We start from the raw sequence: 47,501 nt of genomic DNA on the forward strand, positions 1-47,501 counted from the left end.
GGATATGCTCAACCCCAACGGCGTCAACCTGATCCGGTCTTTCCCCGGCCAGGGCATCCGGGTGTGGGGCGCCCGCACGGCCAGCTCCAAACCCCAGTGGAAGTATGTGAACGTGCGGCGTTTGTTCATCTTCCTGGAGGAGTCCATCAAGGCCAACACCAACTGGGTGGTCTTTGAGCCCAACGACGAGCTGCTGTGGATCCGTGTCCGCCGCACCATCGAAGTGTTCCTGGAGGGTGTGTGGAAGAGCGGCGCTCTGGCTGGCTCTACCGCCGCCGACGCCTTCTTTGTCAACATCGGCACCAACACCATGACCCAGGACGACATCGACAACGGACGCCTGGTGTGCGTCATCGGCGTGGCCCCTGTCAAGCCTGCGGAATTTGTCATCTTCCGCCTGACCCAGAAGACCGGCGAATAAGAAAAAGGCTCTCACGATTTTTATATAAGGAGTTGAACAGCAAGTGCTTCCCTATCGTAATTTCCGATTCCGTCTGGAGATCGACGGCTTGGATGCCGGCAGCTTCAGCGAAGTCAGCGGTTTTGACGCCACCATCGATGTGGTGGAATACCGGGCCGGGGACGATCCTGCCATCACCCCCACAAAACTGCCCGGCCTGATCAAATATGGCAACATCACTTTGAAATGGGGCTCTTCTGAGACCATGGTGCTTTATGATTGGCTCATCGATATCACCGAAGGCACCATCGAGAAAAAGACAGTGACTCTCACCGCCCTGGACGAAGAGGGTTCCCCTGCCGCTTCCTGGCGGTGCATCAACGCCTGGCCGGTGAAATACACCGCCCCGGACTTCAACGGCACCTCCTCTGAGGTGGCCATTGAAACCATCGAACTGGCCCACGAAGGCCTGACCCGTACCGAGTGATGCGTCATCGCTGCCGTGTCCTTGTCCTTTTGGACGGGGACACGGCGGCATGTTCTCTTTTTCGGCAAGGTCACCATAGCGAAGAAATGAGGTGCCATACATGGCTTACCAAACAGAATACCCCTTCACTTTGCCCCGGGGCTATATGGATGAAAACGGCACGGTGCACCGGGAGGGCACCATGCGTTTTGCCACAGCGGCCGATGAGATTTTGCCGCTCAAGGATCCCAGAGTCCAGCAGAACCCGGCCTATCTCAGCGTGGTGCTCATGACCCGGGTCATCACCAAGCTGGGCACGCTGCCGGCCATTGACAACCGGATTGTGGAAAAGTTGCCCTCTTCCGATATGGCCTATCTTCAGAACCTCTACCAGCAGATCAACGCGGTGGAGCCCATTCGGGTGGAAGCAACCTGCCCCCACTGCGGCGAAAAGTTCAAGGTGGAGGTATCCCTGCTGGGGGAATAGCAAAAAGCTATCCCTTGGACCGGATCTATGAGGAGATAGCTTTTTTGGGCTACTATCTGCACTGGAGTTATGGCGAACTGATGGACATGGAACACAGGGAGCGGCTCCGGTTTTGCCGGGAGGTTTCCCGGATCAATGACAAAATGAACCAGGAAACCCGGGGCAAAAACATTTTTGATGTATTTTAGCCGGAGCGGAGGGCTTTGGGGAAAGGAGGAAGCGTATGCAGGTGCCCTTTTTCATCACCCGCAGCCGCCAGTATGATCCCATTGTGGCGGTGCGGTTTATTGTGCTGTTCAATGCAGTGACTCTGGGATTTCAGAGCGTTTCGGGCATTGGACGAAGCCAGTCGGTGGATTTCATCAGCGAAGGGGGCCGTAACGATTATCCCATCCGCATCCCCAAACCCCAGACCGAGCCTCACCGGCTCACTTTTAAGCGGGGCTATCAGATGCGCAAGCTGAGCATCACCGGTCTTCTGGCCGGATATGTGGGCAGCCAGGCCATCGAGGCCAAAGATGCCCTGGGCCTGATCCTGGTGCTGGATGAAAGCCAGAGCATCAAGGCAATTTATTCCTTTGTTTCCCAGGGGGTCGTGGAGTGGGAGGTCAGCGATCTGGACGCCACCCGCTCGGAACCTTTGATCGAAACATTCACCATCACCCACAAAGGGCTGAAAAACATTCCTGTTCCCTCTCTGTTTTAGCGGAGAAGAAGGGTGGAAAGGAGGAAGGACATGGGCGTGGGAGGATTCAAACCGATAACCGGCACCATCGGCCGGGGGCTGGGAGAGTTCACTCTGCCTGGCAGCAATGCCGCTTTCTGCCAGTCCATCCTGCAAAAAGGGATCACGGGAGAGGCGCTGTGCCTGGAATCTTTGTCCTATGTACTCCCCCGGGAGGGGCAGGGGGCGGAACAGCCTCCGGTGTCCCAACAGCCGGTGGTGGTCAATCTCTTGATGCAGCTGCGGGCATATTGCGATGAAAGCAACACCTTTCTCCGCCAACAGCACAATTTGCAGCTTCAGCTGACCCGTCAGCTGGACCAGGCACTTTCCACTGCCCGGGGCTCGGTGAGCTCCCAGGCCCAGCAGATCCGGCGGGCTGTGGAAGGGGAGATGCTCCAGGCTGGCCAGTTCCAGCGGGCTCTTTCGGAATTGACCCAGCAATTAAAAAAAAACGGCAAATTCAGTGAAGCGCGGCTGACCCAGACCGTGCTGCCGGGAAGACCTGTCCCGGCCTATGGAACGCAGATTTCTTCTGCTCATCCGGCTTCCTCCTTTTTGCGTTCTGAGCTTCCTGGCCCCAATGGGGCGGAGACCGAAAAAAAGCCCCGGTCTTTGCATCGGGAACCCTTGACCGTGGTGCAAAAACAAGAGCAAGGGGAAATGGTACGGGAGCAGGTTCCATCGCCTCGCGGCTTGCGCCGGCGGGAAACCGTCCATGGACTCTATGGGCGGGGCGAGGCCCGTTTTTCAGACCAGGAGAAAACAGGGCGCAGCCAGGAGAAGAGGGGAAAGAACAGATCCCTTGTCCCCAATGGAGATGCCCTTGAGGCGCCTGTTTTATCCCAAGAGGGAGAAACAGGACGCCGGGGCTCAGCGGTGACAGGGGAAAACTCCCGGGAGCAGCGGAGCCAACTCCCTCTCCAGGGGACACCGGAAAGCGTATCCCAAGGTTCTGTAACCGTTGTTTCGCAGTTGGAGAGTGGGAGCATAGCCCGGCCGGTTTCAGTTGGAAACCGGGAAACACATGGAAAAGAAACAGAGAGACCGGGGGAAAAAAGCCTGCCGGTCCTTCGGACTTTTCCGGCGATTTCCCATCCCTCCTTCCTTTTTCGGCCACAAATCCCTTCAACAAGGATGGGAATGCCTGAAACAGTGGGAAGTTTTCCTCCGTTTGTACCCCCAGGGGGTTTGGGGATGCCGCTATCTCGTTCTGTTGTTCCATCTTCTTATGTGTGGTTTTTCCGTGGGAGGATGTCCCATACCAACAGGCCGCTTGCCGGGCCGTTGATTCTAGCTTCCGAAGGGCCGGCTTGGGGCCGGAAAGAAGAGCGATTTCATGGCCAAGGGATGCTTTCAATGGATTCCTCCCTTGGTGTTGGGAGGGCTTTTCCCGGTGAGAAAAACCAAAGATGGAAGGCAAAGCCGCTGGCCTTCCGGGAGGTCGGTTCCAATGCAGAATCGGTTTCACAGCATGAAGTCCATTCTCCCGTTTCTCCAAATCATCCCCCCGCAGGATGGGCCGATGCCAGAGGAAAAGCCGGAAGGACCCAGACTGCATTCCAGATTCAGGAAAACAGAAGGAATGCTGTAGGGAAAGGGCCAGGCCAAGAAGGTGATCTTTGGTCAAAGACGGCTTGGCCGCTGGAGCAGAAGAGGAATAATTATTCAGATCTCCCATGGATAAGCAGCAGAATACCCTACCCGGGCCTTTTTTGGTCTGCCCCTTTTGTGGCCCGGGGGAGGCCTGGTCTGAGTTCTCCTTTGGTCCATTGGATTGCCGGACAAACAGATCAACAGACACCAGCCGCGCGAACAAGCAGCGAAGAAGCCCATGAGCCGATATACCGTACAGCGCTGTCCACGGGAGAATTGGCCCGGCCCCGTGCTTCCGTAAGGCGGCAACCGGTCAGCAGTGAAACCCATGAGCCGATATACCGTACAGCGCTGTCCACGGGAGAATTGGCCCGGCCCCGTGCTTCCATAAGGCGGCAACCGGTCAGCGGTGAAGCCCATGAGCCGATATACCGTACAGCGCTGCCCACGGGAGAATTGTCCCGCTCAAGTGCATTGGCGGGGCCGCAGCCGGTCAGCAGCGGAGTTCGTGAACCAATATACCGCACGGCTTTGCCGGCCGGCGCTTTTCATCCCCATCCGGTGAAGAAAGGACGCCAAAGATCCTTTTTCCCGTCGGGGCGGGCGGTACTGCCTTCGGCCGCTTCAAAAGCTTTCCGGAAACAGAAAGTTCCCCTGATTCTCCCTTTCCCGCGGCCTTGGGCCTGGGATGGGGAGCCTATGGGCCGGAGTGAGGAGACCGTTGTCATCCGGAGGGCAGAAGAAAGTGGGAAATCTTTCTTTTTCCAGCCGTTTTCCTTCTCTTTTCTTTCTCCCACTGTTCCCGCCCTGGAAAGGGTGGCTCCCATGGGCCCTGCTTCCCCTCCGTCCCCGATGAGGGACAACGGGACTGGGGCCCCGGCTGTAAAGAGGACGCAGCTGCTTTCCCGTCCTTGGCGGGGAAAGGCCTGGAATAACCGAAAGGGCTCTGCGGGTTCTTTGGAAGCTTCCAATCTTCTTTCCCATCCCAATGGAGATCTTCCTACGGCCTGGGAGGAGGAAGCGTCGTGGGATATGGTGTTCCGTACCTCTTTGGACTCCCAGCCGGAACAAAGGGGAGAGCAGGAAAAAGCGGAAACTGCTTCCGGATGGCCCGTGCCGGAGCATCTTGCCTTTGCTTTGGGCCAGGGAAAAACACAGAAATCTGCGCTGCAAAAAGAAGGAGCGCCGGTGATCCGGCGAGGCCAGGGGCTTCCCGCTTTGCTGTCTTTGGAAAATAGCCAGTCTCCCGGCCGCCTGGATGCAACATCTCAGACCATGGTGCACACCGCCTTTTTCCCGGAGTTTTCCGAAGGAACACCGGTTTCGCAGCCGGACAGACCGGCGGTTTCATCCCAGGATGCACCGAAAGGTATGGGCCAGGGCGTGGTCTATCGTTTGCCGGCCCGGCCGCAGAGTGTACCCCAGGAGAAGGAAGAGAGCGGAGAAGAAGTGCTGAGGGCCCAGTCGGTGGATGCTGGATATGTGTCGGCCATGAACGCGGCCTATTCCCATCAGGCGCCGGAGAGCCAGCCCAGGCCGGAAGTTCCCGGGGCCATCAGTCAGGAGACCGAAGAGCGCATCGTTCAGCAGGTGCTGCAGGATCTCAATTATAACCGTATGGCCGCTCAGGTGCTGGAGCGGGTGGAGCGGCGGCTGCGGACAGAACGCCGCACATTCGGACGCTAGAAATGTACTCAGAAGAAAAAGGGGGTGTGGCCTATGTGTGCACTGGGCGGGCGGTTCGGCGCGGTGGATAAAGCCATGTTCATCATCGCCACAAAGCAAAAAAGCAATGGGGAATGGGAGCAGGAAGGGCCGTATCCGGTTCTTTTCAACCCATCCAGCCTGAAAGTGAGCGCCAGTACTCAGGTGAAGCGGGAAGAAGGGGTGGCAAATGAAACGACCCCGGAAACCGCTGCCGCCGACGGCAAGATTCTGCCACGGGGCATTGGGGAACAACAGGTGGACATCACCCTGATTTTCAACATTGTGGAAGAATACAACGCCAAAACCGACGGGGTGGAGTTCAAGGCCCTGGCATCGGCGGCCAGCAGCATCGTCACCAGCCTGATCGGCAGCGGCGATAAGATCGGTCAGGCAGAAAATGCCTTAAGCAATTTGGTAAAAAAGACCGACTTTACCAACCTGAGCCTGTTCAATAAAGATTTGTGCTGCTATACCCCCCTGATGCAGGCGGCACACAAGCAGGTGCCGGTGGCTTTTGTGTGGGGCAATATGACCTATCAGGGAATCATTACCAAGTTTCAAACGGTATTCAACTATTTTTCCAATCAGGGAGCGCCTCTTGGGGCCGAAGTTTCTCTGTCCATGGTGGCCAAGGCCAATGAAAAGCCCATGGAGCAGAGTGCTTCCACCCAAGAGCTGCTGGGCCTGGTGGAAAAGGCGGGGAAATTTCTCCGGTCTCTGCCGATCTGACCGGTTTGATGAAAAACGAAAGGAGGAGAGCTTGTGACCCTCAACGATGCGGCTCAGAAATTCAATAATTTCCAGCGGCCAGTGGCTTATTTTCATGTCAACGGCTCTCCTCTTCCTGGAGAGCATCTGATCTATACCCATATCCAGGTGAATATGTCCACCGGCATGGAGGCCAGCGACTGTACCCTGGAAGTGGTGGGCCAGTATTCCCGCTTTGCAGAGGGGAAGCTTCAGATGGACACCTCGCTGGACAAGCTGGTGCTGGGGGCCAAGCTGGAGGTTTTTCTGGGCTATGGAGAAAGCAAAAACGCTCAATCGGTGTTTGTGGGCTACATCTCTTCCCAGGAAATCGATATCCAGGGGGATCGGGTGGCTATGATCGTCACCGCCATGGACTGCAAGCAGTTTATGATGAACAGCTATCGTTCCCTGCAGAAAAAGGGCATCACCAAATACTCCGAAGCGGTGAACGATGTGCTGAAAAACTACACCTCCCTTTATAAAAGCAAGCAGGTGGAAGTGAGCGGAGAGGTGCTGGCTCCCATCGAGCAGCACAACCAGAGCGATTATGATTTTGTGGTCTCCCTGGCCAAGCGGCTGAATTACCTCTTTTATGTGGTGCAGGATACGGTGTATTTCGTCAGCTATAAGAAATTCACCGACAGCCTGCTGACGGTGGAGCCGGGAGAAAATCTTCGCCGGTTCCGCCGGGAGGTCACTCTGGCCAATCAGGTGAAATCGGTGACGGTGCGCAACCACAACACAGAGGACGCAAGCAAGCCCTTTGAATCCAAAGCCACTGCCGTCACCGGGGTGGGAGGGGGCAAAAAGGCGGGAGCCGACGCCACCAAGCTGATCACCGCCGCCATGGAAAAGGTGGTGGCCGACGGCTCGGTGCGTTCCGAGGCCGAGTCCAAAGCCCGGGCCCAGGCCCTGCTGGATCAGATGTCCATGGGATTTCTCACAGGCACCATTGAGCTTTCGGGAATCCCTATATTGTTCCCCGGCCATATGATCACCCTCAAAGGCTTCAATGAGGACCTGAACCGGGACTATTTTATCACCAAAGTGGTGCATCATCTGGACCGGGATGGATTTGATACCACCGTCCACATTGCGGGAAACAAGATGTAGCAGGGGAGGGAAAACATGAGCATCTTCGAAATGCTGGCTCAGGAGCATGAGGACCAGGCTTTCTGCGGCATCACGGTGGGCATTGTCAGCGACATCAAGGACCCGGAGAAAAAGAACCGGGTGAAAGTCCGGCTGCTCAACCGCACCGACTCCCTCCAGGAGACCGATTACATCCGGGTGATGACCCCCATGGCCGGCAAAGACTACGGCGCCCTTTTCCTGCCGGAAGTGGGAGACGAGGTGCTGGTGGGGTTTGTGGACGGGGATTTCACCTCCCCCTATGTGCTGGGCAGTCTCTATAACACCAAGGCCCCTGGCCCGGGCAAGGTGGAGGAAGGTAAAAACCAGCTGCGCACCATCAAATCCAAAACGGGCCATCTGCTGGAATGGAACGATGGAGAGGAAACCCCCGGTCTGACGCTGAAAACCGCAGGGGAAAGCGCCCTTTCCATGAACGATAAGGAAAAGACCATTGCCCTTACCGACAAGGATGGAACCAATCTGCTGAAGATCGACATCGGGGGCGGCACCGTAACACTGGAGGCCAAGACCAAACTGGTGCTTAAATGCGGCGGCGCTTCCATCGAGCTGGACGGCAGCGGCAATCAGATCACCATCAAGGCTTCGGGAAACATCAAGCTGGATGGCCAGCAGGTGGATGTCAGCGGCAAGAGCGCCGTCAATGTGAAGGCCAGCGGCCAGCTGAATCTGGAGGCCAGTGGCGTCACCAATGTGAAGGGCGCCATGGTGAAAGTCAACTGACAGGGAGGGAAAGAGGATGGCACAGCTGCAAGGATGGGCTTTTCCGGTGGAAGTGGATGAAACCACAGGCCGTATCCGGATGGTGGAGGATGAGGAATGCGTCCGCCAGGACATCCGGCTCATTGTGAAAACCGACCAGGGCGAGCGGAAAATGCGTTCCGCCTTCGGCGCCGGGCTCAACCAGTTCATGTTCCAGAATGTGGATCTGGTGCTGGTCAATCAGATGTCCCAGACTCTGGCCCAGAGCATCAAGCGGTGGGAAGAGCACATCAAGGGAATCAATGTGGGGGTCATGCAGTCTCCAGAAAACCGGACGGCGGTGACGGTGGACATTCAGTATGTCTCCGATATCGACCCCATCCGTCCCCAGCAGATGCGGCAGGAGATGGAGCTGAACCAAGGGGACAGATGACTTTTAGATCATACAGGAAGGAGGAAGGACAATGCAGACACCCAAGCTGGATGGGCGGGATCGCCGGGATATCATGGACCAGCTGAAAGCTCTGGCCCGGAGTTATGTGCCTGAGTGGCGATGGGATGAGGAACACCCGGATGCCGGCATGGTTCTGGCCCATGTTTATGCTGCCATGATGGAAAATACTATCAGTAAATACAACCGGATCATGTACAACCATTTTCTGTCCTTCCTCAACTTGCTGGGTACCCGGCTTCTGCCTCCGGCCCCGGCGGAGGGGATGGTGACGGTGGAAGTGCTCCCGGAGGGGGGAGAGGTCTATCTGCCCCAGGGCACAGTGGTGTATGCCGCCGCCGACACCGATGCCGGCCGGGTCTTTTACGAGACTACTCAGGGCATGACTGCACTGGACACCCAGGTGGACAGCATCTTTTTCACCAGTGCCCGGAAGGACACCATCGTCATGGCCTATGACCGGCAGAAGCCGGGAGAGCCGGTGCGGCTTTTTGACCTGGAAGGGTATCCCCAGCTGCAGCAGCACATCCTGGTGTTCCGGGATGACCGGGCCTTTTATACCAAAGACCGTACCCATTTTATGATGCGTCTCCATCACGCCCTTTCGGAAAAGCAGCGCCGTCAGCTGACAGAGGTGTTTTCCAATGAGGATATGGCTCAATGGGAATACCATACCCAGGATGGCTGGGAACCCTTTGACCGGGTTTTTCTCACAGAAGAGGGCATCGGGCTGGAAGGAAGCCGGGGAAGCCATCCGGTGGAAGTGGAGGGGCAGCAGGCCATGGGGCTTCTTCGCTGCCGCCTGAAACAGATTCCCGATGGAGGGGTCTCCTTTACCCACAGCGCCTGGAAGGGCTGGGGAGAGGGGCTGGCTCCCGACGCTCTGTCCTGGGAGGGAAACCAACTGCCACAGGAGAATTTCTCCCCCTTTGGCGATGGGCTGAGCATCTTCACCGCCTTTCAGTTTTCCAGCCGGGAGGCTTTTTCCAAGGCCGGGGCCGTCATCACGGTGGACTTTGCCCTGGAATATTACAAAGTGCTCATTGAGCAGGCCTATGAGCCCGATCCCATCCGCTACCGCAGCGTCATGACCCGGGAGGATTTTGAAGGCTCCCGGGAGCGGGATGTGCGCATCGAGCGGGTGGTGTGGGAATATTGGAACGGCTTGGGCTGGGCCCGGCTCTTTCCCCTGGGGGAGGAAGAGGATTTCTTCACCCCGGATCAGACCGGCGTGCGGATCAAGCGGCTCACCTTCCGCTGTCCCCCGGACATGGAAAGCCTGCTGGTAGGGGCTGCGGAGGGGCTGTTCATCCGGGCCCGTATCGACAAGCTCTCTTATCTGTTTTCCACCAAGGGCCATTACATCGTCCCCTTTGTGCGCCATATGGAGATCGGCTATCGGTACCAGGACTGGCAGGAAGGGAAAGAGGTGCTGGTGGAGAGCAATGTGGAGCGCAATCTGGTCGAGCTGCCCCACAGCGGCCAGACGCCTTTGGTGACGGCGGGACTTTGCCCCACAGCGGCCATGTATGTGTGCTTTACTAATCCCCTCACCGGCGGGCCTTTGCGCCTCTTCTGGGATGTGGACGAAGGGCTCTTTCCCGCCCCGCCCCCTCTCCGGTGGGAGTATTACGGTATCACCGTCAATGGGGAGCCGGGATGGAAAAGCATCGAAGTGATGGATCAGACCGAAAACCTCACCCGCAGCGGCATGGTGACTCTGGTGGGCAAAAAGGACTTTGCCAAAGCCCGGTTTTTCGGCCGGGAAGGGTATTTTGTCCGCCTCGTGGATGTGGATGGCCGCTATGACGAAAAGAAAAAAGGGAAAAATCCGGTGCTGCGGGCTGTGTGGCCCAATACCGTGCCGGTGATCCAGCGGGAGCGGGGCAGCCGGGCCTATTTCTACATCGGCCGGGGGGAAAAGAACAAGCGGTGTTCTTTGAATGTGCCCAATCTGTGGGAAACCAGGGTTTGGGTCAATGAACATGGTTCCCTTTCGGTAAAGGAAGAAGAGCAGCTGCTGCAAACCCCGGATGTGCTGGTGCAGCGCAGCGCCGAAGGCACGGTGGAACAGATCTGGGTGCCCTGGCGGGAAGTGGACCGCCTGGAAGGGTGCGGCGGGGAAGAGCGGGTCTATATGGTGGACTATTCCCAGGGGGATGTGGTCTTTGGGGACGGACGCCATGGCCGGATTCCACCGGAAAGTGGGGAAGAGAGCATCCTGGTGGAGCACACCCGCTGCGATGGCCACCACGGCAACATCCCGCAAGGGGGGATTATTGGCTTTTTGTCCCGCCCGGCGGGAGTGGCTGGGGTGACCAACCACAAGCCCATCAGCGGCGGCTCTCCCATGGAGACCATCGGCCAGGCCGCCCATCGCCGCACCGGCGAGGTGCTGGAAATGGACCGGCTGGTGACGCTGGAAGATCTGGAGCGGGCCGTGCTGGCCAGCAACCGGAATATCTGCCGGGTGAAATGCGCCGCCCATGTGGACCGGTATGGAAACCCGGCAGAAGGAAAGCTGGCGGTGGCAGTGCTGCCCCGGACCTTTGGCCGGGGCGGGGAGTTCTTCGATGCCCTGGTTCGCCGGGCCCGGCAGATGCTGGAGGAAAAGGCATCCCTACTGCTGGCCGGGGGCGGTCAGGTGGATTTCTTTGAGGTGCGGTATGTGGAGGTTTATGTGACGGTGGATGCTGTCATCCCCGATTATGACTGTTACCATGAGACCCACCAGGCCATCCGCCGCAGGCTGGAGGAATTTCTCGATCCCATCACCGGCAACTTCGGGGGCCAGGGCTGGGAGATCGGCCAGATCCCCAGCCGGGAGCTGATTTACAACAGCATCAAAACCATTCCCAACATCAAATGGATCCGGGGATTGCATCTGTTTACTTATATGATCACCCAGGACGGACGGCAGGCGGTGGAATTTGACCGCCTGCGTCAGGATGGCTTTATTGTGCCGGTGTGTGGCGAACCGGAAATCAATCTGACCGCAGAACAGGGGAGGTGAGGGCGTGCTCAAACTGGAAAAACTCAACAGTGAGACCTTTGAGGACATTGTGGAGGCCGCCGTCAAGGAGATCGCCCGTCACGACACCTCCTGGAACAATCTTCAGGCCGCCGATCCGGGCATGACCCTGGTGGATCTGCTGGCCTGGCTCAAGGCCATGCAGCATCAATATATGTCGGTGATCTTTCCCGAAAGCAAGCGGCGTTTTCTGGAGCTTCTGGGCATGGAATCCCGCCCGGTGCGATGCGCCCGTACATTGGTGGAGGTCTCCGGGGCCGAAACAGACCTCCCTATCCCGGAAGAAAGCAAGTGGCGGGCCGGGGAGCTGGTGTTTGAAAACAGGACCCCTGCCGCCGCTCTGGCAAGCCGGCTGAAAAGCGTGGTGTTCCGCAGCGGAGAGCGGGCGGAGCAAGTGGAAGCCGGACAGCTGGGACAGGGGCGGTTGTTTCCCATTTTCCCCGGTCTGGGAGCCGAACCGGCCCGGGAGCCCCGGGAGGAAATGGAGCTTTTTTTCACAGATCCCATTCCTTCGGGCTGGGTGTTTTCCCTGTATGTTTCCCTTCAGGAGGACCCCCGCCGCACGCCGGTGCAGGAAGGGGACGGCTTTGTGCCCCTGGCCCGGCTCTCCTGGGAGGTTTATACCGGAGACGGGTGGAAAGCGGCGGAAGTGGTGCGGGACGATACCCATGGCTTCCTCTTTTCCGGCCTTCTGAGCCTGTGCCATGATGGGGAGATGATTCCCCTGGAAGAGCAGGGCTTTGCCCTGCGGGTGCGGCTTTTGCAGGACGGCTACGATCTGCCGCCTCAAGTGCGGGACATCCGCTTCAATGTGGTGGAGGTCTTTCAGCAGGACACCCTGGTGCGCCAGGATGTGTTCCATGGCCCGGCGGTGATGGAAAGCCATTTGGGGCTTTTTGGCCGCCATCGGGTCTTTGTCAATGGGGAAGAGGGCTGGCAGGAAACCGGCTTCTCCTTGGAAGAGCAGGATGGAAAGCAAGTGATCCGGCCCCAGCAGGAAGGCGGCGGGGAGACCATGGTGATCTCCTACGGCCTGGACGAGCCCCAAGGGGTGACGCTGGGAAGCGGCACCGGTTTTTCCCATCAGCGGCTGGAGTTTCCCCTGGTGAAAAAGGGCATTTTGGACCTGAATCTGCTCATCGGCCGGGGAAGGGGAGAAAAAGCCGTTTTCACCCAGTGGGAAAAGCGGGAGGACTTTTATTCCTCCGGCCCCCGGGACCGGCATTTCGTCATGGATGCGGAAGAAGGGATTCTTCAGTTTGGCGACCATGTCCAAGGAGTCATGCCTCCCAAAGGCGAGGGAAACATTCTGCTGGGACGGTGCCGGGTGAGTCGGGGCAAGGAAGGGAACATCAAGGCCGGACAGATCCGGAAGCTGGATGCTTTTTCTCCTGCGTTGGCGGCGCTGACGGTGCGCCAGATTCTCCCGGCTTCCGGGGGAGAGGACGGAGAAAAACTGGAAGAGACCCTGGCGCGGGCCGAAGAAGCCCTCCGCTCGGGAGAGCGGGCGGTGACGGAAGCGGATTACCAGGCCCTTCTCCAAAAAATCCCCGGTCTGATTGTGGAAAACAGCCGGGTGCTCACCGGCTTTGCAGGGCCGGAGGACCGGCGGATCACTTTGGTGGTGCAGGGGGCAGGTCGGGCCAGAGAGCAAGCTCTTCCCTCCTACGAAGAGAACATCCGCCGGGTGATGGACCGGCACCGGCTGCTCACCACCCAGATCCATGTGGTGTGGCCCCGGCGGGTGGAGCTGGTGGTGCGGGGCCGCCTGGCCGCCGCCCCTTATGGCCAGGATGCTCCCGGACAGGTGCGCCGCCGAATGGAGCAATTCGTGCGGGATCTCAATCAGAATTTTGGCAGCGTATTCAGCTTTGGGGAGCTTTATTGTGCTGTGGATCTGCTGGACTGCGTGGAGCGGATCGAAAGCCTGAGCGTGGAGCCGGTGGGAGAATACATCCAGAAGACCACCGCCGACGACATTCTGGCGCCCCCCAACAGCATTTATCATATCACCCGCTTCGAGCTGAGCTTCACCGGCAGCTTGTAAGGGGAAAAAGGAGGTGGGACCGTGGCATCGGGAACCAAACATTTTCTCTATAACCGTCGGGAGGACTGGGAGGACATGGGCTTTATCCAGGGCCTTTCCGCCGGAGATGGAGGTTTGTGTCTGGAAAATGCAGGGGAAGGAACCTACATATCCCGCAGCCTGGATACCCTGGAAAAGGGCACGGTGTGGCACCGGCTGCGGCTGGAAAGCACATTGCCGGACAACGCCCGGCTGGAGCTTTTTGTCTATTGCAGCGATGAGGATACCGCCCCTTTCCCGGGCGAGAGCCGTCAGAAGCTGGATGACTGGCTGGAAAAGGCGGATGGAAAGGCCCGGGAAGAGTTTTTCCGCCGCTATGGGCAAAAAAGCTGGGATGACCCTCAGGATCTGACACTCTATGGACTGCAAGGCCGCTATCTGTGGTTCTGCCTTTTTTTCCACAGTTACGACGGGGAGGCCGTACAGGTGCACAGCGTCAAGCTGGAGTTTCCCCGCATTGCCTTTATCGACTATCTGCCCCAGGTCTACCGGGGAGCGGACAGCCGGGATTCCTTTCTGGCCCGGTTTCTCAGCCTGTTCCAGTCCATCTATGTGGACCTGGAAGAGGACATCGACCAGATGCCCGCCCGATGCGATGCGGCGGTCACCTCACCGGAGTTCCTCCGGTTTTTGGGGGAGATGCTGGCGGTGCCCCAGCAGGGGCTGTGGCCGGAAGGCAAGCTGCGCAGCCTTCTCAAACAGGCGGCGGGGCTCTACCGGATCAAGGGCACCCGGCGGGCACTGGAGCAGGTGGTGGAGCTTTATACCGGTTATGCCCCCCGGATTGTGGAGCAGTTTGAACCGGCGTCCCAGCCCATCTGGAGGCAGGACCAGGAGGCTCTGGAGCGGCTTTACGGCAAAAGACGGCATACCTTTACGGTGCTTATGCCAGGCAAGGCCGGCGGCCCGGAGGAATATGCCAGGCTCTATCAGATCATCCAGAGCTTCAAACCGGTGGATGCTGTGTGCAATCTGGTGTTTATGAACGATGAATTGATTCTTGGCCAGCACTGCTATCTGGGGATAAATTCCATCCTGGGCAGAAGCAGAGGCCTGGTGCTGGACGGCGGCGCTGTGCCCAGCGCACCCTATCTGGCTCAATCGGCGACGGGAGGAAGGACGAATGAACAATCTGCAATATAGCTCCGGCGAGCGCAACCATTATTTTTACGGCAAGCTGATGACCGTCCGGGATTTCCAGGACGAGCAGACCTATATGAACAACAAGCGCCGCCTGGGCAACCGCCTGCTCCATGGGGCCGGTATCGTGGCCGGGCTGGGGGTGCTGCTGGTGGACAACCAGACCTTTTCCCTGGAGGCGGGTATGGCGCTGGACTATCTGGGCCGGGAGATCCTGGTGCAGGATCCCTGCGTCAAGCGCATCAGCGCCATCCAGGGCTTTGATCAGATCCAGCAAAGCGGGGATGTGTACCTGGGCATCCGCTACCAGGAAGAAGAGTGCGAAGGCACCTTCTCGGTGGCAGGCAGCGGGGAAAACACAGAGGCCGGCCGGCAGTACAACCGGGTGCGGGAAGGCTATGAACTGTTCCTCACCACAAAGGAGCCCAACCGGCAGATGTTGGGTGTGGACAGTGTGCTTTATGACCTGATCACCCTTTATGACGAGGACGGCGTGCGCATCCGGCTGGAGGTGCCCCGTTATGCCAACACCGATCACCAGTTTGCTTTGCGGGTGCTCTTTGAAAAGCGGGATGTGTCGGCGCCGGTGCATTTTTCCTTTGACATCGAAAGCGACCTGTTCCGCTCGCCCAAGGGGGAAAATCGGGTGCGGGTGGAATACACCGAGACCGAGGTGACCACCCACAAGGAAGTGACCCTGCCCTATACCATGGACTGCGGCCCGGTGAAGGACGATTACACTTCGGTGAAGGTGCCCAAGGAGAGCTTTTCTCTCCGCCTGGGCAGCAAGGAAGCGCCGGGGCTTTCCCAGGAGGTGAGCCAGCCGGTGGAAGTCACCCGCCGGGATCTGGGGGAAGTGGTGATGGAAAATTACTACACCCGCCATTTTGACGAGCTGCTCACGCCCCGGGAGGATCAGGAGATCTACCTGGCCAAGTTCCATATCGTGGCCGGACAAAGCGCCTTTTTCATCGAGAAAGTGGTGCAGAATCCCTTCTCCCAGCATCTTCCCAACACCCAGCTGATGAGCCTTCTGCAAAAGCTGGGAGGCCATCGGGAGGATCATAACGGCGAGAGAAAAGCCCAGCAGGATTCCATGAGGGAAAAAACAGAAAAAAACCAGGCGCCTGCCAAAAAAATGGCCCAGGGTGTGGAAAATGTGGCTTTGGGTGTGGCGCCCAAGGCAGGACGGACCTATTATTCCCATGAGTTCATCCACGGCCTGGGAGCCGGGCGGGTGCGGGCCATGGTGGCCGTGGAGACCGGAAGCCAGGGGAGCAAGGGAGACAACCTGATCTTTGGCGATGGGGTCTTCGGCGGGGAGGAATTTTCCCTGGGAGCTCCGGCCTGTGCCCTGGGGGCCATGGTCAATGTGAAAAAGGGCACCTTGCAGCTGGGGCTGCGGCTGATGGAAAAGACCAGCCAGCAGAACATCCGCCTGCGTTGGTGGGCCTGGAAAGACGAAGAAGAAAACCAGGAGAAGGAAGACCTGGTGGGGGACGTGCAGGTGAGCATTACACCCAATACGGTGGATGTGGAGCCTTTGCAGCAGGTGCGCTTTACCGCCATGGTGGAAGGCAGTGCCAGCCAGGAGGTGACCTGGTCGGTGGCCGAGAAGAACGGCGGCAGCATCGACCGCAACGGTCTTTACACCGCACCGGCCACCGAAGGGGTCTTTGAGATCCGGGCCCAGAGCGCCAAGTATGGCCAGCACCAGGCCAGCGCCTATGTGGTGGTGCGCAAACTGTAAAAAGCCCGATTCCCCGAAGGGGGAATGAGAAGCTGCGAAAATTTTGGAATAAGGAGGCGGCACAATGGCAGAGGAAAAACAAGCAAACACCCAGTCCACCCTGTATCAGACACTGGGCACGCTCACCGATACCCTGTATCTGACGGCCCAGGTGGTCAGCCGCCCGGGGGAAAAGGAGCTTTTGCTCTCCAACCGGGTGCCTCATGGGGAAGAGACCCGAGCCTTTTTCAGCCAGCTTTATGCCGCCTTCACCCGCCGGGAGGAACGGTCGGATTTTGTGGATCTGTTCAGTGCGGGACAGGATTTTTATGCCATCTTCCGCTACTACGAAGGCCGGTCCCTGGCGGAGAGTTTCCGGGACTGTCCGGGAAACACCGAAAAGCGGCTGGGCATTCTGATCAGGGCATTGTTCCGGGTTCACACCGGCGGCGCCGGTTTGCCGGAGAGTGTGCAGTGCGCCTTGCTCCAGCCGGAGAACATTCTGCTGGATCAGGAAGAAAATGTGCGCTTGCTTTACCAGTTCCACCCGGAGTTTTTCACCGGGAATGTGGGGTGCTCCCGCTGGAAGGAGACGGCGGCTCTGATGGAATTTATGCTCCGCCGGGAGCTGAAAAATCCTTACCATAAGGCGCTGCGGGACATCTGCAAAATGTGTGAGGCCGGGCTGTATGACGGCCTGCCGCCCCTGATCCGGGATCTGGAAAAGGCCCGGGACGGTCTGGGACAAAACGGACTCATCCCCAGGGCCAAGGCTTTTTTCCAGGAAAACAAAAGGCGGCTGGCCCAGGTTTCCTGGCTGGGGATGGTGGTGCTGTTTTTCTGCCTTGTGGTCTACTTTATTACCTCTCTCACGGGAGGAGAAGAAGCGGCCGGGGAACCCATCACCCAGATCGGTCTGGTTTCCTATGGAGAGGGCCAGGAGGAAGAAGGAAGCATTCAGCTTCAGGATCCCACCCGGCCCCCGGAAGAGGAAAAAGTGGCCTTTGCGTCCCTGCCTGAGCCGGAGGAACTGCTGACCTCGGAGGATTATATTGTGGCGCCTGGGGACACCTGGGATTCTATCTGTGAAAGCTATTATGGCGCTGCCGGATATGCCCCCGCAGCCGCCAGCTATAATGGCCTGGACACCGGGAGAGAGCCTCAGGCCGGCACCGTTCTGCGGCTGCCTATGAAGGATCAGCTGGCCCAGTACCTGGAAGATTGACGGCCCGGCGGTAGGAGAAGAGCGTTATGAAATGGATGAAAAGAAGTGTGATCCTGGTTTTGGCCATCCTGGCCGGGATTCTGTTTGCCCTGGAAAGCGGCAAGGTTCCCCAGCTATCCTGGGATGCCTATGCCATCGACGGCAAGGGCCAGCTCTCCCTGCTGAGGGAGGACGGCAAGATGTGGCGGGTTTCCTCTTCCGGGGAGCTGCTGGGAGAATATCAGCTGCCCCAGCAGGATGAAGAAGGCCGCTTTATCCGCTATGGGGATATGGTGGCAGACGACAGCGGTACCCTGTATCTCGCAAGGGAGCACTATGAGGTGCTGGTGGATGGCGAGGGAAAGCGGCAGGAAGTGATTTCTCTGGAAGAGGTGGTTTCCTGGGGAAGCGACGGAACCATCCAGGCGGCAGTGGTGACGGTGGACAAAACCGCCCTTTCCGGCCTGAGCACCCAGAGTTATTTCCGCAAACTCCAGATGCAGGGGGACACCCTTCTGGCCATCTGCGAAGATCAGGGCCGCTATGACATCCTGAAAGTCCAGCCCTATGGGGATGCATCCCCGGAGACCCTGTCCAGCTTCTTTTTGGAGACAACAGAAGAAGGGGACGAGGAGCAGGCTTTGGTGCCGGAGGACTTTGCCGCCCTTTCCGACGGTACGCTGATCTACTCCGCCCAGGGGGGCGGGCTTTATGCCATCGGTCCTGAGGAAGAAGAACCCCGGGTGTTGGCGGAAAGCACTCTTTTGGCCGGTCAGGTATCGGCCGATGAGGAGGACCTGGTTTACTATGTCAGCCGCAGCACCGGTGCTCTCTATCAGCTGGACCCGCAATCCCTCACAGCACAGCGGCTTTACAGCGGTGAGGACACGGTGAATGCCCGGCTGGACATCGCCTTTGATCAGCTCCAGGAAGCCCGGTATGTGGGAGCAGGGGATTTCTGCGGCGTCACCATCGACGGAAAAGACCCAGTGTGGCTGCGTTTCGGCAAAGAAGCGGTGGCGGTGGAGGGTATCCATGAGGGCTGGGATCTGCTGCGGGTTGGAAAGACCCTGCTGTGCGCACTGGCCGCCGGGGCCTTGGCCGCGGCAATCTGGTGGAGCGTTTTCCGGCTGCTGGGAGCCTCCCGGCTGGTCAGCCGGATTTTGCTTCAGTTCCTTCCGGCGCTGGTGCTGGTCACCGCCCTGCTTTTGGGCGGGATGCTCACCCTTTACCGGCAGCAATGCCGGGAAAACCTGCAAAACAGTCTGGGGACGGCGGCCCGCTTTGCCGTTCAGAGCCTGGAGGGGCAGGAACCGGAGGCTTTGCCCTCCCGCTTGAATGGGGTTCAAAGAGCTTCTTTGGAAGAAAGTCTGGAAGAGGCATTCCAGGGAGCACAAATTGTTTCCGGCCTCCAAAATATGGGCCTGCGGCTTTACGGCCAGGAGGACGGCAGTTTCTACGGCCTGTTTTCCTTGGGCACAGAGGGCTTTTCCTCAGCCAGTTACCTGGCTCCGCTGAACAGGGAACTGACCGGACCGGATCTGGAGCAGGTGGAAAAGCTGGCGGAACAGGACGGCGGCTCTGTGGAAACCACTCAGGGCACCCAAAACTATGAAAGCTATGTTGTCCCCTTGCGGGGAGAGGACGGAGCGGTCTGGGGTCTGGTGGAGACCCGGGCGGAAAAGGATTCCGCACTTCCTCTGTGGGCCAGAAGCAATCTGCCGGCCGTTCTCGTGCTGGCCGGCGCCGTGCTCTGCTGCCTGCTGTGGCTGCTGGCGGTGCTCATCGGGGCTTTCCGGCCCCTCAAGGAGCTGAGCCGGTGCATCGCCGCCATCGGCGGGGGAAACTGGCGGGTCAAGGCCAAAATCACCTCCCGGGATGAGCTGGCCCAGATCGGCATCAGCTTCAACCAGATGACCGAAAAACTGAGCCAGTACATTTCCAATATGGTGCTGCTCAACAACGAATACATCAAATTCACCCCTCGGGAGCTGTTCCAGCTGCTGGGCAAGACCAAGGTTACCGATTTGCAGCTGCGGGACCAGCAGGTGCAGGACATGAGCCTTCTTTATGTCACCTTCGGCACACCGGGGGAGCAGATGGGCAATGAGGATTACTTTGCCCTGATGAACGAAAATTACGACCGGATCTTTGATGTGGTGGACATCAACCACGGCATCATCCAGCGGTTTGATGGGGCGGGCATGCTGGCCTTGTTCCCAGGCCAGACGCGGGACGCTTTGAACACCGCCATTTCCCTCAAGGAGATCATGGCCCGGGAGGAGCGGCCGGTGGAGCTGAAGATCCTCATTTCCCGGGACAGGACCCTGGTGGGTGTGGCCGGCAACCAGAAGCGCCAGACCATTACCGCCATTTCCAAAACCATTATGGATATCTACGCCCTCAACAGCCTGATGGACGAGATCGGCACCCGGTATATCATCACCCGCCGGGGCGTGGAGGGCATCGGAGAAGATTCCTATTTCAGCTGCCGGGAGATCGGCGCCGGAGACTGGGGACGGGAGAGCCTGTATGAGTTCCTGGACGGCATGGATACCTATGAAAAGAAACTCCACCTCATCACGAGAGAAGAGTTTGAAAAAGGTATCCACGATTACCAGCAGAAGCGGTATTTTGAAGCACGGAAACACTTTGCCAGTGTTTTGCAGACAAACCAGCGGGATCAGGTGGCCATGTATTACCTGATGCTTTGCGACACCCACAGCCAGGAGGGCACGGCCCGACAGAACTGATCCGGGTGTGATACAAGAGGAGACGGCAGATGAACTTCAACCTTTTCAGCCAAATATCCAAGATCGTGGGCCGGCAGATCAACAATATCTCCAAAAAGATCACCCGGCTTCTCAAGCTGGCCTCAAAGCCCATGGTCTATCTCAATACCTATGTGCGCGCCCAGGTGAAGGCCATGACCCGCCCGCCGGCCAGCAAAGCCGACTATGTGCGTTTTGGCAGCATCTACCTCTCCAAACGGTTTTTGGGGCTGAGCGTCACAGGGATCGTGGCCGTCTGCACGGTGTTTTCTGCCTTTGTGTATCCCTGGATGGAAGGGCGGCTGTGGACTCCCACCATGACGCTGAACAGCGGCAAAATGGCCGGTTATACCGGCAAGGCCAAAATCGAAAACCAGGTGGGTCAGCTGATCTATCTGGGAGATGTGGAGCAGGGCCAGCTCACCGGCTACGCCCTCCAGTATGACAACCAAGGCCAGCTGGTCTATGAAGGGGATTTCCAGTCGGGGGCCTATGAAGGCTCCGGCAAGCTCTATGCGGACGGCGTCCTCCGCTATGAAGGGGGCTTTGCCCAAAACCTCTATGAAGGGGAAGGGCGGCTGTATGACGAGGCGGGAAACCTGATCTATCAGGGGGATTTTCTTCAGGGCCTTTTTGAAGGCACCGGCATGGAGTACAGCCCGGAAACCCATAAAATGGTCTATCAGGGGGACTTTGCCGGCGGAGTCCGGGAGGGCAACGGCGTCCTCTATGAAGAAGACGGAGAGACGATAGCCTACCGGGGCCAGTTTGCCGCCGGGGTCTTTGAGGGCCAGGGCAGCGCCTATGTAGGGGGCGTGCTGGTCTACCAGGGGAATTTCTCCCAGGGGCTTTACGAGGGAGAAGGCACCTTGTATGACGAAAAGGGCAGCATCCTTTACCAGGGTCAGTTCGTCCAGGGCTCCCGCCAGGGGGCAGGCACCGTTTATGACCAGGTGGGTTCTGCGGTGTACTCCGGGGAGTTTGTGGACGACGGGGTCAACTATATGAGCTACCTGGGCAAAGGGACCGAAGAGATCACCGCCGCCTTTGGGGCGCCGGGGTATCAGACCCAGGCCGGAGGATATACTTTGCTGTCTTATCTGAATCTGGAGGCCAGTTTCCTCTGCGCCGACGGCGGAGACGGCACATTGGTCTGCCGTTTCGTGCTCATGGACGCAAACCAGGGATTTTTGGGCATCACCCCGGCTTCCACCGAAGAAGAGCTGGAAAGCCTGCTGGGGACACGGTTTACCACCCTGACGGGGAACCTGACCCAAGAGCGCATCCAGGCCGTATCCCAGCTGTCCCTTTCTGTGCCGGAGAAGGGACGGGTGGACAAATACCTGATGAGCAATTATTACATCAAAGTGTACTATAACGCCCAGGATCAGATTGCCGCTGTGGAATGCGGCGGCTATTAAAGGAGGCGGGAAGATGAACAGAAAAAAAGCACAGGGGCTTTTGGCCCGATGTGGCAGTCTGCTTCTTTCGGCGGCGCTGCTCAGTGGGCTGCTGTTTCCCCCTCTGGTCTTTGCGTTGGAAGGAGAGGAAACGGCTGCGGAGACAGAGCCAAGCGCCCAGGAGGACCTGACCGGGGACCCTGCATCCTCTCAGGAGCCGGAGCCCACTTTGGAAGAGCTGCGGGATGAACTGCTGGCCATCATGGGCGAGGCGGAAAACCGGGAAAGCGTCAAAACCTCCATCGACCGGCTCATTGCCCTGGGCGATCCGGAGGGCACGCTGCGCACCTATCTGGAACAGACCATCCGCCTGTATCAGCTGCAAAGCGAGCAGCAGGAGCTGGAAAGCTCTCTCACCCAGCTGGAAGGAATGAACGAAGGCCTCAGCGCCCTGGGAGAAGCGGTGGACAGCGGCATGAATCCGGATGAAGTCCTCCGCCGTCTGGAAAGCGAGGTGGACGCCGGGGCGGCCCAGATGCTGAAAGACCTGGGGTATGACGGCACCGGAGAGCTGTTTGAGCTGGCCAATGCCGCTATTACCTACCTGGACGAGGGGAAGGCCGGGGCCCAGAGCGGTCACATGGCGGCCATCCTTCTGTACCAGGGGTTGATCGATGGGGAATTTCTGGAGGAAGAGGGCGCGGAACAGGCCCAGAAGGCCATTTCTTCCCATGCATCCTCCATCGCCGGAAGCTACCAGGGGCTTTCTTCCCAGAGCCGGGAAAGTCTGCAAACTCAGTCCCGGGCCATTGCCCAGAAGACCAATCTGGCCCAGGCCATGGACCCGGGAGCACTGGTGGTGGCCGGGGGAACACTGGCTTTGACAAAGCCGGTATTCACCTATAACGGCTGTATTATGGTCTCTTTGACAGACGCCGCCTCTTTCCTGGAAGGACGGGTGGTGAAAATGGCCGACGGCTGCACTTTGGCCATCCAGAGTCCCTATGGGGTGCTGGAAGTAACCCTGGGGCTGGGGGATGCCTATTGGAACGACCGGCTTTTGAAGCTGGAAGTGCCGGCCATCCTCTTTGACAATGAGCAGTACATCCCTTTGGATGGGCTGCTATTTTGCCGGGGCATGACCCGGATGCAGGTGGGTTCTGTTCAGTTGATCTACGCAGCCTAGTGAATCGAGGGAAAGGAAGAAACACATGGCGAAATATTCGGTGATCTCCGATGTGAGCCGCACCATTGTGGAGCTGCTTCAGGCTGAGCTGGTGCCCGAGCTGGTGCAGCAGCGGGAGCAGATCGGAGTGTGCGACCCCCACGACCGGGGAAATTTTGTGGTGGGAGTCCATTTGTATGACATTTCGGAATCGGGGGAGGCCCGGGGCGTGGGGCCGGTGATGCGCCCCGACGGCACCATGACCAATCCTCCGGTGTCCCTCAATCTGTCCATGATGATCTCGGTGGCCAGCAAGGCGGAAAAAGAGACCCGCACCATGGATGAGCAGATGATCATGGGTCGCGTAATCCAGGTGCTGGAAGACAACAAACGCCTGCCGGAAGAGTATATGCCCCCGGCACTCCGGGCCGCCGGAGAGGCCATCCGCATCAGCAATGTGCCCATGCAGCTGGAGGAAAAGACCAAGATCTGGACCATGTTCAATGAATCCTACAAGCTGAGTGTCTTTTACAAAGTGGGCCCGGTGCAGCTGGAATCGGCTGTGACCACCATGCCCGCGCCCAGGGTACGGGAAGTGCGTCTGGGCACCCGACAGAAGGAGGAGAGGAAATGAGAACCATCGCCCGGCTGTCGGCCGCCTTTCAACTGGTGGACGGTTACAGCAAAGAGGGAGTGAAAGGGGCTTCCTTTTTGGTGGATGGAGCCCCGGTTCCCTTTGTGGCCAAGCCCGATGGCACCTATGTGTTCTCCAACCTGCCCATTCTGCCCCACACCTATCAGATCAATGTGCCCGGGTATCTGCCGGTGCAGCGCACCCTTCCGGCCCGGCCGGAATTTTTCCCCGAAGTGGTTATTTTGCAGTACAGCCCGGAAGGGCCTTTGCTGCAAAGAATCGCCTGTTTTCATCTGCGGTTTCTGGTGGAAGAAGAGCCGGTGCAGCAGGAAACCGTGGAAGTGATGCTGGGCAATCCCGCAGGCGGCCTGCGGCTTTTGGAAAAGGCCCCTCGGGGAGCCTGGCAGGTGAAGGTGGCCGCCAAAGGGAAAGGACTGCTGTTTCAGCATTACCGGGGAAAGAAGACCGGAGAAGAAGTGCTGTTCACCGGTTACGACGAAGGAGAAGGGCTTTTTCAGCTGTGGAAGCCTTTGGAGCAGGAGCTGGACAAGGGCGAGCTGCTCTGCCCTTTGTGGCATCTCCGGACCGATGGGGATGGGAAGGCTATTTTGCCGGCCATCGGAGCCTTTCTTCCCAAGGAGGATGGGGAGCTCCACTTTGCGCTGGGAAACAGGAAAGCCACACTGCAAACGGCAGCCCCGTCTCCCAGCCTGTCCTGCATCATCCAGTTGAAGGAGGAAGAGTAGCGTGGGAAATCAAGTGTGTATGGGCGCCATGTGCCAGTGTTCCTTCGGCACGGCTCCTTCCAGTCTGGTGGTCACACCGGAAAACAAGACCCTGACTTCCAATATGCCGGCAGCCACCATCATGGACAATGTACCTATGAAGAACATCATGCCCTTTGGCATGTGCACCTCCATGTCCAACCCCACGGTGGCCTCGGCCACAGCGGCAGCCATGGGCGTGCTCACCCCCATGCCCTGCGTGCCGGTGATCCCGGCCCCCTGGGCTCCGGGCTGTCCCACGGTGCTCATCGCCAACAAACCTGCTCTCAATGACTCCTCCAAGCTCACCTGTGCCTGGGGTGGCGTCATCAGCATCAATATGCCGGGGCAGATGAAGCACCAGGTGCCCTGATGGCAGAATCCCTGATTTTTCCCGAAAGGAGGCATGGTTATGGAATCCCTTTTTCGCCGGTATTTTAACCCGGACGATTTCGGTGCGCCCTATGAAGAGCCGGAAGAGCATCTGCTGGACCTGGTGTACTGGGTCCGGGAAGCGCTGGACGGCTGGAACAGGCTCTATGGGCAGAAAGAGAACCAGCCCATGCCGGAAGCGGGGCGGGAAAAATGGGTGCAGGATCTGGACAAAAGCCTGTTTCATATGGATGCCCGGGTTTCGGCCAGCGTGAAGCGGGGGGATTTTCTGGCCGTCCAGTATGTGCGGGAGCTGTTCCACTTGACCGATCTGGAAGTTTTCACTTTGATTCTTTATCTGCTGCCCCGCTACGACGAGAGCTTTGGCCCTCTGCTGGGAAAAGGGCGGGGAGAGGGAAGACAAACCGGCCCCAGCCTGGATATGGCTCTCAAACTGTTCCACCTGGCCCGAGGGCCGGAGGATGTACCGGGCTATCACCGGCAGCGGCATCAGCTGGAGAAAAAAGCCTTCTATGCTTTTTTGCAAAAGGACGGCACATTGGACAAACGCATGGCAGACTTTTTGCTCCAGAATGGCCGGGAGCCTTTGGAGAGGGAAGTGGCGGAAACCTTTCTTCCCCAGAATACGGAGGCCCTTTTGTGGGGCGAGGAAGAGGCCCGGCATCTGGCGGAGACCATCGCCGGAGACGGGGAGGAAAAAGAGCCTTTGTTCCTCTGTCTCCGCGGCCCCAGCGGCGTGGGTCGCACCACCAGGGCCAAACGGGTGGCCCAGCTGCTGGGCATCCCGGCGGTGATCTTTTCCTGTGCTCCCTCTCCCCAGATGCGCAGGGAGGATTTCTTCGACGCTCTGCGCACCGCCGGACGGGAGACCATCCTGGTGCAGGGGATGCTGGTGCTGCGCCAGCTGGACGCCCTGCTGGAAGAGCCGGACACCGCCCGTCAGGTACTGGATATGGCGGGGATGTTCTCCGGTGCGGTGCTTCTTCTCTGCGGAGAGGAGGGAAACCTTCTGGAGCTGTCCCAGGGGCGGCGGTGGCTGGAAGTGCCCATTGCCCTGCCGGACAAAAAGGCCAGCATCGCCCTGTGGCAAAGAGAGCTTTCTGCCTTGCCGCTGAAAGAGCCGGTGGACGGGGCGGAGATGGCCAACAAGTTCACCTTCACTCCGGCCCAGATCGTGGGCACCGGTCAGCGGGCAGCCGGGGAAGCCCGGCTTCACGGCCCTCTGGGGCGGCAGGATGTGACCCGGGCCGCCTATCATCAGGTGAGCCACAAGCTGGGAGAACACGCCACCCTGATCTATGCCCGCCATACCTGGGATCAGCTGGTGCTGGGGCAGCAGGAAAAGGAAATGCTGCGCATGGCCTGCGACCAGGTGCGGTACCAGCATGTGGTCTATGACAAATGGGGCTTTGACAAGCGCCTGGCCTACGGCAAAGGGGTGAGTATGCTCTTTGCCGGACCGCCAGGCACCGGCAAGACCATGGCGGCCCAGGTGGTGGCCAGCGACTTGGGCATCGAGATGTACAAGGTGGATCTGTCCCAGGTGGTGAGCAAATACATCGGCGAGACCGAAAAGAACCTGAACCAGGTGTTTAGTGAAGCCAAGAAATCCAATGTGATTCTGTTTTTCGACGAGACCGACGCCATCCTGGGCAAGCGCACCGAGGTGAAGGATTCCCACGACAAAAACGCAAACCTGGAAACCGCCTACTTGCTTCAGAAAATGGAAGAATACGACGGCATCACCGTCATGACCACAAACTACAAGGAAAACATCGACAGCGCCTTTTTCCGGCGCATCAGCTATGTGATCCATTTTTCCTTCCCCGATGAAAAGGCCCGCCGGGCCATCTGGAAGGGGATTTTCCCGAAGGAAACTCCTCTGGGAGAGGATGTGGATCTGGATTATCTGGCCCGGCAGTTTTCCATCACCGGCGGCAGCATCAAAAACATCGCTCTGGTGGCCTCCTTTATGGCCGCCCGGAAGGATGTGCCGGTGGGGATGGAACACATTCTCAGGGCCACCCAATTTGAAATGGCCAAACAGGGAAAGATCATGCTGAGGGAGGATTATGGCGAATATGGCTATCTCCTGCCTTAGAGCGATGCACAGATAAAAAGCACCTGAAAGGAGCACCTTCTATGGATAAGGATTCTTTGATGTACGGCATGGATGTGTTGGATGAAATCAGCGGGGCGTTGGAGCCCATCGGCCTCACCGTACACAAATTGGATGTGGAGGAGACCCAGGGCCTGCCGGCGGGATTGATCGTCCCCACAGGGGAAAATCCCTCTTTCTCCGTCACCTGCCATGTGCTGCCCACTCACAAAGACCAGGTATCCACCACCTTTGTTCAGCTTTTTCTCCCTCTCACAGAGCCCTGTCCGGAAAAACAGGAGGAGATGGAGAAATTTGCAAAAGAATGCAACAGCCGGTTTTTGCTGGGCACCATTTTTGTGTACCAAGATTGCCTGAGCATGAAATATGTCACCGCTCTGGAGCCCACCATCGCCCTGGAAGGGCCCCATTTCCAGGCGGCGGTGTTCGCCTTCTTGCAGCAGGCGGAGGAGATCGGAAAAAAGGCCCAGGCTCTGTGCCGGGGAGAGATCACTTTGGAGCAGGCCCTGGGTGAAAGCGCCCAGTAACAGGAGGTGACAGCCATGTTCGCACAGGACGAGCGAAAAGAAAGAAACACATTTCCTGCGCCCCAGAATGCTCAGGGAGGAACCACCTTGTTCCAGGTGTCCGACAGCCGGGACGGGGCGGAAGCAAACGCCCGGCAGACGGCTGACAGCGTGATGGGCGGCGGCATTTTCCGGGAAGGAAGCGGCAGTTTTTCCCCGGGCGGCCAGGCACAGCTGTCCAATCTGGATCTGGCCGGGGCGGGCGAGAGCCTGCCCGCAGGGCTGCAGGGGCAGATGGAGCAGGCCATGGGCGCCGATTTTTCCCAGGTGCGGGTGCACACCGGCGCCGGAGCGGCCCGGGCCAGCAAACAGATTTCGGCCCGGGCATTCACCCGGGGGCAGGATCTGTATTTTGGACAGGGGAATTATGATCCCCACAGCCAGGAAGGCCAGCACCTGATTGCCCATGAATTGGCTCATGTGGCCGCCGGAGACGGAGGAATCCACCGGGATCCCACCGGAAACCAGGGCAATCAGGGCAACCAGGGGAATCAGGGCAATCAGGGAAACCAGGGAAACCAGGGGAATCAAGGAAACCAGCAAGCAAACCAGCCCTCTCCTGAAGAGGAGCGCCGGAACCAGGCCCTCCAGGAGATGAAGAAAACTACAGTACATGAACAACATGTCGTGGAGCGTGCCAACAGCCGGATTCAACAGGCCGGAGATCAAGCCAGCATGATTGCTCAGGCCAGGAGCCGGGGCATCGTAACGGAAGACCTGAAAAAGAAAAAGGAAAATCTGGATCGTTCTCAGGACTCCATTGAACGGGGGATCCCACGGCTTCAGCAAAACATCAGCGATTATCAGTCAGCCCAAAACGCTGTACAGAGCGCAAATCCTCAGGCGCAGGAGAGCGCAGAGCAGAAACAGGCGGTGGAAGATGCCCACAAGGTGAAGGAATCACTGGAAAAGACAAAAACCGATGTGGGGAATGCGCTGCAAGTCATGGAATTTGGCCTGGAACAGGGCGGACTGAAGGACAGCAACCAGGAAGGAAGAGCTTTTTCCCAGCCGGTGCTCCACATGCTGAACAGTTCTGCCGGAGAGATGTTTATGGAGGCGGCGGCTCAAGTGCGCAAAAGCTCTGGCGGCAATAGCATCAAGGAAGCAGAAGACAGAGCGGCCAGCAGCGCTGAGGGGAAAAAACTGATGAAAGGCGAAGTGGATACCTGGGATACCCTTGAACAAGTCACAGGGGTTATTGGCCTGGGTGTGAGCGCCGTGGGAGACGCCAACAGTATGATCGCCGGCGGAACCGAGATCGACGAGGCGGTAAAGGGGGAAGACAACACAAGCGAGGCATCTCAAGACGCAGCTGATTTTGCCAATACAATGGGCGCGGTTACCGATTCTCTGGGGGCTTTGGCAAGCACGGCCGGGGGTTTCATTGAGAGCAAACAGCTTGTCAGCCAGGAGAAGGCGCGCCATAAGAAGATACAGGATATGAAAAAAAGCAGCGCTGCTGCCGGAAAACTGCACTATATGGATAAAGCAGCCAGCATTGGCAATGTGGGAACCTGGACAGGGGTGGCTTCGGACTATGTGGGAGCCGGCAACTCCATCGGCGGCTTGGCCAAAGGCAAAGAATACGATGAGCAGAAGGGCAATGTGGCCAGCGTGGTGGGAGATAGCCTGGGGGTTGTGGGAAATACCATCGGGCTGGGTGTTGACAGCCATCAGGCCAAAAAACAGCATGATCAGGATGTTCGGGCCAAGGAAAATATGAGGCTTCTGGGCAATCAGCTGGAAAAAACCCTTCAAGGGAGTACCACTGGCCGTAGTGAAGTGATCCGTATGATATGCGAGCGCTTGAAAGCAAAAGTGTTCAACAAAAAGCAGAAATATTCCATAGCGGATCTCATCGATGCGGCTATCGATGGCCGGCATCCTTCTACGCCCCGTCCCAGCAACCAGCAAGGGAACCCGGCGGGCAATCAGCAGAGCAACCCGCCGGGCAATCAGCAGAGCAACCCGCCGGGCAATCAGCAGAGCAACCCGCCGGGCAACCAGCAGGGGAACCAGAACACAACGGCGGCGGATTACACAAAACCGGAATTGGAGCCCAAGCAAAAAGCATTGCTTTACAGCCTGCGCATGTTGGAAGTAGGCCGAGAAAACAGCAAGACGGCTGCATCGGACAGCCGGTGGGATACAGCTCTTGATGTGATCGGAACCCTGGGCAGTTTGACCAGTCTGGCGGCCAGCATCACCCGCATGGCTGGCGGCAAGCTGGGCGGTGCTATTGTGGGCATGGTTTCCAATGTGATCGGCGCAGTTGGCACTGCGGTGGAAGCTGGAAGAACTGTACGGGGCGCCGGTGCAAGAGGAAAGCAGAAGGCACGGGACGAGCGTACAGCCAAGGTGGTAACATTCCGGGGTGCAATCAGGCAGATGGCCATGCTGCCTCCCCTGTCCTACGGAGCGCTCCAGATGGCGGCGCAAAATGGATTCCATTTGTCGGATGATACCATGAATGCTGCTGAACAGTATGCCGCCGTGTTTGCTTCCCTGGAAGCGGCCAATGTAAACATGGTGGATTTCCTCTATGCTCTTCATACCGGTAAATTTGGCGGAAAAGACGATCAGGGCAATGCAATCACTACAGAGAACAGTCTGAAGGCGGCATACAGTGCCATGGAATTTTGATCCAAAGAAAAAGCCAGGGGGATTTTTCCCCCGGCATGAAAAAAGCGCCCCATCAGGGGCGCTGGCAGGACTCACTGACACAGAACCTGGGCAAGTTCTTCCATGGAGAGCTTCTGGCCGGGCACCGCCAAAGGAAAGGCGGCTTCGTCCAAAGCGGTGAGATGAGCTTCATGGGCCTTGGCCAGGGTGTCAAAGGCTGAGATGGGATCCTCCTGGGCCAGGCGGGCAAAGTCCGGATCCTCCAGGCATTTTTGGTTGAAACGGTCCAACACCGTGTTGAGTTCCTGATCGGGCAGGGCCATAGTGATGCCTCCTTTCAAGAAAAATTATAGCAGACCGCGCCGGAGGGCGCAAGGAATTGGGTGAAGAAATGAAACGGTTTTTGGCACTGATACTGTGTGCCCTGACCCTTTTGGGGGTGACGGGGTGCGACAGCTCCGATGCCGCCGCAGAAGGCGGAGATAAAAACATCAAGATCGCCATTTTGGATACCGAAGTGGTGTTTGAAGCGGATGACAGCTACATCAACGGCATTACCATGGCCATTGAGGATCTCAATGAGCTTTATGGAGATGAGGGCTACACCATCAGCTATGAGTTTTATGAGGATGGTTCGGTGTTTCAAACAGGGATGGAGGCGCTGAACCAGATCAGCGCCGATCCCTCCATTACGGCAGTGGTGGGTACTTCCTCTTTGAACATTCTGGATGTGGCCGCCGATGTGCTGGACAGCGCCGGAAAACTGCTTGTTACTTATTATAGCGCGCCGGACAGCCTGTTTGAAAATGGATACGCCTCCGTATTCCGCAACTGTTTCGGGGAGAGTGATCTGGGGACGGCCATTGCCTCGTATGCCGCTGAGCAGGAGGATATCCGCCGGGTGGCGATCTATCACAGCGACACCAGCTATGAACGGAACATGGTCCGGGGATTTCTCCGGGGCCTGGAGGGAACCGGCACCCAGGTAGTGGATGTGGCCATCACCACCCCGGTGGAGGATGAACTGGATGCCATGTTGGATAAGTGGCAGGTGCTGGGGGTGGACACCGTGTTTGTCAGCCAGTATCTGGGTGAGGATGCCTTTGGCATTCTTCGCCGGGTACGGCACAGAAATCCCCAGATCAATATACTGGGAGACTTTTCTTTCGACTACACCGACTTTCTGCTGGCCGCTGCCGATGTGAGTGATGATATCTATATCGCCACACCCATTCCTCTGGAGCCCAGTGAGAAGGTGGATGATTTTTACACCCGTTACCGGGAAAAGTACGGAGCTGAGCCTACTCAATGGGCGATTCAGCTTTATGACTCGGTGCGTATGATCGGAGATACTGCAGTCCGGATCGGCAGTACCGACCCCCAGGATATTGCCCAGGCTTTGCGCAAGGATGGCTACAAAGGCATTGGCGGCACCATCACTTTTGACGATCAGGGACGGCTGACAGGCCGGACTCCCCGGATTATGGTGTCCAAAGACGGTATGTTCAGTTATATAGAGGAGTGAGCGCCATGGATCATCAGCAAATTTTCATCCGTTCTCCCCGCCGAGAAGACAGTGCTCCGGCAGCAGGCCGTTTTTCCGTGGCGCCGCCAGCGGCTTTTCTGGCAGGACTTTGCCTGCTCATCGCCGCAGTGGGGGCAGTGGCCTGGTGCTTTTTGGGCACAGTCACCCGCAGCATCGGGGTCACCGGCATTGTTTTTCCTCACTATGGTATCAAGCAGGTGAACAGCCAGGTTTCCGGTATTGTGTCCTATCTTCAGGTGGAAGTGGGAGAAGAGGTAGAGGCTGGGGATCTGATCGCCATCATTCCCCAGCAGGAACTTCTGCAGCAAATGGAGCAGGCCCATCAGCAGGGCGACCAGGCCTGGCTGGACAGCTTGTATGAAGAATATCAGGCGGTTTCCATGATCTATACACCGGTGTCCGGCCGGGTGGTGGATCTGGTGCAGGAGGGAAGTGCTGTGGAAGCGGGTGACCTGATCGTAGGCGTCACCAATGCCGATTCCACCACCAATGAAACTGAGATCCGGGCTTATATTCCCTCCACAGTGGCTCAGTCCATTCAGAAGGGCATGGAAGTGCGGGTGTATCCCAATACCTCGGACACCGAAAGCTATGGCTATGTCCAGGGCATGGTGAGCAATATCTATGATTATCCCATCACCGAAACCGATATCAGTCAGACCCTGGGCCGGTTCTATACCAGCCAGATTATCCCTCAGAATGAAAACATTGTGGAAGTGCGCATCACTTTGGTAGGCGGTGTCGAAGGCAGCACAGGAGCCTGGGCCCGGGCCGAAGGCGGCAGCATCGCCATCGACACGGGGATGCTCTGTGAGATGGATGTGGTGGTGGAAGAGATGACCCCCTGGCAGTTCCTCAGATCCTGAGAAGGAAGGTGAAATGGTGAAAAACAGCCGGCTGATGGGGCAGGAGGAGCTGGTGCTCCAGACCTCCCCGGAGGAAAACGGAAAAGCGGCCCTGGCCATGATCCTGGCTTACTTCGGGAAAACAGTCACCATGGAGGAGTTGGGCGGTCCCATTCACAATGCGGCGGAACTGGTGTCCGCTGCTCAGGAGCAGGGCCTGGCAGTCCGGGGATTGCGCATGACGGTGGAGGAGATGGAAAAAGCGCCTCTGCCCCTCATTGCTCATTGGCGTTTCCGCGCTTTTGTGGTGGTGACCAAAGTGAAAGGGAACAGGGTGTGGATTTCCAGCCCGGAGGAGGGCTTTCTGATTCTGTCCCGGAAGGAATTTCAGCAGGGCTTCACCGGTGTGGCCCTGTGCTTTGCTCTGCCTGGGGAAAAAACGCTGGAGTCGTCCGACAGTGACAGCGATGGAGAAAAAGACAAAAAGCCCTCAGCTGTGCAGAAGCCTGCCCGGAAAAAGACAGAAAAAGAGAAAGGCGGCATCAGAGAAATGCTGCCCCCGGCTGCACTGGCGCTGCTGGGAATGATTCAAGTGTTTATCGCTGCAGGATATGGTCTGCTGGCCATTTTGTGCCGCCGGTTGGCCATGGGGCTGTCTGCGCCTCAGCAGGTTCACGGAGTGGGCTTGTGCCTGCTTATCGCCGGGCTGCTGCTGGCGTTGGGAGGTGTGGAGATATTCCAGACCTGGATTGTTCACCGGGGCCGTGAAAAAAAGAGACGAGAGAGCCGCCGGATTCTGGAGGAGAAGATGGAAGAAATCAATCCGGCCCGTTTGCGGCCGGTGCATCCTTTCCGGCTGCTTCAGGGGGTGCGGGCTTATAAAGGCATCCCCCAGGCACAGGCCCGGCAGCTCTTGGCCTGGACACGGTTGGTGGCTGGCGGCTTTTGTCTTTTGTGGATGGCTGTACAGGATGTGGGCGCTTTTGGAGCGGCTGCCGTGGTGATGGCGGTATACAGTGGTGTGTGCCTGGCCTGTGCACGCAGCGCCTATGGAGAAATGCAGCAAAGCCGTCTCCACGGATTTGCTGTTCAGGTATTGGCTCAGGAAGATCTGTCCCGTCTGGAGGAAGCCAAGCTGCGGGGGGAGAATATCTCCCTGAGCCACCGGTGGCTGAGCCGGGCAGCTGCTTCCCCTGCTCTTAAAATGAGCATGATCAAGGGAGAAGGTTGGTATTTCGGTGCCGCTTTGCTGCTGCTTTGCGTCTTTGGGGCCAGCCTGATGGGGATGCTTATGGGACATAGCGGCACAGCTGATCTGCTGGGATGCATGGCCATGGCGGCCGGAGCAGCCAGCGCCATGGGGGCGCTGCCGGAACTGCTGAGCGCCCGTCTGGAGGAAAAAGCCGCGGGTCAGGCCATTGGCCTGGCATTTCCCAGGGAGGTAGCCCAGGAAGGGGATGTCCAGAACCGTTATGCCCAGTCCCTCACCTTGCAGAATGTTTCGGTGCAGCCGGAAGGCTGGGATACACCAGTGCGGGGGATCACCTTTACGCTCCGCCGGGGAGAAGTTCTGGGGGTATTGTCCCAGGAACCGGTAGGCCAGGCTCTGGCCCAGGTGATGGCCGGACTTCGTTCCCCTGTGCAGGGAGAAGTTTATCTGGACAGCCGGGATATGGCTAAGGAAAACAGCCAGGATGTGTTTCAGAATGTGATGATGCTGGGGGGAAGCCTGCCCTTTTCCCAGGGAACGGTGCGGGAAAATATCGCCGCCCAAAAAGAGAATGTCTCCGACCAGGCCGTGGCAGAAGCGGCTTCCCAGGCCCTGCTTCACCAACGCATCCTTCAGCATAAAGAAGGATATGATACCCCGGTGCGGGACCTGTCCCGGGGAGAGCAGGTGCTGCTGGAGTTTGCACGGGCTTTTGTGCGAGGTACGCCCTTTCTGATTTGCCCCGGCCTGACATGCGGACTTTCCCGGGAGACCGAAAGGGAGCTGCTTTCCAGTCTGCGGCAGCAGGGAATCGGCATCGTGCTGCTGACACAGGACCGGGGGCTGCTGCGACAATGCGACATTGCCTGCCGCATTGAAAAGGGCCGGATGACCCTGCGGGAGCGGGGAGAATTTGTGGAGGAGGATGAGGATGCCTATGGAAATGAGCCCAAGGGATGAAAAACGGACGGCTGTGGAGAACTTTCCCGGCATCTGCCGTTTGCTTGATTATTTCCGCCTGCCGTCTCTCACCCTCTCTCAGGATGTGGAGAACCTGGAGCAGGCAGTGGAGCAGCTGAACCAGGAGGGAAAGCTGATGCTCACCCCCACCTTGCTGGAAGGAGATTGGTACCGCACTTCGGTGGGGCCTTTTCTGGTGGAGGATGAAGGAGGAATCAGCCGGGCTGTGATTTCCGATGGCTGGGGCCGGTATTATTTTAAAGACGAAGCCACCGGAAAACGGATCTATCTGGGGAAAAAGAACCCGGGGAATTTTCAAAGAGCGTATAGCGTCACTGTGGATTTTCCAAAGGAAACGCTGTCCTTTGCCAACCTGGTTTTCCGACTGACCCAGGGTCTTAGCCTGCGGGCCGGGGTATTTCTGGTGCTGTTGGGGTTTCTGGGCGGTGCTTTGTGGGCACTGTTTGCCTATCTGATTCGCCAGACTTTATCCAGCGTGATGCTTCTGGCCGATGGAGGCGATTTGGGAGCACTGTGGTTTTTGCTCACAGGGGTATTTCTCCTTCTGGCCCTGTCGGTATTCACTGCTCGCCGCATTATAGAACGGGCTGCGGACAAAGGAGCTATTCTGGCTCTGCCGGCCCTGCTGCGGCGGCTGTACGAAGGGGACGGCGGAGGAGAAGAAGCGGCGGAAAGTCTGGCCCATTTTCGGGACAACAGCCGTCGCCTGATAGGCTGGATCTTTTCCGGAGTCTGGGGTCTGTGTGTGCTGGTGTGTATTTTGCCTTTTTCCCAGGGAAAAACGCGGAGCTGGAGCCTTCTGACCATGGTGGTGCTGTTCCTGATGGCCGTTTTTGTGTTCTTCCTGGCCCGGGCCCGGAAAAAGGGAGAACAGGAAGAGCGGCAGCGGCAGCAATGGGTTCTTCACCGGGCCGATGACAGGCGTTTGGGTATTTGCCGTCCCTTCCCGGGGGAAAAGAAGTCTGTAAGAAAATGGAATCATATCGGTGGATCCTTTTGGGTTGCATTGCTGCTGGCTTTGCCGGTGGCGGCCTGGATGGTATCGGATGGCCGCTCTGCCGGCCGTCTGATGGAAAATATCCTGCTTTACCTTCCTTTTGCTGCTCTGCCTTTGCAGCAGGTTCTGACAGCGGTCAGGGCGGGGAAGGCAGCAGGCGAGCTGCGGTCTCTGCTGCCCCGGGCGAAAAAGAAACCGGGCGGTCAGGCGACACTCCCCTCTCTGGGCAGCGTGATGGAGTGGAAAGATGTGACCTTTTCCTATCCGGATTCGGCGCAGCCGGTGCTGCAGGGAGTTTCTCTGCGGCTGAACCCTGGGGATCGGGTGGGGATCTATGGCGGTACCGGTGCGGGAAAAACCACCTTCTGCCGTCTGGCTGCCGGATTGCAGCGGCCCACCGGAGGAAATATCTACTATGGCGGCGTAGAACTGGGACGATATAACGGCGCTGCGCTGCGCAGCCGGGTGGCCTGGGAAACGGGCCGGGACATTGTGCTGGGAAGCACTCTGCCCTCCCAAGCGGATGAACGCACCTTTGTGGTGCTGTCTCCCCGGATGGAGGATTTGCGGGGATGCCAGAGGATCTATCGGCTGGAAGAAGGCCGGCTCATCCCTGTGGATGAAAAACAAATCGGGTAAGGAGCGAGCATATTTTGGCAACGGCATGGATACGGGACGGCAAAAAACAATGGGAAGAGGAGAAAAACGAAATGTCCCTTCCCCGGAAGCTGAAAGACTTTCTCCAGTGGATGAAAGAAAAGCAGGGCTTCCGTCCTTTTCGGCTGGAAGACCGGGCCATGGTGGACCAGTACAGCAGGGAGAGCGTCTTTTTTGACCTGTCCTTCACCAACTTCTGGGCCTGGGAGGAGGTGTTCCACTACTGCTGGAAAATGGTGGGCGACACTCTGGCGGTAGTATACATCACTCTGGACCAGGTGCCCGCCGTTATCTTGATGCCCGGGCCTTCCCGCAGGCTGGAGGCGGCCGTCCATGTGCTGCGTGAGCTGTTCGGGCGATGGGGCCACTCCCTGATCTGCGAATACATCCCCGAGGAATGGCTGCCGCTCTATAAAGGGCTTGGTGTGCCCACAGAAGTATCCACCCACCGGGATTGGAGCGATTATGTGTACGATGTGGCGGACTTCACCCTTCTGGAAGGAGGGGCGAACAAGTCCCGCCGCCGGGAACTGAAACTGGTGGAAGGAATCGACGGTGTGCACTTTGAACCGCTGCGTCCGGAGCTTTTTCATCCGATGCTCCAGGTTTTTGACCGGTGGTGCCAGGACAGAGACTGCAAAGACTGCTTTTTTGGCTGCGAGCGCCAGGCCTTTGCACGGCTGGAAAACATTTGGGAAGAAGGCCGCTATTATGGTGGACTGGTGTACATAGAAGAGGAGCCCATGGCCTTTGCCCTGGGGGAAACTTTGGGGAACTGCGCTTGCTATTCCTTCCAGAAAAATGCCGTCAATCTGCGGGGGCTTACTTATTATATCAGCTATCGCTGTGCCCTTTTGCCCGGCCATCCGCCTCAGCTCAACTGGTGTGAGGACATGGGCCTTGCAGGCCTGCGGGAAAACAAACTTCATTACCGTCCCAGCAGGCTGGTGGATAAATACACCGTGACCATAAGGCCCTGAGAAGGCCGCCGAAGGAGTGAAAATATGAAAGCATTGTGGAAAAAACATCGACTGCTTTTTCTGGGACTGCTGGCCCTTGTGTGCCTGTTGGTGCTGGTGGCCGGGTGGAGCGCTTTCCGGACCGATCCCCGGACAGATTCGGTTTATATCAGCGACCCCACAGCGGTGCTATTCAGTACGGATGGGCAAAAGTATGTGATTGCCGAGGGCAGTACCAGCATTCTGGTGCTCAATGAGGAGGATCAGTATCTGCGCACCCTTTCCGGAGGCCAGCAGAGCCAGGGCTTTTATTACGCCCAGAGTCTGGCCGCCGATGAAGAGGGAAATCTGTATATCAGCGACAAAATGCTGGGAGAAAACGGAAAGGACATCCAGAGCGAGCGTATTGCCGTTTACGACCAAAAGGGCAATTTTGTGGACTATCTGTATGAACTGCCCCGGGAGAGCACCGAAGGAGATAACCGGGTGCGCATTCAGGATCTGCGGTGGCGGGATGGCAAGCTGTGGTTTGTTCAGATAGAGCAAGATGGCCTGCGGCTGTGCAAACTGGACCGGGACACCGGGGAACAGGAGGAAGCAGGGTTTTATCCTTGTGAAGACGCATGGCGAAAGGTGATGTATGCCGCCGTTTCCCCGGAAGGAATGGTGTACTTTACCGACAAATACGGCGCCTTGTATCAGGCTTCCCAAGGGGGAGACCATGTTCTTTTGCATGATCCTGCCGCTCAGGGGGAAGAAAGCAGCATTGCAGCCAACCTGGTGTGCGCCTCGGATGGGAGCATTTATTTTAACGATCTGGGAAAACGGGAGATCCGCCGTATTACTCCGGAAGGACAGGTGGAGACCGCCGTGGGCCAGGGAGAGCCGATGGCGGAAAAGCCGGAGGCCTTCAATGAGCTTCCCATCTATTCCTTTGTCACCCTGACGCCGGAAGAAAATCTGGCTTCCATTTATTGTGAATATTATTTTGATGAGACCATCGATGACTATACCTATGACTACTGCATCTATGTGAAGGATGCAGAGGGACAGGTTCTGCTCAACACAGCAGAGGTGTCCAAAGCTCTGTCGGTGCAGCTGTGGGGGTATGCCGCCTGTGCAGCCATTGTTCTGCTGGCAGTATTGTTCATCTTCAGTTTTGTCCATATTCTCCAGGCCGGATGGCTCAGGAAGATCACGCCCAGAAACCGGATGCATCTGGCGGTTATTGTGGCAGCAGTGTTGGGGGCCGCTGTCACGGCCACAGTGGTGGTAGGGGATCTGAACGACCGCTACATCCAGGAGCGGATCAGCAAGATGACCAATATGGCGGTGCTCATGGCCCGGGATCTGGACGCCGAAGACATTGCCAGTCTGGATTCGCCCCAGGCCTATGACTCTCCGGCGTACCAGCGCATTGACGAGTCGGTACAGGAGATCATGGACAGCGATATCAACGAGGATGGAGCTTACTGCACCCTCTATCGGGAAAAGGATGGAGTGGTCTGCATCGTCTATTCCGACGAAGGCCTGAACAATGTGCTCTATCCCATGAGCGGCGTGTTTGAAGGCTCTTATGAAGCGGAGATTTATGAGACCGGCCAGCTGAAGCAGTTTTCTGCTTTTTCCAGCGCCGACGGGCATTACGCCTTTACCCTGGCTCCCATCACCGGCGAAACTGGTGAAGTGGTGGGACTCATTGAGGTGGGCACCGATTTGTATGCCTTTACGGCCAGCAACCAGGCCCTGATCCGGGAGACGCTGCTCACCGTTCTCATGGTGGTGGTCACCTGTGTGTTGCTCTTTTCCGAAAGCACGGTGTTTTTCGCGGCTCTGCGGCGCAATCGCCAGGAAAAGCGGCAGCATCTGCTGCGGGATGTGGGCATTGTGCGGCCCATCGCCTTTCTGATCTTCTTTGCAGGGAATATGTCCACCGCCTTTTTGCCGGTGTATGGCATGGGGCTGTGGGACAGCTCCATGGGCATCCAAAAGGTGGTAGCTTCGGCCATTCCCCTGTCGGCCGAGGTGCTGCTTACGGCGATTTTTTCCTTCCTGGGCGGATTTTTGGTGGACAAAATGGGCACAAAGCCCTTGATCGCGGTGGGCAGTGTGCTCTTTATGGGCGGTCTGGGGCTGTGCGGCGCCGCTCCGGATCTGCGTTTCCTCATCGCAGCCAGCGTGGTGCTGGGCATCGGTGAGGGGCTGGTGCTGGTGGCTCTCAACACCTTCATCAGCAATTATGGGGAAGAAGAGCAGCGGAACCGGGGCTTTTCCGGTTACAACGCCGCTTATCTCTCCGGGGTCAACTGCGGCACCGTGGTAGGCTCCCTGGCGGCTGAACAGTTCGGCTACCGCAATGTGTTCTATATCGCTGTGGCCGTCACGGCGATGGCTCTGCTGCTGGGGATTTTCTGTCTGCACAAACAAAGTGCCGGAGGAGAGACGGAAAAAGAACAAAAAGGAATGTCCACTCTGGCCTTCCTCTTCAAACCTCGGGTGTTTTTCTTCTTCCTGTTTATGCTCACACCCTATCTGATCTGCGCTTCCTTTCTCAGCTATTTCTTCCCCATTTTCGGCGATGAAAACGGACTCAGTGCCTCCTTTGTGGCCCAGGCCTTCCTGATCTCCGGTGTGGTGGCCATCTATCTGGGCCCCACTCTGACCAAGGTAGTCACCGAAAAGCTGGGAGCCCGGGGCGGTCTGATTCTGGCCACCGGGATTTATGTGGCCGCCTTCCTGCTCTTTGCCCTGTATCCCACGGTGGAGTTCTGCTTTGTCATCATCCTCCTTCTGGCAGTGGCCGACAGCTTCGGTCTTTCCATGCAGGCGGTGTATTTCAGCGCCCTGCCGGAGGTGCGGGTGTATGGTTCAGGCAAAGCCATGGGCATCAACAGTGCTGTGGAAAGCATCGCCCAGACGGTGGGCCCCATGATCTTTGCCGCCGTATTGCTGCTGGGAGTGGAAAAAGGCGTGCTGACTCTGGGACTGGGCGTAGGCGTACTGCTTCTGCTCTTTATATTCTCCACTCTGCGGGACTGGAAAAAGGAGAAGCGTCACAATGGATGATCTTCACTTCCGCCTGGCCCGGGCCGGGGAAGGGCCCCGTCTGCGGCCTTTGTGGCAGGAATGTTTTGGGGATACCCAGGATTTCTGGGAGGTCTACGAAACTTTTGCCTTTTCACCGGGGCAAGTGGAATTGGGATTTTGGGAAGAAATACTGTGCTCTATGATGACCCTGCTCCCCGGTACACTGTGGACGAAGACGGGAACAGCAAAAAAAGCCGCCTGTATTTACGGCCTGGCCACTCTGCCCCGTTATCAGGGGCAGGGGGCGGCCACCGCTTTGCTGAAGCGGGCGGTGAAACGGCTGAAAGACGGGGAACTGGACTGCGTGGCCGTGGTGCCGGACACACCGGAGCTGTATCCTTTTTATGCCAAGGCCCTGGGAGCGGAGACCGCTTTCTATATCCGCTTTGCCCGGAAAGAACGGCAGGATTTGCCCAGCGTTTCCACATTCCCCCGGCCTATTGGGGCAGAGGGATATGCTGACCTGCGGCAGCGGGCCTTGGCAGGCCGGAATTTTATGGACTGGAGAGGCCGGCTTCTGGAGTTTCAGCGCCGGATCTCCCAAGGTGAGGATGGGGGGATGTTTTCCTTTCCCCAAGCCCCTCAGTGCTGTGCTGCGGCGGAGATCGATGAAGCCGGACATTTGCAGGTACGGGAACTGCTGGGGCCGGAAGAGGATTTGGAAGGCTGTCTCGCCGGCCTGATGGATGCACTGGGGTGCAAAAGGGCCCAGGTGCGTCTGCCGCCCTGGAGCAAGGCTCTGGGCGGAGAGAAAGAACCCTTTGCCATGGCAGCCGGCCTGCCGGTACCTGCAGGAGAAGAATGGTATCTGGGATTTGATTTTGCATAACGAAAAAGGCCCTGGGCAAACGCCCGGGGCCTTTTTATATGGAAATCTCTTTCAGAGGAAGTCCCGCCGGTACAGACTGCGGCGGTGATGAGTGGTAAATCCCTGACTTTCATAAAGCCGGATGGCTTTTTCGTTCCAGTCCAGCACTTCCAGGGTAGGAGTCCGACCTTTCGTCAGCAGGCGGTTTACGGCAAAAGCCAGAATGCCTTTTCCCAGTCCTTGTCCCTGAAAGGAGGGAGACACCGCCAGATTGTCCACCAGACCGCTTTCATCCAGGGAGACCGCTCCCATAAGCTGCCGGTTTTGCAGGAAGAGGAAGATATCCCGGCGGTGCTGGGCACAGAAAAGGCGATCTTCCACCGAAGGGAGCATCCGATGGGGCGGCACATTCATGGCCCGGCGCAGGGGGAGAAAGGCCTGGGCGATCAGCTCCTGATAGGCCCGGTACCAGGGGTCCTCATAGGCAATGGGGGAGAGGGAGGAGGGCAAAGGCTCTCCTTCATAAATCATATGCCGGGTGGTGAACCAGGGAACAAGTCCTCCTTGTTCTGCAAAGGGATGGGAGCCATAGGGCAGGTCGGTGGTGACCAGGTGCAGCCCTGCGCTTCTGGCCTGGTCCAGAGCGGCGGCGATGAGAGGGGCAAAATGGGCTCCTTCTTCTCCAAGGAGGAAAAGGGCTGTCCGCTTCTGAAAAGGAGCAAAAGGAAAGAGGGCTGCGGCCTTGGGAGCGCTCCCCTCCCAGGAAACGACGCCCCGGCAGTGCCCCCAAGGGGGCTGCCGGAACAGACAGGGCAGGGAAGAGAGGGCCTCTGCCTGCTCTATGGAATAGGGAATCAACATGGTTTAAAACAGCTCGGTCACCACTTTGATCATCAGCAGCACGATGACCAAAGCAATGATGGGGCGGATGAACTTGGCGCCGTTTTTGATGGCCAGATGGGCGCCCAGCCAGTTTCCGGCGATGGTGCAGCAGGCAGCGGGCACGGCCAGCCAGAAAAGCACCTTTCCTCCCAGAAGATAGGCCACCGCCGAAGCGATGTTGGACGCCAGGTTGGTCAGCTTGGCGTTGCCGGAAGCTGTGACGATGGGCAGACGCAGCACCATGCAGAACAGGATGATGAGGAAGGTGCCAGTGCCGGGGCCGAAGAAACCGTCATAGGCCCCCAGAAACAGGCCGATGACAAAGGCCTTGGGATAGAGCAGCTTTACCTTTTCGTGTTCGTCCTCGTTTTCCCCGAACTTCCGGTTGATGAGGATAAAGACACCGGCCACCGGCAGGATTACCATCAGGCACATACGCAGCACCCGGTCTTCCAGCACCATGGCCAGCTGAGAGCCCATCCAGGCGCCGATCAGGGCGCCAACGGCGCTGTATAAGGCGGTTTTCAGATGCACATTGCCGCTTTTGAAATATTTGAAGGAGGAGACACAGGTACCCAATGCGGCGGAAAACTTATTGCAGCCATAGGCATTGATCATAGGCAGGCCGGCAAAAACATAGGCGGGAATGGAGATTAGTCCGCCTCCTCCGGCCACCGAATCCACAAATCCGGATAAAAACACCAATGGGCAGACGATGAGCAGTGCGTGCAGACTGAAATCCATAACCAAAATCCTCTCTTTTTCAAATGAAAGCAAACCTCATTTATCATAAATCAAAAATAGCTTCCTGGCAAGGTATAGGCGAAAAAAGTCTTTGGGAAGTCTGGATTTCTAAGGCATTTCAAACTGTTCTAAAACTGATTTGATTGGAGAGAGACGCTTGCCCAGTCCTTCATCAATCCGCAAAAAGCCGCGACTTGTGCGTGGCTTTTTGCACTTCTCAAAGGGCAAGTGCGGGCCGAAGGCGTGCATGTATCCCCTTGCAAAAACTCGGAAAAGCGGCAAAGGCCGCTTTTCCGGCATGGAAAAAAGTCCTTGGGAAGGGTGGCTTCCCAAGGACTTTTGCAGATCAGATCTGAATGGCTTCCACCTGGCGGTGGTTTTTGTCTCCTTTGGCAAAATACAGCTGAAACATCCCTTTTTCCATTCCCAGGCTGTTGGCCGCGGCGATGGCCTCCTGCTGGTTCATTTCGGGCAGCATCACCGAGATGCCGCAGCTTTGGGATACTTCCCGCAGAGTGGGGATGACGGTGATGGAATAATGGGGCCGGAGGATCTTCTGGGCCTCCATGGCCGAGTGGGTGTTTTCAAAGGAGATCACATAAAATTCTGTCCGCTCCATCAGACGCGCATCATTTTGCCGCAGGCTGTGACGGCTTCCAGAATTTCATACATATTGCTCACAGTGCCGCACTGGAGTTTGTCGGTGATGCCGAAGAAATTCAGGCAGGTGCCGCAGACCATCACCCGGGTGCCTTTTTCCATCAGTGTTTTCAGGCTGTCCACGATCTGCTGGTTTTCACAGGGCAGCATGACGCCTTCGTTCATAAAGGCAATGACAGAGGGCGGGGTGTCCATCTGGGTCAGGGTGTAGAAATACATATTGATCAGGTTGTGGCCCAGCTCGTTGTCGGCAGAACCGATACGGTTTTCGGTGCAGAAAATGGACCAGGAACGGTCTTCATAGGCCTCGGCCTTCTGCACATCGGCATTGGGGTCTTTTTTCAGGGTGACGGTGTAAACACCGTTTTCCTCCTGGCTCTCATGGGTATAGCCCACGCTTGCGGCAAAACGGCTCAGGTTCTGCACGGCGGTGGGGTTGTCCACCAGGGTCTGGATCTCTTCTTCACCGTTCTGCACGGCGGCCTTGGTCATGAGGACAGGCTTGGGGCAGGCTTCGCCCCGGGCATCGACTTTATACATTGGGGAACCCTCCAGTTTCAAAAAATCCGGACAAGGGCAAAGGCCCTGTCTCCTGATTTCATTATAACAGCCGGTTTTTTTCCCGTCAATCAAAGGGAGGGTTCTATCGAAAAGGGCGATAAAAAGGGGAACTTTTATTGAAAATATCCCTTTTCAGCTGCCGTAATCCTCCAGCAGCATCTGAAGCTCTTCCTGATTGCGAAGGCCGATGCCTTCTTTCAGCATTTCCCGGTCCTTCAGGGGCAGAACGGCTGTATCAAAATCGGTGACATACTGAGGCGTCAGGGATTCCATGGAGGAATAGACGGCGATTTTTCCCTGGTAATCCCGCACCACATATTGATAAAGGACCTTTTCCGCCGGCTGTACCTCCACCTGCTGGTTTTGATGGGAGACGGTCTGGAGGGGGGAAGCCTCTTCGGGACGGGAAGAAACGAGGGCGGCCATCCCCATGGCCAGGGAGACGGAAATCAGGCCCCCCAGAATAAAAAAACGGCTTTTGGCAGCGGTCATTGCGATTCCACCTTTCCGGTTTATCTGCTGCTTATTTTTTCCATGTATGGAGGGCTTTATACAAAAGTTTTGGATTTTTTCCCGAATCTATGTTATAATGTAAACCGATTATTGTATCTGGGCAGGGAACAAATGCCCCGCCCCATTCGTCTCAATCAGCAAGATACCCGGGAAGGCCTCAGGGCCATTCTCCCACACCCCGGCGAAAGGAGAACGGATCTTTGGATAAGCAACTCACTCCCAATGAAGGCGCGCCCCAGGAAAACCAGCGGAAAAAGCGGAAAAAACGGAAAAAGCGCCGTGTATTCGGTATGCGTCCCATTCCCTTTGTGCTGCTGTCCACGGTGCTCGTCGCCATCACCACCGTGGCCATCTGCGGCATGGCCTTCGCCCTGTATGTGAACAAGTATATCAATCCCACCATCGATATCAATCTGGATGACTTCCGGCTGAACTTTACCAGCTTTGTCACCTACATCGACAGCGAGGGCAACGAGCAGGTGCTGGAGGAACTCCATGGCAGCGAAAACCGGATCTGGGCCGATATGGATGAGATATCGCCCCAGCTTCAGCAGGCTTTTGTGGCCATCGAGGACAACCGCTTTTATGAGCATGGCGGCGTGGATTGGAAACGCTCCATCGGCGCGGCCCTCAACTATGTTGTGCCCTTCCGGGACAACTTCGGCGGCGGTTCCACCATCACCCAGCAGCTGATCAAAAACATCACCGGCGACGATGAGACTTCGGTGAAGCGGAAGATCACAGAAATCATGCGGGCCCTGGAGCTGGAGGATAAATACGAAAAGGACGACATCCTGGAGTTTTATCTCAACACCATCTATCTGGGGCAGAATGCCTATGGCGTCAAGGCAGCGGCCCAGACCTATTTTGGCAAAGAGCCTTCCCAGCTGACCCTGGTGGAATGCGCGGCCATTGCAGGCATTACCAAAAACCCCTATAAATATGACCCGGTGCGTTTCCCCGAGTTCAACAAGGAGCGGCGGGACCTGGTGCTGGAGCAGATGTACAAATACGGCTATATCTCTGAAGAAGAGAAGAATGAGGCTATGGCCCAGGAACTGGTGCTCTATGAGCCCACCGAAGAAGAAGAGGACGAGCAGGTCTGGTCCTATTTTGTGGATGAGGTCTTTACCAGCGTGGTGGAGGACCTGATGGAGGAAAAGGGCTACAGCCAGGCGGTGGCCCGCCAGATGGTCTATACCGGCGGCCTGCGCATCGTCAGCACCATCGATCCCAATGTTCAGGCCAAGATGGACGCTGTGTTTCAGGATGAGGACAACCTGCCCGGCGTGCTGGGCAAGGACGGCACCATGCCCCAGTGCGCCATGGTCATTATGGACCAGCATACCGGTGAAGTGAAGGCCCTTTATGGCGGACGAGGTGAGAAGGAGGGCAACCTGGTGCTCAACCGAGCCACCAGAACCAACCGTTCTCCCGGTTCTTCCATCAAGCCGGTGAGCGTCTATGCTCCGGCTTTGGAGATGGGGCTGATCACCCCTGCGTCTGTGCTGGACGATGTGCCCCAGGATTTCTCCATCAAGAGTTCTGGCTGGCCCAAAAACTCCACCAATGGGGGCGTGTGGCAAGGCCGTATGACAGTGAAAAAGGCGGTAGCGGTTTCCAACAATACCATCCCTGTGGATTTGGTCCAACAGATGGGTGTGGATGCTTCCTTTAACTTTGCCACAGAAAAGCTGGGTCTGCCCTTGGAAGGGGGACGTACCGTCACCGACAAAAAGGGCAACACCAGCACGGTGTCCGACAAGGGCCTGGCGCCTTTGGCTCTGGGCGGTCTGACCGACGGCGTTTCTGTGCTGGATATGACTGCGGCCTATGCCGCTTTTGGCAACTACGGTTATTACAACGAGCCCAAGGTCTATACCAAGGTTTATGATTCCCAGGGCAATGTGATTTTGGACAACACCGGCGAGACGGTGGAGGCCATGAGCCAGAAAACCGCCGACTATATGCTGGATCTGCTGGTGAATGTGGTCACCGGCCCCCAGGGCACCGGCGCACGGGCCAAGATCCAGGGCATCGAGACCGGCGGTAAGACCGGTACCACCGACGATGATTACGACCGTTGGTTTGTGGGCATGACCCCTTATTATACCGCTGCTGTGTGGTTTGGCTATGATGCGCCCCAGGTGGTCAAGGGCGTGAGCACCAACCCGGCTCTGGCCATTTGGAAAGATGTGATGGAAGATGTGCATGCCGATCTGCCCAATGCCGAATTTGAACGGAAGACGGTTATGAAGACGGTGTATGTCTGCGCCGACAGCGGTCTCAAGCCCACGGAGTATTGCAGCAGCGATATCCGGGGCAGCCGGGTGATCTCGGCCCGTGTGGCGGCAGAGGATGTGCCCACGGCCAGCTGCGATATGCATGTGGCCGCTCAGATCGACACCCAGACCGGACAGCTGGCCAATGAGTTCTGTCCGGTGGGAGATGTGGCCACAGTGGGCATGCTGCGCATCGACCGCAGTTTCCCCATTTCCGGCGTGCGGGTCTCGGATGGAGGCTATGTGCTGCCCGGCAGCGATTCCAGCGGCTATCCTGCCGCCAGCGGTGAGGAATCGCCCAATCACACCTGCATAGTGCACAATGCGGAAAATGACGGGAATGCTCCGGTGGAGCCCGATCCCAATGACCCCAATAACCCCACCGATCCAAACGATCCCAACAACCCCACCGATCCCGATGATCCCAATAATCCCACCGACCCGGATGATCCCGACAATCCCACCGATCCCGACGATCCGGAGGGGGGAGGGGAGACCACCGATCCGGAGGTGCCTCCCGATCCCGACGATAACCAGGATCCGGGAACCACGGTGACGCCATCCTCTCCGTAGGAAAAACAATAAAAAAGAGACCCCGCTTGAACTGCACCCCATTTGTTAGACAGTATGATATACTGGATAACAAGTGGGGTGCTTCATTATGCCAAAAGGAATACCAAACAAACGATACACGCCAGAATTTAAGA

General features: G+C 57.5%; 38 protein-coding genes (1 of these 38 only partly in view). 32 read left to right on the forward strand and 6 right to left on the reverse strand.

What is annotated here, in order from left to right:
• From H6A25_RS01870 to H6A25_RS01985, 24 genes are all read left to right on the forward strand, one after another.
• Nucleotides 1-421, forward strand: the 3' portion of a protein-coding gene (locus H6A25_RS01870; protein WP_204750317.1) for a phage tail sheath family protein. The gene continues 1,292 nt to the left of window position 1, outside the view; only the last 421 of its 1,713 coding nucleotides appear in the window; the start codon falls outside the window, past its left edge; its stop codon occupies nt 419-421.
• Between the two features lie 43 nt (nt 422-464).
• Entirely contained in the window at nt 465-887 is a 423-nt protein-coding gene (locus tag H6A25_RS01875; protein ID WP_118426341.1) for a phage tail protein, read from the forward strand.
• A 100-nt stretch (nt 888-987) separates the two neighbouring features.
• On the forward strand, nt 988-1,353 hold the full coding sequence (locus H6A25_RS01880; protein WP_118426342.1) for a phage tail assembly protein: 366 nt from the start codon (nt 988-990) through the stop codon (nt 1,351-1,353).
• A 14-nt stretch (nt 1,354-1,367) separates the two neighbouring features.
• Nucleotides 1,368-1,541: a DUF6760 family protein gene (locus H6A25_RS01885; protein ID WP_345941567.1), complete on the forward strand. Its 174-nt coding sequence runs from the start codon at nt 1,368-1,370 to the stop codon at nt 1,539-1,541.
• A 35-nt stretch (nt 1,542-1,576) separates the two neighbouring features.
• Nucleotides 1,577-2,059 carry a phage tail protein gene (locus H6A25_RS01890; RefSeq protein ID WP_204750319.1) on the forward strand — a complete coding sequence of 161 codons (483 nt, stop codon included), beginning with the start codon at nt 1,577-1,579 and terminating at the stop codon, nt 2,057-2,059.
• A gap of 2,571 nt (nt 2,060-4,630) precedes the next feature.
• Entirely contained in the window at nt 4,631-5,359 is a 729-nt protein-coding gene (locus H6A25_RS01895) for a hypothetical protein (RefSeq protein WP_204750320.1), read from the forward strand.
• A gap of 33 nt (nt 5,360-5,392) precedes the next feature.
• The gene (locus tag H6A25_RS01900) at nt 5,393-6,109 is read left to right on the forward strand and encodes a hypothetical protein (RefSeq protein ID WP_204750321.1); all 717 of its coding nucleotides are present in this window, start codon (nt 5,393-5,395) and stop codon (nt 6,107-6,109) included.
• 33 nt (nt 6,110-6,142) lie between these two features.
• Complete coding sequence (locus tag H6A25_RS01905) at nt 6,143-7,243, forward strand: contractile injection system protein, VgrG/Pvc8 family (protein ID WP_204750322.1); 1,101 nt, start codon at nt 6,143-6,145, stop codon at nt 7,241-7,243.
• A 15-nt stretch (nt 7,244-7,258) separates the two neighbouring features.
• Complete coding sequence (locus H6A25_RS01910) at nt 7,259-8,005, forward strand: phage baseplate assembly protein V (RefSeq protein WP_204750323.1); 747 nt, start codon at nt 7,259-7,261, stop codon at nt 8,003-8,005.
• A gap of 16 nt (nt 8,006-8,021) precedes the next feature.
• A complete protein-coding gene (locus H6A25_RS01915) occupies nt 8,022-8,417 on the forward strand; it encodes a GPW/gp25 family protein (RefSeq protein WP_204750324.1) in 396 nt (131 codons plus the stop codon).
• A gap of 31 nt (nt 8,418-8,448) precedes the next feature.
• Nucleotides 8,449-11,448 (forward strand): hypothetical protein, encoded by a 3,000-nt coding sequence (locus tag H6A25_RS01920; protein WP_204750325.1) that lies wholly within the window; start codon nt 8,449-8,451, stop codon nt 11,446-11,448.
• Between the two features lie 4 nt (nt 11,449-11,452).
• Nucleotides 11,453-13,513 (forward strand): baseplate J/gp47 family protein, encoded by a 2,061-nt coding sequence (locus H6A25_RS01925; protein ID WP_204750326.1) that lies wholly within the window; start codon nt 11,453-11,455, stop codon nt 13,511-13,513.
• Nucleotides 13,514-13,534: 21 nt separating this feature from the next.
• On the forward strand, nt 13,535-14,695 hold the full coding sequence (locus tag H6A25_RS01930) for a phage tail protein (protein ID WP_204750327.1): 1,161 nt from the start codon (nt 13,535-13,537) through the stop codon (nt 14,693-14,695).
• Nucleotides 14,676-16,442, forward strand: coding sequence for an Ig-like domain-containing protein (locus H6A25_RS01935; protein WP_204750328.1), 1,767 nt, complete (start codon nt 14,676-14,678; stop codon nt 16,440-16,442). The genes H6A25_RS01930 and H6A25_RS01935 overlap by 20 nt, the downstream gene beginning before the upstream one ends.
• 64 nt (nt 16,443-16,506) lie before the next feature.
• A complete protein-coding gene (locus tag H6A25_RS01940) occupies nt 16,507-17,646 on the forward strand; it encodes a hypothetical protein (RefSeq protein ID WP_204750329.1) in 1,140 nt (379 codons plus the stop codon).
• A gap of 26 nt (nt 17,647-17,672) precedes the next feature.
• Nucleotides 17,673-20,378, forward strand: a complete 2,706-nt coding sequence (locus tag H6A25_RS01945) for a HAMP domain-containing protein (RefSeq protein ID WP_204750330.1) — start codon at nt 17,673-17,675, stop codon at nt 20,376-20,378.
• Between the two features lie 29 nt (nt 20,379-20,407).
• A complete protein-coding gene (locus H6A25_RS01950; protein WP_204750331.1) occupies nt 20,408-21,817 on the forward strand; it encodes a hypothetical protein in 1,410 nt (469 codons plus the stop codon).
• Nucleotides 21,818-21,830: 13 nt separating this feature from the next.
• Nucleotides 21,831-22,982, forward strand: coding sequence for a hypothetical protein (locus H6A25_RS01955; RefSeq protein ID WP_204750332.1), 1,152 nt, complete (start codon nt 21,831-21,833; stop codon nt 22,980-22,982).
• A 25-nt stretch (nt 22,983-23,007) separates the two neighbouring features.
• On the forward strand, nt 23,008-23,595 hold the full coding sequence (locus H6A25_RS01960; protein WP_118426362.1) for a DUF4255 domain-containing protein: 588 nt from the start codon (nt 23,008-23,010) through the stop codon (nt 23,593-23,595).
• The gene (locus H6A25_RS01965; protein ID WP_204750333.1) at nt 23,592-24,341 is read left to right on the forward strand and encodes a hypothetical protein; all 750 of its coding nucleotides are present in this window, start codon (nt 23,592-23,594) and stop codon (nt 24,339-24,341) included. Before H6A25_RS01960 ends, H6A25_RS01965 begins: the two co-directional genes overlap by 4 nt.
• A 1-nt stretch (nt 24,342) precedes the next feature.
• The gene (locus H6A25_RS01970) at nt 24,343-24,732 is read left to right on the forward strand and encodes a DUF4280 domain-containing protein (protein ID WP_345941568.1); all 390 of its coding nucleotides are present in this window, start codon (nt 24,343-24,345) and stop codon (nt 24,730-24,732) included.
• Between the two features lie 39 nt (nt 24,733-24,771).
• The gene (locus tag H6A25_RS01975) at nt 24,772-26,853 is read left to right on the forward strand and encodes an AAA family ATPase (RefSeq protein ID WP_204750334.1); all 2,082 of its coding nucleotides are present in this window, start codon (nt 24,772-24,774) and stop codon (nt 26,851-26,853) included.
• 41 nt (nt 26,854-26,894) lie between these two features.
• A complete protein-coding gene (locus H6A25_RS01980; protein WP_204750335.1) occupies nt 26,895-27,398 on the forward strand; it encodes a hypothetical protein in 504 nt (167 codons plus the stop codon).
• A gap of 15 nt (nt 27,399-27,413) precedes the next feature.
• Nucleotides 27,414-30,083 (forward strand): eCIS core domain-containing protein, encoded by a 2,670-nt coding sequence (locus tag H6A25_RS01985; RefSeq protein ID WP_204750336.1) that lies wholly within the window; start codon nt 27,414-27,416, stop codon nt 30,081-30,083.
• Between the two features lie 71 nt (nt 30,084-30,154).
• Here H6A25_RS01985 and H6A25_RS01990 read toward each other — a convergent pair whose 3' ends face one another.
• Nucleotides 30,155-30,385, reverse strand: a complete 231-nt coding sequence (locus tag H6A25_RS01990) for a hypothetical protein (protein WP_204750337.1) — start codon at nt 30,383-30,385, stop codon at nt 30,155-30,157.
• 68 nt (nt 30,386-30,453) lie between these two features.
• Between H6A25_RS01990 and H6A25_RS01995 the strand changes: the two genes are divergently transcribed.
• The 7 genes from H6A25_RS01995 to H6A25_RS02025 are packed head-to-tail and all read left to right on the forward strand — an operon-like array spanning nt 30,454 to nt 41,173.
• Nucleotides 30,454-31,587 carry an ABC transporter substrate-binding protein gene (locus H6A25_RS01995; RefSeq protein WP_204750338.1) on the forward strand — a complete coding sequence of 378 codons (1,134 nt, stop codon included), beginning with the start codon at nt 30,454-30,456 and terminating at the stop codon, nt 31,585-31,587.
• A gap of 5 nt (nt 31,588-31,592) precedes the next feature.
• Nucleotides 31,593-32,474, forward strand: coding sequence for a biotin/lipoyl-binding protein (locus H6A25_RS02000; RefSeq protein ID WP_204750339.1), 882 nt, complete (start codon nt 31,593-31,595; stop codon nt 32,472-32,474).
• A 13-nt stretch (nt 32,475-32,487) separates the two neighbouring features.
• Nucleotides 32,488-34,623, forward strand: a complete 2,136-nt coding sequence (locus H6A25_RS02005; RefSeq protein WP_204750340.1) for a cysteine peptidase family C39 domain-containing protein — start codon at nt 32,488-32,490, stop codon at nt 34,621-34,623.
• A complete protein-coding gene (locus H6A25_RS02010) occupies nt 34,607-36,280 on the forward strand; it encodes an ATP-binding cassette domain-containing protein (protein ID WP_204750341.1) in 1,674 nt (557 codons plus the stop codon). Before H6A25_RS02005 ends, H6A25_RS02010 begins: the two co-directional genes overlap by 17 nt.
• A 14-nt stretch (nt 36,281-36,294) precedes the next feature.
• Nucleotides 36,295-37,278, forward strand: a complete 984-nt coding sequence (locus H6A25_RS02015) for a phosphatidylglycerol lysyltransferase domain-containing protein (RefSeq protein ID WP_204750342.1) — start codon at nt 36,295-36,297, stop codon at nt 37,276-37,278.
• A 24-nt stretch (nt 37,279-37,302) separates the two neighbouring features.
• The gene (locus H6A25_RS02020) at nt 37,303-40,323 is read left to right on the forward strand and encodes an MFS transporter (RefSeq protein ID WP_204750343.1); all 3,021 of its coding nucleotides are present in this window, start codon (nt 37,303-37,305) and stop codon (nt 40,321-40,323) included.
• Entirely contained in the window at nt 40,316-41,173 is an 858-nt protein-coding gene (locus H6A25_RS02025; RefSeq protein ID WP_204750344.1) for a GNAT family N-acetyltransferase, read from the forward strand. Before H6A25_RS02020 ends, H6A25_RS02025 begins: the two co-directional genes overlap by 8 nt.
• Before the next feature lie 51 nt (nt 41,174-41,224).
• Here the strand turns inward: H6A25_RS02025 and H6A25_RS02030 are convergent, their stop codons facing one another.
• The 5 genes from H6A25_RS02030 to H6A25_RS02050 all read right to left on the reverse strand — a co-directional run bounded on the left by H6A25_RS02030 (nt 41,225) and on the right by H6A25_RS02050 (nt 44,491).
• Nucleotides 41,225-42,013 (reverse strand): GNAT family N-acetyltransferase, encoded by a 789-nt coding sequence (locus H6A25_RS02030; RefSeq protein ID WP_204750345.1) that lies wholly within the window; start codon nt 42,011-42,013, stop codon nt 41,225-41,227.
• A 3-nt stretch (nt 42,014-42,016) separates the two neighbouring features.
• Nucleotides 42,017-42,778 (reverse strand): sulfite exporter TauE/SafE family protein, encoded by a 762-nt coding sequence (locus H6A25_RS02035; RefSeq protein WP_204750346.1) that lies wholly within the window; start codon nt 42,776-42,778, stop codon nt 42,017-42,019.
• A 346-nt stretch (nt 42,779-43,124) separates the two neighbouring features.
• Entirely contained in the window at nt 43,125-43,397 is a 273-nt protein-coding gene (locus H6A25_RS02040; RefSeq protein ID WP_204750347.1) for a DUF3343 domain-containing protein, read from the reverse strand.
• The gene (yedF, locus tag H6A25_RS02045) at nt 43,397-43,978 is read right to left on the reverse strand and encodes a sulfurtransferase-like selenium metabolism protein YedF (protein WP_204750348.1); all 582 of its coding nucleotides are present in this window, start codon (nt 43,976-43,978) and stop codon (nt 43,397-43,399) included. Before yedF ends, H6A25_RS02040 begins: the two co-directional genes overlap by 1 nt.
• A gap of 153 nt (nt 43,979-44,131) precedes the next feature.
• Entirely contained in the window at nt 44,132-44,491 is a 360-nt protein-coding gene (locus H6A25_RS02050) for a hypothetical protein (RefSeq protein WP_204750349.1), read from the reverse strand.
• A gap of 221 nt (nt 44,492-44,712) precedes the next feature.
• On the opposite strand from H6A25_RS02050, the gene H6A25_RS02055 reads away from it, so the two are divergent.
• Nucleotides 44,713-47,367: a transglycosylase domain-containing protein gene (locus tag H6A25_RS02055; protein ID WP_204750350.1), complete on the forward strand. Its 2,655-nt coding sequence runs from the start codon at nt 44,713-44,715 to the stop codon at nt 47,365-47,367.
• Nucleotides 47,368-47,501: the final 134 nt, after the last annotated feature.

Origin of the sequence: Intestinimonas butyriciproducens (assembly GCF_016901775.1) — a bacterium.
Classification (GTDB): domain Bacteria; phylum Bacillota; class Clostridia; order Oscillospirales; family Butyricicoccaceae; genus Pseudobutyricicoccus.

Bases quoted from the DNA above. Each gene is read 5' to 3' on its own strand.
- H6A25_RS01880 (WP_118426342.1), top strand. From the start codon at position 988: ATGGCTTACCAAACAGAATACCCCTTCACTTTGCCCCGGGGCTATATG.
- H6A25_RS01890 (WP_204750319.1), top strand. From the start codon at position 1,577: ATGCAGGTGCCCTTTTTCATCACCCGCAGCCGCCAGTATGATCCCATT.
- H6A25_RS01900 (WP_204750321.1), top strand. From the start codon at position 5,393: ATGTGTGCACTGGGCGGGCGGTTCGGCGCGGTGGATAAAGCCATGTTC.
- H6A25_RS01910 (WP_204750323.1), top strand. From the start codon at position 7,259: ATGAGCATCTTCGAAATGCTGGCTCAGGAGCATGAGGACCAGGCTTTC.
- H6A25_RS01915 (WP_204750324.1), top strand. From the start codon at position 8,022: ATGGCACAGCTGCAAGGATGGGCTTTTCCGGTGGAAGTGGATGAAACC.
- H6A25_RS01920 (WP_204750325.1), top strand. From the start codon at position 8,449: ATGCAGACACCCAAGCTGGATGGGCGGGATCGCCGGGATATCATGGAC.
- H6A25_RS01935 (WP_204750328.1), top strand. From the start codon at position 14,676: ATGAACAATCTGCAATATAGCTCCGGCGAGCGCAACCATTATTTTTAC.
- H6A25_RS01940 (WP_204750329.1), top strand. From the start codon at position 16,507: ATGGCAGAGGAAAAACAAGCAAACACCCAGTCCACCCTGTATCAGACA.
- H6A25_RS01945 (WP_204750330.1), top strand. From the start codon at position 17,673: ATGAAATGGATGAAAAGAAGTGTGATCCTGGTTTTGGCCATCCTGGCC.
- H6A25_RS01950 (WP_204750331.1), top strand. From the start codon at position 20,408: ATGAACTTCAACCTTTTCAGCCAAATATCCAAGATCGTGGGCCGGCAG.
- H6A25_RS01955 (WP_204750332.1), top strand. From the start codon at position 21,831: ATGAACAGAAAAAAAGCACAGGGGCTTTTGGCCCGATGTGGCAGTCTG.
- H6A25_RS01960 (WP_118426362.1), top strand. From the start codon at position 23,008: ATGGCGAAATATTCGGTGATCTCCGATGTGAGCCGCACCATTGTGGAG.
- H6A25_RS01965 (WP_204750333.1), top strand. From the start codon at position 23,592: ATGAGAACCATCGCCCGGCTGTCGGCCGCCTTTCAACTGGTGGACGGT.
- H6A25_RS01975 (WP_204750334.1), top strand. From the start codon at position 24,772: ATGGAATCCCTTTTTCGCCGGTATTTTAACCCGGACGATTTCGGTGCG.
- H6A25_RS01980 (WP_204750335.1), top strand. From the start codon at position 26,895: ATGGATAAGGATTCTTTGATGTACGGCATGGATGTGTTGGATGAAATC.
- H6A25_RS01985 (WP_204750336.1), top strand. From the start codon at position 27,414: ATGTTCGCACAGGACGAGCGAAAAGAAAGAAACACATTTCCTGCGCCC.
- H6A25_RS01990 (WP_204750337.1), bottom strand. From the start codon at position 30,385: ATGGCCCTGCCCGATCAGGAACTCAACACGGTGTTGGACCGTTTCAAC.
- H6A25_RS01995 (WP_204750338.1), top strand. From the start codon at position 30,454: ATGAAACGGTTTTTGGCACTGATACTGTGTGCCCTGACCCTTTTGGGG.
- H6A25_RS02000 (WP_204750339.1), top strand. From the start codon at position 31,593: ATGGATCATCAGCAAATTTTCATCCGTTCTCCCCGCCGAGAAGACAGT.
- H6A25_RS02005 (WP_204750340.1), top strand. From the start codon at position 32,488: ATGGTGAAAAACAGCCGGCTGATGGGGCAGGAGGAGCTGGTGCTCCAG.
- H6A25_RS02010 (WP_204750341.1), top strand. From the start codon at position 34,607: ATGAGCCCAAGGGATGAAAAACGGACGGCTGTGGAGAACTTTCCCGGC.
- H6A25_RS02020 (WP_204750343.1), top strand. From the start codon at position 37,303: ATGAAAGCATTGTGGAAAAAACATCGACTGCTTTTTCTGGGACTGCTG.
- H6A25_RS02025 (WP_204750344.1), top strand. From the start codon at position 40,316: ATGGATGATCTTCACTTCCGCCTGGCCCGGGCCGGGGAAGGGCCCCGT.
- H6A25_RS02030 (WP_204750345.1), bottom strand. From the start codon at position 42,013: ATGTTGATTCCCTATTCCATAGAGCAGGCAGAGGCCCTCTCTTCCCTG.
- H6A25_RS02035 (WP_204750346.1), bottom strand. From the start codon at position 42,778: ATGGATTTCAGTCTGCACGCACTGCTCATCGTCTGCCCATTGGTGTTT.
- H6A25_RS02040 (WP_204750347.1), bottom strand. From the start codon at position 43,397: ATGGAGCGGACAGAATTTTATGTGATCTCCTTTGAAAACACCCACTCG.
- yedF (WP_204750348.1), bottom strand. From the start codon at position 43,978: ATGTATAAAGTCGATGCCCGGGGCGAAGCCTGCCCCAAGCCTGTCCTC.
- H6A25_RS02050 (WP_204750349.1), bottom strand. From the start codon at position 44,491: ATGACCGCTGCCAAAAGCCGTTTTTTTATTCTGGGGGGCCTGATTTCC.